Below are 57671 nucleotides of genomic sequence, written 5' to 3'. Positions count from 1 at the left end.
CGGACAAGACGAAGATGAAAAGATTTGGAATGCAGTGATACGTCAGGCCTTGATTGCCGGTTATCTGGAAAAAGACATCGAGAACTATGGCCTGCTCAAAATCACACCAAAAGGTAAAGAGTTCATGAAGAAGCCGGTTTCTTTCAAGATTACCGAGGATCATGAGTTTGAAGAAGAAGAGGAAGAAATCCCAGTACGCGGAGGAGCATCTTGTGCTGTCGATCCTGTTCTTTATTCAATGATGAAGGATTTGAGAAAGAAATTATCCAAGCGGTTGGAAGTACCTCCTTTTGTTATCTTCCAGGATCCATCCTTGGAAGCAATGGCTACTACCTATCCGATCACACTGGAAGAATTACAGAACATACCGGGTGTAGGAGCAGGTAAAGCAAAACGTTACGGAGCTGAATTCATTGCACTAATCAAACGTCATGTGGAAGAAAACGAGATTGAACGACCAGAAGATTTGCGTGTCAAAACCGTTGCCAACAAATCTAAACTGAAAGTTTCAATCGTACAGAGTATTGACCGCAAAGTAGCTCTTGATGACATAGCCGTATCAAAAGGACTTGAGTTTGGTGAACTGCTGGATGAAGTGGAAGCTATCGTTTATTCAGGTACACGTATCAACATCGATTACTTCTTGAATGACGTCATGGATGAAGATCATATTGAAGATATTTATGAATATTTCAAGGATTCAGAAACCGATGATCTGGAAGAAGCAATTGAAGAATTAGGTGGAGATTACACGGAAGAAGAAATCCGCCTGGTACGTATCAAGTTCCTTTCTGAAATGGCAAATTGATGCTTCATTTGATAAAAAACACTAATTTAACGGACTGAAATACTATTTTGGTTATCAGTCCGTTTAATTACTGTATTTTTGTACGAGTAAAATTGTAGCATCAAAAAGATTCATTAATGAAAAAGTTTTTTGTATCAGCGTTACTTTTTGCGGTAGCAGTATCTGCCTATGCCAACTCGGCAAGCGATTCTGTTGCAATGACTGTCGCAGGCAAAGCGATCAGTATAGATGAGTTTCTGTTTACAGCTAAAAAGAATGGAGAAACAGATCTATCCAATCAAAAGAGTCTGGAGTCGTTCGTTGAATTATTCAAAATCTATAAATTAAAAGTTGCCGACGCCGAAGCTGAAGGTTTAGACAAAACCGAATCATTCAAAGAAGAACTAGATAAGTATAAAGCACAACTAACATCCGACTATCTGTCGGATCGCCCCGCAGAAGAAAAAGTTCTTTCAGATGAATATACCCGTTTGAACGAAGTTCTTGATTTGACACATATTCTTTTCTTCTTACCCCAAGAAACTGTTTCCAAAGATACTGTCGCCGTTTATCAGCAAGCATTAACAGCTTACCAACGGATTCAGAAAGGAGAAGATATTATGGCAGTGGGCGCAGAATTAGCGAAAAAAGATTCGACCCACGTAGGTTACGAGCAGGTACGCAGTTTTTTTCCCATGCGTACGGTTAAAGCTTTCGAAGACTATGTTTACCAAATGCCGGAAGGAGCTGTATCTATGCCTATCCGTACCAAATTCGGATTTCATATTGTCAAATTAAATCGTAGAATACTCAATCCGGGCAGACGTCAGGTTTCACATATATTGATCCCTTTTGTTCAGGATTCCATTACCCGTACAGAAGAAGAGACCTATAAGCTAGCAGAAGAAGTTTATCAACTGGCTGTTTCCGGAAAAGACTTTGCCGAATTGGCGAAACAATATTCATCAGATAAAGGCTCTGCTCAAAAAGGAGGCAGATTGCCAGTCTTTGGATTGGGAGAAATGGTGGCAGAGTTTGAACAAGCAGCTTTTGCCATCAAAAATCCTGGAGATATTTCTAAACCGGTCAAAACTCGTTTCGGTTACCATATCATTAAACTGGAGAAGAATTTAGGAGTTCAACCGTTTGAGGAGATTAAAAAGTCTTGGTACCGACAAATGTCGCAGGGAGAATGGAACTTCGCTCTCCACAAAAGCTTTGACGACCGCATGAAAAAGGAATACAAATTCGTATTTCATCCAGAAGCTTATGCGGAATTACAGGCGATTTGTAATGACTATTTTCCGACAAATCCGAAATTCTTCGAACAAGCCAAAGATTTAAACAAAGAATTGATGCGCATTGATACCATCAGTTTCGCCCAAAATGAGTTTGCAGCTTATATACAACAATATCCTTTTTCGGTGAAAACTTATGCAGGTGACTTTATGCAAGAAGTTTTAGATTTATGTATCCATGATATCTTAACGAACATGGAACGTAAGAATCTGACAAACAAATATCCGGAATTCAAACTATTGTTGAATGAGTATCGAGATGGAACATTACTGTTTGCCATCAGTAATCAGAAGATTTGGAATAAGCCTGCCGAAGAACAAGCCAAATTGGAAGAAGACTGGATCAAAGAACTGAAAGAGAAATATCCAGTTGAAATCAATTGGAAAGCGTTGAAAAAGGCTGCTAAAAAATAAACGATCATGAGAACAGAATTTTACATACTCTGTGGACTAATCGGATTGAGTAGTTGTACAAAGAATGCAACGACCCAACAAAAAGGGACGTTGGTAAAAGTCAACGAACGTACCTTAACCAAAGAGGATGTTTTATCTGTTCTTCCTAAAAATATTTCTTCTGCAGACAGTCTGCTGTGGGCAGAAAGCTATATCAAACAATGGGTAAAAGACAACTTGGTCTATGATGTTGCATTACAGAATTTAGGAGATGAGAATCGGGCTGAAATTGACCGCCTGGTAGATTCGTACCGACGTTCATTAGTTCGATACCGATATCAGGAACAACTGGTACACGAACGGTTGTCTGCTAATATAACGGATGAAGAAAAGCGAAATTTCTATGACGAAAACCAAGATCAGTTTGAATTAGATCACAGTCTGATAAAAGGTCTTTTCTTGAAGATTCCGATTGATGCACCAAATCTGGACGAAGTTAAGAAATGGTATCGGTCAACGTCTGAAACATCCATCGAGAAAATAGAAAAATACAGTGTTCAAAATGCTGTAGTTTATGATTATTTCTATGACAAATGGGTTAGCTTTGATGAGGTTTTTGTAAACATTCCTATCCAAGTACCCAATGAAAACGAGTTCTTGCGGACCCATTCGTTTGTTGAGACAGCTGATAGCAGCTACTGTTATTTACTGAATATCGAAGAATACGTAGCCAAAGGGAAAATCGCTCCGTTTGAATATGCCAGCACGCAAATATCAGACATGCTTGTGAATCAGCGGAAGGTTCAATTCCTAAAAAATTTTGAAGAAGAATTATATAATGATGCAATTCGAGGCGGAAATGTGGTTTTTAGCGCAGAAATGCCTTAATTTGCAAAAAAATAAAGGATGCTATAATGAAAAAGGTTTTACTTGCAGTTTTTCTGGCGAGCTTTTCATGGTTGACAAAGGCGCAGGATAATGTGATTGATGAAATTGTGTGGGTAGTTGGTGATGATGCCATCTTACGTTCGGACATTGAGGCTCAGCGTTTGTATCTGCTGAACGCCGGAGAACGTCTGGAGGGTGATCCTTATTGCTTTATCCCAGAGCAAATGGCCATTCAGAAGCTTTATCTGAATCAAGCTAAAATTGATAGTGTGGAAGTTCCGGAAGCACAGGTGATCCAAAGTGTAGATCAATGGATCAATAGTGCAATCGGACAGATTGGTTCTAAAGAAAAGGTGGAAGAGTACTTTAACAAGAAAATTTCCCAAATCCGTGAGGAACGTATCGAGATGACACGTGAACAACAGATTGTACAGGAAATGCAGAAGAAGTTGGTTGGTGAAATCAAATTGACTCCGGCTGATGTTCGTAAGTATTACAATCAGTTACCACAAGATAGTCTTCCAAACATTCCGATGACGGTCGAAGTACAAATCATCACGATCGAGCCGAAAATTCCATTTGAAGAAACAGATGCGATCAAGGCTCGCTTACGTGAATTTACCGAACAAATCAATTCCGGGAAGTTTGAATTTTCTACATTAGCCCGTATGTATTCGGAAGATCCAGGATCGGCAGCACGTGGTGGTGAATTGGGTTTCATGAGTAAAACACAGTTATTACCGGAGTTTGCCAATGTAGCTTTCAACTTGAAGGACTCCAAACATATCTCACAGATTGTACAGACTGAATATGGCTTCCACATCATCCAATTGATCGAAAAGCGTGGTGACCGTATCAACTGCCGTCATATCTTGTTGAAACCGGAAGTTTCTGAGAAAGAACTGCTGGAAGCTACAACACGTATGGACTCTATCTATACAAATATTATGGATAAGAAATTCACTTTTGAGGAAGCTGCTACTTTCCTTTCTTACGACAAAGATACTCGTAATAACAAGGGATTGATGGTGAACTCGGACTATGAAAGTGCGAATATGGGCACACCTCGCTTCGAATTACACGAATTACCACAGGAAGTAGGTAAAGAGGTTTACAACATGAAAGTGGGTGATATCTCCAAGCCATTCCGCATGATTACCAAATCACAAAAGGAAGTGGTTGCCATTATTAAATTACGTGCCCGCACTGAAGCGCATAAAGCGAATTTGGCGGACGACTATCAGGCTTTGAAAGCCATTGTAGAAAACAAGAAAAGGGAAGAACTGCTGAACGACTGGATTCGTAAACAGCAAAAAACTACGTATGTACGCATCAGTGAAGGATGGCGTAACTGCGACTTCCGTTTTCCAGGTTGGGTAAAAGAATGAAACTGACAAACATATTCCTATATATATTTTTCTTATGTACTTGCTCTTGGACACTTATGGCCCAAGAGCAAGATTCTGTTTCTGTCAAGAAGACAAAAGTCTATCTGGAACATGCCAATACATTATCGTTCGATCAAGATATTAAACCGGATGCACAGATTCTGGTTGGTGACGTGTGTTTTCGGCATGACAGTTCGTACATGTATTGCGATAGTGCCTACTTTTACGAAGCTAGTAATTCGTTGGAGGCATTCAGCAACGTACGAATGGAACAAGGCGATACGCTGTTTGTCTATGGGCAATACTTGTATTATGACGGGAATACCCAGATCGCCCGGCTGCGAGACTTGGTCCGCATGGAAAACCGGCAAGTGACATTATTCACCGATAGCCTTAACTACGAACGAATACCCAATATCGGTTACTATTTTGAAGGTGGAATGATTGTCGATTCACTGAACCAGCTTTCTTCGTTTTACGGACAATACAGTCCGGCTACCAAACTGGCTATTTTCAACGACAGTGTCCGATTGGAGAATCCGAATTTTACCCTCTATTCCGATACCCTGCATTATAATACAGAATCCAAGATTTCCACGATATTAGGACCTTCGGTTATCGTCTCGGATAGTGGTACGATTCATTCATCCAAAGGCTGGTACGACACGGTGCATAATACGTCGATGTTACTCGACCGATCGGAGATAGTTTCGGGTAATCGTTTCCTGACGGGCGATTCGATCGCTTACGACCGGGAACAAGGTTTTGGCGAGGTATTTGGTAATATGTGTATCCGCGATACGCTGCAGAAGATTATGCTTTTGGGTGATTATGGCTACTACAACGAGAAGACTGGTTTTGCTTTTGCTACCGATAGTGCCCGCTGCCTAGAGTATTCGCAGGGTGATACTCTCTATTTACATGCAGATACTTTACAGATGGTAACAATTGATTCGACTTATCGCGAAGTGAAAGCCTACTATGGCGTGCGTTTCTACCGGACAGATATACAAGGCGTGTGCGATTCTATGCAGTTCAATTCGCGCGACTCCATCTTATATATGTATAACGACCCGATCCTGTGGAACGAGCAATACCAGCTCTATGGAGATACCATCCTGATTTATATGGCAGACAGTACAATTGATCATGCTCACGTGCAACAGTTTGCCTTTGCTATCCAACAAGTAGATACGGGTTATTACAATCAATTGAAAGGAAATGACCTGAAGGCTTATTTCAACGGGCAGGCAGTTCGGCAGATCGATGTGGCAGGAAATGCCGAATCCATCTTCTACCCCATCGAGAAAGACGGTAGTATGGTGGGACTGAATGCCACGAAGAGTGGTTACCTCACGATCTGGTTGAAAGATAACAAACTCGACAAGCTGAAGATCTGGCCGAATCCGCAAGGAACCATGACGCCGATACCCGACTTAAAACCCGACCAAAAAGAGCTGAAGGATTTCTTCTGGTATGATTATCTGCGCCCCACCAGCAAAGATGATATCTACGAAGTACGGAAGAAGAAGGTACAAGATGCGCCCAAACGTAGCAATAAGTTTGTACATGAGTAAAGAGGAGTCTGCCCAATGGCAACAGAGCTGATTACACAGTTACAAACGCAATACCGTAACCGAAGAGCCTTGTTGGAAGAGTTGTCGAAGGTATAAATCCCAAGGGTTTTTACATTATTTAGGAAAAAGCAAGCGTCCTTTGTCGTATCTTTGCGAGAGAAGAAGTTAAGAACAAATCCTAAAACAGAAAGATTATGGCATTATTCTCCTTTTATAATGTTCGTAAACCTCGGCAGTTTGAACATAAGCCGATTTATTGGGATCCGCATAAAGAGGAAATGGATGAACGTGTACGCCGGATCAAACGCGAAATAGGAATGGAAGAAGAATCATTAGAAGATTATAAGCCGCAGATAAAAGGTACTTTCATTGAAGGTACAACGCACTTGAAACGGAGCCGGAACAGAGGGGACAATTCGCGGAGTCGTGAATATAAGAATGTGAAACTGATTGTGGCATTGGCCATATTGGCTGCCATATTCTGGTATTTCTACCTGAGATGAGCGACATTATACATCTTCTGCCTGACAGTATCGCCAATCAGATTGCGGCTGGCGAAGTGATTCAAAGACCGGCTTCGGTTGTAAAGGAGCTGGTCGAGAATGCTATAGATGCCGGTGCCACACAAATCCAAATCCTAATCAAGGATGCCGGAAAAACATTGGTGCAGGTCATCGACAACGGGAAAGGAATGTCGGAAACCGATGCCCGTATGGCATTTGAGCGCCATGCCACTTCCAAAATATCCAAAGCAGATGATCTGTTTTCCCTTCATACCATGGGTTTCCGTGGAGAAGCATTAGCGTCAATCGCCGCTGTGGCTCAAGTAGAACTTCGTACCCGCCAAAAAGGGGCCGATTTAGGAACACGTCTGGAAATCTTCGGTTCACAGTTACAACACATCGAAGAAGATGCTTGTCCGGAAGGGAGTATCTTCTCGGTCAAGAATCTCTTCTATAATGTACCGGCACGACGTAAATTCCTGAAGACAAACGACACGGAATTTCGGAACATCATTACGGAATTCGAACGGATAGCCCTAGTAAATCCGTCGGTTTCCATGTCGCTGTATCATAATGATACGGAAATATTGAACCTGCCGGAATCAGGTCTTCGACAACGGATCGTGAATGTCTATGGCAAGAATCTGAACCAGAAACTGCTTTCGGTAGAAGCCGAGAGCTCACTGGTTTCCATCAATGGTTTTGTTGGCAAACCAGAAACAGCCAAGAAGCGGGGGGCTTTGCAATATTTCTTTGTCAACGGGCGTTTTATGAAGCATCCGTATTTTCACAAAGCGGTCATGCAAGCCTACGACCAATTAATTCCAGCCGGTGAAATGCCCAGTTACTTCATCTACTTCAACTTGGATCCGGCAACCATCGATGTCAACATCCATCCGACCAAAACGGAAATCAAGTTTGAGAACGAACAACCTATTTGGCAAATCCTGCTGGCGGCTGTCCGGGAAACATTGGCGAAGTCGAGTGCAATTCCTACCATTGATTTTGATGTAGAAGGAGCGATTGACATTCCGGTTTATAACCCGGAAAAGAAAATCAGCGGGAATGAATCACCCAAAGTACAAATCCATTCGGAATACAATCCATTCAAGCGGGAAGCAACACCTTCAGATACACGTCCGTCATTCGATTGGACAGAACTGTACCAAAGCTTTGAAGCAGACCGCTCGGCCGTACTTCCGGATGAAGAAATCGTAGAGAAAAAAATAGGTAGTGCCATTCCTATCGAAAAAGAAATTATTGAAAAGCCGGTTCAACCTGCCGAAGAAAAGGTTCTGTTTACCAATACCTCGGTACAACCGGTTGCCAAACCTTGTTTCCAATACAAGAACCGGTATTTGGTAACAACCTTGAAGTCGGGCATGGCGATTATCGACCAACATCGGGCTCATCTGCAAATTCTGTTCGAACAATACCAGAAATCCATTCGCCAACAGAAAGCGGCTTCACAACAAATGTTATTTCCAGCGATTGTCGATTTCACACCTGCCGAAGAGACAATCTTGCCTCTCTTGTTGGAAGACCTCTCCTATTCAGGTTTTGATCTAAGTAATTTAGGAGGTGGAAGTTATTCTATTAACGGAATACCCGACGGCATGGAAGGCGTAGACTGTGTTACATTGCTAAAAGACATCGTAGCAAAGGCCATTGATACCGGTTGCAAAGGAAATGAAGAAATTGGTGATATGATTGCTTTTTCCATGGCTTCAGCCCAAGCTATTCCGGTAGGGAAAGTACTGTCTTCGGAAGAAATGGATCATCTGCTGGCCTCCCTCTTCCTCTGTTCTAACATGAATCTGACACCCGACGGAAAGACTATCCTTTCCATGCTTACAGACGACGAACTGGAAAATCGTTTCCACTAAATACCTTTTTCATACCTGATTATCTATTTGTCCCTATTGGAATCTGTGGAGAATCAGGTGTGAAAAAGTATTTCAATTTACTCTCTACGCCTCCTATTCTGTTAATAAATATCATTTCCCTATCATTTCCTGTACGAAATATTTGTTTCCATCTATCTATACTGTATGTTTGTACTATACAAATAGTACAATATAAAGATAATTCATTAAGGGTATGATTAAGTTTATAATTGATTATTCCGGAGGCGTACCTATCTATCGCCAGATTATAGACCAAATCAGATTTGGAATTGCTTCCGGACAGTTAAAGTTAGGCGAGCAATTACCTACCGTTCGAGCGTTAGCGGTAGAATTGAAAGTGAATTTGAATACGGTTTCCAAAGCATACAAAGAATTGGAAATCCGAAAGATCTTGGAGACACAACAAGGTACTGGCACATTTATCAATCAAACCGAACAAGTCATTTCGGAAGAAGAAAAGAGCAACAAACTGAAAGATATCTGCCAGCAAGCCTCTATGGTGGCTCTACAATATGGCTTCACCATTGAAGACATGATACAGGAATTAAAACGAATAGAAATAACCAATAAATAATAAGCTATATGGAAACAACTAATTTAATGAACAAAGGATGGATCAATCCTATTTCAACCACCGTCTTTTTGATATTGCTGGTAATATCAATCGCTTTATACAGTTTGAATATCTTCGGCGGACTCATCTTGTTCTTATGTATTTTAGCATCTGCTTTACTCGCATCGTCTATTCATATCGCAGACCAATGGGATCGGGCAGTTGTTCTTCGCATGGGTAAATATCAAGGATTAAAAGGTCCTGGCCCTTTTATGATTATTCCGATTATCGATTCCGTATCGACTTATATTGACCAACGCGTCCGGGTAAGTGCTTTCAAAGCCGAACAGACATTGACGAAAGATACCGTTCCGGTCAATGTGGATGCCGTTGTGTACTGGACTGTATGGGATGTAGAAAAGGCTGCTTTGGAAGTTCAACAGTATCAAACTGCTATCGAACACATTGCCCAAACCGGACTGAGAGACACAATCGGCAAACATGAATTGTCGGAACTGCTACAGGAACGTGATAAAATTGCAGAAGACTTGCAACAGGTATTAGACCGGAATACCAATCCTTGGGGGATTACTTGTCAGACCGTCGGAATCAAAGACATTGCTATTCCGAAAGATTTGGCTGAGGCCATGAGTAAAGAAGCACAGGCCGAACGAGAACGCAGAGCCCGTGTCATCTTAGGAACTGCCGAGACTGAGATTGCCGAGAAGTTTGCACAAGCCAGCCGGAAATATACCGACAATCCGGTTGCACTTCACCTAAGAGGTATGAATATGTTGTTTGAAGGACTCAAAGAAAAAGGTTCAATGGTGATTGTTCCAAGCTCTGCCCTTGATACCATGAATCTAGGAGCCATGGGTGGTTTAGTTTCACTCGCTAAAAATAATGAAACACCACAAAAACCAGTTGCTGCTACAGTTCCACAGGTATAAAACAAGAGCTCCATTAGCAGCGTTAAATATGCGCAAATTGAATTCCGACAACGGGTTAAATAATCTAAGACATGAAGAAGCATATGCTTTGTTACATCCTGACTATAGGCTGTGGGATGTTGTTGAGTTGTAACTCACCTTCAGCAAAGATAGAAAGTTTGGAAACTATTTCTGTCGGGAAGGCCTATGCAAATTTGACTAAGCTAAAGGTATCTGATTATTTTCAGACAGTCCGATATGTTCCTTTGGAAACAAACGACAGTGTACTAGTGGGAGATAATCCTAAATTGTGTGTTTATAAAGATCTCCTGATCGTTTCTTCACCACAAGAACAGTGTTATGCTTTCAGCAAAGGAGATGGGTGGTTTCTTCATTTGATTGGACACATCGGTAACGATCCGGAGGGTTGTTCTGATTTGGTCGGCTGGCTTAATGCCGCAAGCGGGTATCTTTATTTCAACCGAGGGAATAAGGATTTTAGTATTTACCATGTAAATGGTCAATTTGTGGGAACAACCCAAGATATTGAAACAAATCGGGGCTTGTTTGGTATAGAATCGATGGATTATCTGGATGCACAAATGTTGGTGAAACATCTGCCGGCGACGAACGAAAAACCGGATCGCATCATTCTTTTCCAGGATACAACGCGGATCGCTACTTTTCCGACAAACAATGAGAAAGTTAGTGGTCATAATGGGGATTTCTCGAATAGCGTGGGGTACGATTTTATAGTAGATGTCTTAGGCGGTCGGCAGATGTTGAATATAGAGTTCGACAAAGAGAAGCATCTGGCGGTTATTGTTGGCGAACATTCCTTTTGGCATGTTGGAGAGAAGTTATATTTCCGCGAACACTTTAATGATACCATTTATCAGGTGACGAAAGAAGGGTTATTACCTGAACGGCGATTTGATTTCGGAGATATGACGTGGAAGCGGGAAGATCGATATGATATACAGAAAGATCATGCTATTTATCCGGTGGAAGTTCAGGAGAACGATCGTATCCTTTGGTTACGATTCCTTGTCGATTTATTTGATAATGACAAACGAAAAGCCTACAATGCGCTTTATCTGAAGGAAACCGGAGAAGTAAAGGTGGCTGCTTATGAAGAAGGACTAGAAAATGACCTAAACGGATTCTTGCCCTTACAACCTACTTTTGTGACAGCCGACGGAGAATTTGCCCAGATAATTCCGGCCGAAACAATAGCTGAATGGTTTGAAGAACATCCGGATGTTGCAGAACTTCCGGAAGAAGTAAAAGCCTTGAAAGGAATCACGACAGAAGATAATCCGGTAGTTGTCTTGATGAAGTAAATAAACCCGTTGGCGGAATTACGATGACAGACGTAAAATCACTTTCTTCATTCATCATTGACCCGCAATACACAGGCCCATATATACATTTATATGCCGAGCATCTGAAAAATCCCTGTCGCCCCAAATAGGCAACAGGGATTCATCTATTCTACTTATTTGCACTTTATAGATTCTTGATTTCTTCTTCGGTCATGCCTATACATTGTTTAATGAATTCAACGGAAGCTCCGTTCTGCTTCATCAAGCGGGCGGTTTTAAGTACGCCTCTCTCTTCACCAATTGCTATTCCTTCTTCTTTCCCTTCTCTCCTTGCCGTCGTAACAACATTCTCATTATCCCGGTATATTTTCAGGGCAGCCTCGTATTCTGCCCGTTCCTTCTTGTTCATATTGGCGATACGAGCCAACTCTTCCAAGCGGTTAAACAAGGCTTTCTGACCTTTGAATGATAAATGTTCCAACTGTTCCATATGTTTCAAATTATATAACCAGTAATCCAAGGGCGTCTCGCATTCGGCCTCTGTCTTGTTGAATAAGGGAAATTCGATAAAGATTTCCCGGAAATTCCGGCTCTTTTGTTCGCCGGTTTCACGATCGGCTATCACCAAATCTGTTCGGACTTTATCCGTTTTGCTTGACCGGAAATTCAGCAGGAAGATTCCATAAACCGGTACGAGTTCAAATTCCCAAGATTCCCCTTTCTTACCTTGTGAGGCGATCATACGACAAAGATAATACAATGCCCGTTCATAAAAATAAGTTTGCCGGGCATTTTGCAGCTCTACAATGAAAGTTGTCCCGTCCTGATCCTTACAAAGTAAATCAAAGATAACACCCCGACCGTCGGTTGTCTCACTCGGATCTTCCTTATCCATATAAGAAAGGTCTTCTACATGGTGCTCGCCTTCCAATAAATCATTGATTAACTCGATTAATAACTCCTTACTTGATTCCTGTCCGAACAGAATCTTGAAACCACGATCCACAAACGGATTGATAAATACGCTTTTTCTCATAGAAAAGGTTCTTAAAATGTTTTGTCCCAATAGCGGGATGCACAAAGATAAGGTTTTTCATCCAAAAAACAAGATAGCATTCGAACTTTGCCTTGATACAAAAATAAAAGATCAAATGATTGTCCGTTCTTTCGCCCTTGAATCACCAAAACCAACAGAGATACAAATAGATAGTAAAATAATGAAAGATTGTTTTTCGAATTTATCAGTAGATGAAATAAGGACTTCTTAAAAACGAAAACGAAACTAACGGGAATCGAAAATGATTCTCGTTAGTTTCGCTTTTAATTCCTACTAGGAATGATTCAAAACACGCCGGCTTTTGATGAATTCCCGGCGTGTTTTGATCAAAAGCCGGCGTATTTTGGGAAGCTTCTATAATTCAAACGGATCATACGGAAAAAGTACCACTTCACCGGCTTGCAAAGAAGCTTGCACATCGATCAGACGTTGGTTGGAACTTCCCCGGAATAACAAATCCTCATCTTTCTGGGATTCGATAAACGGACCGTCCACCAACACGTCAATCTGCTCGAGTAGAGCTTTCTGATCCGGCATTTTCACAAGGTTTTCAAACAGATAACCGGTATAACACCAGATATTCTTATTACTCTTCGCCTTGATGGCTTGAGCCAGTTCGGTAAAACCTTTTGCCTGATACATCGGATCTCCGCCACTGAAAGTAACATTGGCGAACTCATCAGCCAGCACGCGTTCCAGGATTTCTTCGGTTTCCATGGCTTGTCCGTTCCCTTGATTCCAGGATTCCGGATTATGACAACCCGGACAACGGTTCGGACAACCGGCACAATAAATAGTGGTCCGGAAACCCGGACCATCTACTGTCGTATCTTCCAAAATATCTAATACCGAGATCATCTTATTCTCCTTTGTCTGTATGCGTGACACGATCTTTCAATTCAGCCAGTTTGGCTTTGTTCCAACGGTCTGTTGTTCCAACCAGATAACCTGTAATACGCTGCAACTTATCCAAGTGCTTGCTGCCACACTTCGGACAGACTTCCAACTCGGCAGCCGAGTTTTCATAGCCGCAATCCAGACAACGGTTCCGGTTATGGTTTACGGAGCCGTAACCGATATTATACTTATCCATCATATCCACCACCTGCATAATCACTTCCGGATTATGGGTTGCGTCTCCATCCATTTCTACATAGAAAATATGTCCACCGCGAGTCAGATCATGATACGGAGCTTCTATTTCCGCCTTATGACGGGCACTACATTTATAATATACAGGGACATGGTTGGAGTTGGTATAATAATCGCGATCGGTAATTCCCGGCAACACACCAAACTGCTTTCGGTCTTTTGCCGTAAACTTACCGGAAAGTCCTTCCGCCGGAGTAGCCAATACACTGTAATTATGCTGATACTGTTCGGAATACTGATTAGCGCGATCACGAATGTAAGTAACAATCTTCAAGCCCAATTCTTGCGCAAAAGCATCTTCGCCATGATGTTTACCGGTCAATGCTACCAGACATTCTGCCAAACCAATGAATCCAATGCCTAATGTTCCTTGGTTGATCACAGAAGCGATCGTATCATTCGGTTTTAATTTCTCGCACCCCAGCCAAAGAGAAGACATCAGCAACGGGAATTGCTTGGCAAAAGCCGTCTTCTGGAATTCCATCCGCTCATGCAACTGTCGGGCTGTTACGTCCAGCATATAGTCCAGTTTGGAGAAGAACATAGCAATACGTTCGTCCTGATTTGCTATAGACATACATTCGATCGCCAGACGAACAATATTAATGGTCGAGAACGACAGATTTCCACGTCCGATAGATGTTTTCGGCCCAAAGCGATTTTCGAACACACGAGTACGGCAACCCATCGTCGCAACCTCATGCAAATAACGCTTCGGATCGTCGGCTTTCCACTCATCACTCTGATTAAACGTAGCATCCAGATTCAGGAAATTCGGAAAGAAGCGACGGGCTGTCACTTTACAAGCCAACTTATATAAATCGTAATTCCGGTCATCCGGTAAATAACTGACACCACGTTTCTTCTTCCAGATCTGGATCGGGAAAATGGCCGTTTCCCCGTTTCCTACACCTCGATAAGTACTTTTCAGTAACTCCCGAATGATACAACGACCTTCGGCCGATGTATCCGTTCCGTAATTGATAGAGCTGAACACCACCTGATTACCACCTCTCGAATGAATGGTATTCATATTATGGATAAAGGCTTCCATGGATTGGTGTACGCGGCTGACCGTACGGTTCACAGCATGCTGCAAGATGCGTTCATCACCAGTCAAACCTTCCAAAGGCTTATCCAGATAATCATCCAGCGGAGCCTGATACAAATGTGAATAATCATTCCCCGTCAATTGTTCCAATACCTTGATTTCTTCAATCAAACTATAACGGACATACGGAGCGAGGTAAAAGTCGAACGCCGGAATAGCCTGTCCGCCGTGCATTTCATTCTGAGCCGTCTCCAACGAAATACAACCTAAAATACTAGCTGTCTCAATACGTTTCGCCGGACGAGACTCACCATGTCCTGCCGAAAAACCATCTCTCAGAATCCGATCCAACGGATGTTGTACACACGTCAGGCTCTTTGTCGGATAATAATCCTTATCGTGAATATGCAGATAATTATTCTCAACGGCCGTTCTCACTTCTTCGCTCAGCAGATAATCATCCACAAACGGCTTAGTCGTTTCGCTGGCGAACTTCATCATCATACCGGCCGGCGTATCCGCATTCATATTAGCATTCTCGCGGGTAACATCGTTCGACTTGATATTGATAATCTCCAGAAACATATCCCGTGTCTTTGCTTTCCGGGCAATGCTTCGCTGATTCCGATAAGCAATATATTTCTGAGCTACATCCTTGCGGCTACTGTTCATAAGTTCCATTTCTACAGCATCCTGTATATCTTCCACCGTCATTTGAGGCGCACCTTTAAAAGAAATGCGGTCCGTTATCTGGCGGATCAGTTGCATATCTTCTCCCATCTGGGTATGCAACATAGCTTTTCGAATAGCCGTAGCTATCTTTTCCTCGTTGAAACCAACGATACGTCCGTCTCGTTTGACTACAGTCTGAATCATGTCTTACTCGATTAAAAAATCTATTGAAATAAACTTCGACAAAGATAGTTTCATTCTCCATAGATTTTCATTTCGGAAAACTTTTAGATGGTTAAATTTTGTCAATCTCCTAATATTCAGAATAAAATAAAACCTTTTGGGAAAACTTTATTTTAACAATGAAAATTTTGTTTTCCCAAAAGGTTTTATATAGGATTTATCTTTTTACTATTTTCTTCCATTAAATTCCTTGACGGCATCAAACATCGCCAAGATATTTTGAGGAGGAACATCCGGTAAAATATTATGAACGGTATTAAATACAAAACCACCGCCGGCCGACATAATTTCCAAACGTTCCAATACTTGTTCGCGCACTTGTTCGGGTGTTCCGTTATTCAACGTGCCGACAGTTTCTACACCACCGCCCCAGAACGTACAGTCTTGTCCGAATTCTTTCTTCAGAAATTCCGGTTCCATTTGACGGGCATTTGTTTGTACCGGATTGAAGATTTCAATACCCGCCTCAATCAAATCAGGCATCAACGAAGAGATCGAACCACAAGAATGGATAAAGGTATGCATTTGGCTATGCGTCTTCACATAATCGCACAGCTGTTTGTGTCGAGGTTTAAACAACGAACGGTAAGTATCTACATCCATAAACGGACCGGAAGTCATACCCAGGTCGTCACCAAAGCGAATAATATCCACAATATCACCAACAGAGTCACAAACTTTAGCCAGCGTTGCCAAATGTCTTTCCAACAATTGATCCAGCATCCGGGCTACCTGATCCGGCTCACACAATAAATCCATCAGGAAATTATCCATCCGTCGCAAGAAAGTTCCCCACTCAAACAGGTTACAACCACAGACAATCATCAAAGCCTTGTCTGTTGATGCTCTCAGCTGAAGTGTTTTTTCTCGCAGGGTTTTCCAAAAATCCGGATCTTGAGTATGATCCCACGGACTATGTACGTAACGAGACCAGAGTACGCGTCCCATTTCTTCGTTCAACGTATCATAATTCTCTGGGAATCCATTGATATAAGGGAAGTAAGACTGATCAAAGAATGTCGCACCCTGAGGCATCAAGGCCAACAATCGTTTTCCATCCTCATCATAACAGTGATAAGAACCGTCGGCTTGTTTCACCGGGTCGAAATGAATCGGATAAAAGGCTTTATCTCCATTGGCCAGGATTGTTTCGTGCCAATCTTTCTCTTCCGTATTAAACGTACGTCCGATATCCAATACATCAACCCCAAAGCGATCGATGATCGACATATCCGGCTGTGCCAGTTGTTGTACAACATCATAGATCTGTACCGGAAGATCGGTTCTTCCGATAGCCTTTAACAAATTAGAATAAGCAATAGCCGATATACCAGAACTCGGTGTAGAACCCAAATCAACCGGTACCTGATCGGGCTGTTTATGTGCAATCGCAGCCAATACTCTTTCTCTTGAATTCATAACGAAAATGATTCTGCAAGCCAATAATTCTCCCATTTCCATTCTTTTGTCTTTTCAAAAGGCATGGAAAAACTCCCGGAAGTGAAAGCGCCGATGGCTATAATTCCAATTCCGGCCAACAAAGTCGTGTCCATTTATAAAATCTTAATCCAAGTGAAATACCTCTTCCATTTCAGCCCACCATTCTCCTTCTTTACGGGTAGCTACCGGATCCTGACAAGGATTACATAATTTCCACCATTCTTGTGTGGTGGGATCGGCAGCCATCTTCTTCATATCCGCTTCATAATCGTTGCCAACATACTCATAATAACTGTAAAGCATCCCATCTTTGTAGTAAATTGAATAGTTGCGGATGTTGCAAGCTTTGATCATTTCCAATACGCCCGGCCATACATTTGCATGAAGGCGTTTGTACTCTTCCAGTTTTTCAGGTCTTACCCCAATAATACTTCCTACTCTTTTCATGATAATTAAGTTTAAGTGATTCAGTTGCAAAGCTACAAAATAAATCGATGGATCCATAATTCAAAATACGAGTATATTTTGTCTTTTTCCGTTATTTATCCTGATTCTCACATCTTTCGAAAAAGACTTTCGCATTTGTTACTGTATGGGTTTATTGGTATCTTTGGCAACAAAAACATCAGAAACACATGAAAGCTTTATTTTCCACCCAACGAACAAGCAGACAGCTCTTCTTATTGGTTCTGCTGATTGCTATCGGCAGTCTGTTGTCTTCTTTATTCGGACTGGGTTTGTTCCAGCTTATCTGCGGAACTTCTACCGGAATGGAACAGCATCCGGATATGATGCGCCTATTTCAATTCATTACGGCTGTCGGAACCTTCCTGCTTCCTGCCTTGCTTACGGCCTGGCTATGCAGTGATCAGCCGAAAGCCTATTTAGGATTAAACGGAATACCCGACGGACGATTGGTGATCCTTGTCGTTGCCGGCATGATCCTTCTCAATCCGGTTATCAGCCTGACGTCGATGCTTAATGAAAGCATGCAACTACCGGCTTGGGCTGCTCCTCTTGAGAATTGGATGCGACAACAGGAAGATTTGGCCTTGCATTTCACCAACCTGCTAATCGAAGGCGAAGGCATTTCTCCCCTATTCACCAATCTGATTGTTATAGCCCTGACAGCAGCTGTCTGCGAAGAATTCCTCTTCCGTGGTACTTTACAGCAGATCATCGGACGCTGGACAACCAACCAACACGCCGTTGTCTGGATTTGCGCCATTCTTTTCAGTGCTTTCCACCTGCAGTTCTACGGATTCATTCCGCGTATGATCCTGGGAGCTTACTTCGGTTATCTGATTATCTGGACCCGGAATATATGGCTGCCGGTTCTGGCACATTTCTTCAATAATGCCGTCAGTGTTATCGCCATGTCGGACAGTGAATGGAAAGAGAGTGAATGGGTCAGCGGCAAGATTTCGGATGCTCACTTGTGGCCTTATATAGGTATGGCGATCTTAGCATTGATCGGCTTTGCCTTTATCATCCGATATATCCGGAAACTCAGTATTGATGCCTGAGAAATTATCAGCTCCTAAAAAGAATATAAAAGGCAGAATCGGTAAAAAGAAGACCGGTTCTGCCTGATTTTTTATCGTTCCACCCTTGTGGGACGACCGTTTCACCTAGGTGGAACGATCGTATCACAGCCGTGGAACGATCGTATCACCCGGGTGAAACGATAAAAAGCCAATATGATTTGATTATAAATCTTTCTTTCGAAGGACGAAATCCCTACCCAGATATTTTTCCCGAACAATCTCGTTTTCTGCCAATTGTTCTGCCGTTCCTTGGAACAGTACCTTTCCTTCAAACAACAGATAAGCACGATCGCAGATACTCAATGTTTCATATACATTATGATCGGTAATCAGAATACCGATATTCTTATGACGCAAACGCGCCACAATCGTTTGAATATCCTGTACTGCAATCGGATCGACACCGGCAAAAGGCTCATCCAGCATGATAAACTTCGGATTGATGGCCAGACAACGGGCTATCTCTGCACGACGACGCTCACCACCCGACAAACGGTCGCCTAGATTCTTCCGAACCTTCTGCAAACCAAATTCCGAAATCAAGCTCTCCAGTTTCTCCCGCTGATATTCTTTCGTTGTATTGGTCATCTCCAATACTGAACGGATATTATCTTCTACAGTCATTTTGCGGAAGATGGAAGCTTCCTGTGCCAAATACCCAATTCCGTTGCGCGCACGCATATATACCGGAAACTTGGTTATTTCCATATCGTTCAGAAAGATTTTACCTTCATTGGGCGTAACCAATCCTACTGTCATGTAGAAGGTTGTTGTTTTGCCGGCGCCATTCGGACCTAACAACCCGACAATCTCGCCTTGTTTGACATTGATCGATACATGATTCACGACCGTACGCGCCCGGTATTTCTTCACCAAGTCTTCCGTACGAAGTACCATTTGTTGATTTTCAGCCATCGTTCTCATTAGTTTTGTGCAAAGAAACAGAAATAAATCATGCCAAACAACACTTCCATACCGGATATTTCCCTAACTTTGCCCTCTGCAACAAAAGAAATTCGAGTAAAAATGATAAAAGCATTACATCAAGTAGGAGAATATGTCATGCTGATGCGGAAAAGCATCACCATTCCCGACCGCTGGAACATGTTCTTCAAGCAACTTATCAAAGAAATTTACAAACTAGGTGTTGATTCTCTTTGGATTGTGGTTATCATCTCTGTATTTATCGGAACGGTAATTGCCATTCAGATCTCATTAAACATCAGTTCACCGCTGATTCCGAAGTTTACCATCGGTTATACTACGCGTGAAATTATCTTGCTGGAGTTTTCCTCCTCCATCATGTGTCTGATTCTGGCAGGAAAGGTAGGAAGTAACATTGCTTCCGAAATCGGAACCATGCGTGTAACCGAACAAATTGATGCGATGGAAATCATGGGTGTCAACTCAGCCAACTTCCTGATTCTTCCTAAAATGGTTGGAATGATGGTATTTATTCCTGTACTGGTTATCTTCAGTATGTTTACCGGTATCTTAGGTGGTATTGCAGCCAGTTATTCTTCAGGAACGAACATGACTCCGGCTGCTTTCGAATATGGTTTGCAATTCTATTTCAACCAGTTCTATATCTGGTATTCTATTATCAAATCGGTGGTTTATGCCTTTATCATTTCTTCCATAGCCGCCTACTTTGGATATAATGTGAAAGGAGGAGCACTTGAAGTTGGTAAAGCCAGTACCAATGCCGTCGTGATGAGTAGCATCATGATTCTGCTGGCCGACGTAATATTAACGAACTTAATGTTGACTTGATCATGATTGAAGTAAAGAACATTACCAAATCATTTGAAGGCCGTCCGGTATTGAAAAATATCAGTACCGTATTTGAAGACGGGAAAACCAACCTGATCATCGGACGAAGCGGATCAGGAAAAACTGTAATGATCAAGAACATCATCGGATTGATGCGTCCGGACAGCGGACAAATCCTGTATGACGGTCGTGACCTTACGTTGATGAATAAAGAAGACCTGAAGATCCTCCGGAAAGAAATGGGAATGCTTTTCCAGGGCTCGGCGTTGTTTGACAGCATGACGGTGCTCGAAAACGTCATGTTCCCTTTGGATATGTTCTCGAAAGCCAGCACCAAAGAAAGACAAATGCGCGCTGAATTCTGTCTGGACCGTGTAAACCTGTCGGAAGCCGGCCACCTTTATCCATCGGAAATCAGTGGAGGTATGATGAAACGAGCCGCTATTGCCCGTGCCATCGCCTTAAACCCGAAGTATCTGTTCTGCGACGAACCCAATTCCGGACTCGACCCTAAAACATCTTTGGTGATCGACGATCTGATTCACGACATTACTATTGAGTTCAACATGACAACCGTTATCAATACACACGATATGAACTCCGTTATGAATATCGGAGATAATATCGTATTCATCAAAGAAGGTGTCAAAGAATGGCAGGGAACAAAAGAAGACATCATTACGTCAGACAATCAGGCATTAAATGACTTTATCTTCGCATCCGATCTTTTCCGCAAGGTAAAGAAAATGGAAGTAGAAGAGCTGAAAGAAGGACATAAACTCTGATACCGGGAAAAGTCTTTATTTTCCCCGGAAAAAAGTACTGGGAGAAACACCCGTCACTTGCTTAAACACCCGATTAAAGTGATTGGGTGTGCTGTATCCCACTTCATAAGCTACCTGTTGTAGCGTGCGGCCACCATCAGCAAAAAGCTCGATGGCCCGCATAATACGTTGGTGGTTTAAATAGTCACTGAAACGAATACCGGAAGCATGCAGCAAACGGCTTAAATTACGTACTGAAAAACCACAGTCTTTCGCCACCCGTTCAATCCGTAAATTCTCATGTAAATGTTCCATCATATAATCCAATACGGCATGAAGTCTGGAGTCATTAGGAATTAATAATGTCTTCAACAGAATACCGGAAGAAGGACTCATAGAAGGAAGTAAACGGAAAAAGCTTTGGGTAAAATCATACAGTGCCGGTGATTCCTCATAACGGATCTCAGGACCTTTAGAACCTATGTATTTCAAGTTTTCTGCAATCACAGCATTCATGGCATAAATAGAGAATACATTTCCGGCAGCATCCATATCCGGCAAGCCAATATAATAAACCACCAAAGAAACTTGCCGGTTCCGACTGCTTAGTTCATGCTCTACATAAGCCGGAATCCAAGCCACATGCTTCTCAGGAATAAAATAACTGGTCGATTCGATCTGTATATGTAATGTTCCTGATAAAGTGTAGATTATCTGATGTTGTGAATGAGAATGCCGATGTAAATTAATTTCTTTCCAGCCCGTTTTCTTGATTATAATCGCTTCCGGAGCAGACTTTTGGACCAGGGCTAGCTGATTATGCTGTTCATTATTCATCTCTTTCGTGTTGGCTTAAAATGATAAGGATATTGCAGAATATTCAAATATTGTACAAAAGTAAACATTTAATTTTGCGCCGTCAAATTAAGAACAGGCAGAATTTGATTGACAAATTTGCCAGTGGGCAAGTTTATTCCATATAAAAAGTTTGATTTTGAGATTGTGAGGTTATCTTATGGTAAGTTGTAGTACGTTTTTAATGACAAGAAGAATTGTATCATCTTCTTTATTTATCTTATTTTCCCTTTGTTCATCGGCACAGGAACGAGTGCTTACATTGAGCGAAATATTCAGGCTGGCAGACGAGAACAGCAAAAGCATCCGGCTGCATCAGTTGGCTATTGAAGAGGCTGAACAAGGGATTAAAGTAGCACGAAATGCATATCTGCCTTCTTTATCACTCAAAGCAGAAGCATCTTACATTGGTGATGGCTATATGACTGACCGGGATTTCTCGAATGGTATCCATGCAGAGATGCCCCATTTCGGAAATTCTTTTGTAGTCAAAGCCCAGCAAGTCATCTATGCCGGTGGTGGTATTAAAAGTAGCATCGAACAAAACAAACTACAGAAACAAATATCCGAGCAGACATACCTCGATAACCGCCAAAATCTGCGTTTCCTACTGGCAGGATATTATCTGGACTTGTTCCAATTACGCAACCAAGAGCTGGTCTATCAGAAGAACATTGAACAGACCCGACTGTTGGTAAAAGATATGCAGGCTGCCTATCGCCAAGGGACAGCATTGAAAAGCGATATCACCCGTTATGAACTGCAATTGCAGAATCTGGAACTGAAGCAAACTTCCACTATCAACAAGCTAAATGTATTGAATCATGAACTTGTAACAACATTAGGATTGGAAGAAGGAATACGTATTGTTCCTGATACGGCTTACCTGCAACATCAATTGATAGAGGAACGGGATGAAAAATCATGGAGTGAAGGTATTCAGGAAGCCCCGATCATGAAGCTGGCTGACATACAGATTGCGTTAGGTAAAAACCAGAAAAATCTGATTAAGGCTGAACGTCGTCCACATATTTCTTTCTCGATAACCAACGAACTATCCGGACCTATTCTGATAGAGGTACCGCCTTTAAATAATAACTTCACCTATTGGTTCATGGGTGTTGGCGTGTCATACAATATTGATGCGTTGTTTAAAGGAAAGCGTAAATTGAAACAAGCCGACATTACACTAATGAAGTTGCAGGAAAAGCGGAAACTGGCAGAAGAAGAACTCGAGAACAATGTACACGAAGCTTATGTCAATCTGCAGGAAGCTTATATCCGCTTACGCACCCAAAAGAAAAGTGTCCAGCTGGCACATGAGAACTTCAATATCGTCCGTCAACGGTATGTCAACGGATTGGCCTTAATTACAGACATGCTGGATGCCAGCAATACGCAGCTCGACATGGAGCTTCAACTTGCCAACTACCAGGTAGGCATTCTGTACCAGTATTTTCTATTGAAGAAAATTGTAGGCACATTATAACAGAACAAATATCACGATTCATTCATTACCAACGATTAAAATCCATACGTATATGATCAAGAATAAAAGAAGAGCTATCCCCAATTTCTTTATTGCCTTAGTTTTAGTTGCCGGTATCAGCTGGGTATGCGGCCGTTTTGTTTATCTGAATGATGTAGAATTTACCGATAACGCACAAATACAACAGCATCTGACGCCTGTCAGTACCCGTGTACAAGGATTTATCAAGAAAATCTGCTTCGAAGAATATCAGAATGTAAAGAAAGGTGATACATTAGTCATCATCGAAGATACCGAATACCGGTTGAAAGTGGCACAGGCTGAAGCCGATTATCAAAATGCTCTGGCTGGGAAAAGTGCCATGTTCACGACCATTAATACGACTCAAAACAACATCCTGGTGACTGATGCAGCCATAGAGGAACAACGTATTCGTTTACAAAATGCGGAAACTGACTATAAACGTTATCAGGAACTACTGAAAGGAGAAGCCGTTACTCCTCAACAGTTTGATCGGGTCAAGACTGATTTTGAGGCTACGAAAGCCCGATACGAGCAATTATTGCGACAAAAGCAATCCACTTCGCTCATCAAACAGGAACAGACGCAACGCCTGGAACAAAATGAATCGGCCATCAAACTGGCAGAAGCAGCCTTGAATCTGGCTAAACTAAATTTGTCGTATACTATTATTCTGGCAACAGCCGATGGCGTTACCGGACGGAAGAATATCCACGAAGGAGAATTGGTACAACAAGGACAGACATTGGTAACCCTGGTAGACGGTACCGAAAAATGGGTAATCGCGAATTATAAAGAAACCCAAACAACCTACATGAGACAAGGACAAACCGTCAAAGTAAAGGTAGATGCCATTCCGAATGTGGAATACGAAGGACGGATAGCTTCTATCTCGGATGCAACCGGTTCCTTTTATTCACTTATTCCCCAAGATAATTCGGCAGGAAACTTCGTCAAAGTAGAACAACGTATTCCGGTACGTATCGAATTCACGGAGAATAATTCGGCAGAGAACCTACAACGTCTGCGAGCTGGAATGAATGTTGAATGCTATGCACAATCAAAATAAAGGAGAGAAAGGATGGCTGAACAACGACCCAGAATCATGTATTTCAAGGAATACCTGCCAACTCCTGTCTGCGTGGCACTTTCCATGTTCTTCGCCTTGGTATTCCAGTTCAATGGAGGCGTGTTTCTTCCTACGGCCGTTCAGATGTCGAGTGCTCTGGGCTGCATTCAGGAAGACGTCATGATGGCGGGATATGCTTCTTTCATCGGGATGACGTTGATCTTCCCGATTTTGTTCCGGTTGAAATTCCGTTTTACTACCCGAAGAATCTTCCTCACGGTTTGTCCGGCACTGATCATCTGTAACCTCATCACACTCCATGTCAACAGTCTGCCGATATTCATTCTGGTTTGTCTGGTATCCGGTTTTTTCCGTATGTGGGGGACCTTTGAATGTTTCTCCAACATGCGCCTTAGCGTAACTCCATCCGGGAACTTTTCCGTTTTCTATCCAGTCATTTATATTATCGTTCTGGAAAGTATTCAATTATCAGGATTGGTAGCTACACATATCAGCGACTGGGCCAACTGGCGTTATATGCACTGGTTTGTGATCGGTATGTTATTAATAGTCTGGGCATGCGTTTGGATATTTACCCGTCCTTTCCGGGCAAGAAAGAAAATGCCTCTTTATGGTATCGATTGGATGGGTGGTCTGTTATGGGGTATTATCTTATTTGCAATTGTTTTCATCTGTATTTACGGAGAGTTTTACGACTGGACCGACAGTATGGAAATCCGGGCCAGTATCGTCATTGCCGTCGTAGCCCTATTAATCAACATAAACCGGATGCTGACACTCAAACGTCCGTACATCGAATTAGAGGTTTTTACTTACCGTAATTTTCCAGTAATCCTGTTCCTGTTTCTGATGCTTTGTTTCTTTCTGACAACCTCTTCTGTCCTACAGAATCAATTCATGACAGCTATTCTACATTACGATTCGCTCAACGCCATATCATTAAACTGGTGTGTATTCGTCGGTATCTTGGCAGGAGCAGCCGTTGTCTTTTATCGGCAGGTCATTTTACGGAAAGGTTTTAAGCTACTGATTTCGGTCGGATTCCTCTTCATTATGATTTATGAATACTATATGTATTTCCTGATCCACCCAAACCTAAACATCGAAAGTTTATATTTACCCAATTTCCTGAAAGGAATCGGACACGGTATTCTCTACATATCTCTAACCATTTATGTAGCTAAGAGTGTTCCCTTCAAGCATTTCTTTCAAGGATTATGTGTACTTAGTTTTATCCGAACCAGTATTGCCACTCCGTTAGGAACAGCTATTCTAAGCCGCTGGATGCGCCACTTGCAACAAGAAAACATCGGATTGCTCAGCCGACGTATTGACGGGATTCGAGACTGGATGCCACAAATCTCCATCAAGGATCTCTATATAACGGTTTCCCAACAAACCATGTTGACCAGTCTGAAAGAACTATTCGGCATCGTCTGTATTTTCGGAACTCTATTCCTGATCTGCATATTTACATATCATGTCTGGAGAAAACGTCTTCCCCTCAAATACCGACGGTGGATTTGATAGAACATATCCTATATCTATTCCCTATAGTAACAGCTATTAAAATAAACGAGAACCGCAGACAATCCTCGTTGGATTCATTCTCGGTTCTCGTTTATTTCATATTTACTTTTGACTTCTTCTACAAATCTGCTCTTATACTTTCACTCAGATTTAATACTATTTCCTTTTCTGCAAACGGAAAGAAATCCACCCCAAGTACAATAAACATAAGAGTAATAAAGACAAACCTGCCACTTGTCCCAAGGCATCCGACAATACGCCCATCAACGGAGTAATCAAGGCTCCTCCTGAAACGCCCATGATCATCAATGCCGAAATCTCATTGTCGCGTTCCGGCAGATGTTGCAAGGCATACGAAAAGATAATCGAGAATACATTGGAACAAGTTAATCCTACTACCACAACCAGGATGGAAATCCATAACAGGCTATCGACAACCAATAACAAGATGAACCCGACAATGGCGATTCCCATACTGTATTGCATAAAACGATCAGACGCAATCCTTGCCAATAAAAAGGCACCAACAAACGAGCCGATAGTTCGGGCCGAGAAATAAAGGCTACTACCCAAGCCGGCTTCGCTCACTGACATACCGGTTTTCTCCATCAGCAACTTGGGGATCGTCGTATTCAAGCCTACATCAATCCCGACAATAAAGAGAATACCCAAAAACAACATCACGATATATCGGTCCTTGAATAACGAGCAGACCGTAGCAAAGGTTGAAGCTTGTGCCGACTTCTTCTCTTCTTCATGGACACCAGCCAACAGCCAAGTAAGAGAAAGTAAGGTTGTCACGGCATAAACAGCAAAGATCCATTTCCAATCACCCCAGAAAGAAGCTGCCGCCCCTGCTATCAGCGGACCTAAAAAGGAAGAGACTGCTTTCAGAAACTGTCCCAACGTCAAGACACTGGTTACTTTTCCGGGAGAGACCACGCTGGCTACCATCGGATTCAAAGAGACTTGAAGGATCGTATTTCCAATTCCCAACAAAGCAAAGGCCAGCAATACACTGGCAAAATCATAAAGAAACAAAGGTAACAACATCGCTACAATAGTGATACCCAACGAAACCGCTACCGTATTTCGTCGACCAATCCGTCCCATCAACATACCGGTCGGAATAGAAAAGATAGCGAACCACAAGAACACCATCATCGGTATCAGATTGGCCAACGTGTCCGACAAACCGAAATCATGCTTGACATAATTCGTCGAAATACCGACAACATCCACAAATCCCATTACAAAGAAACCGAACAGGATCGGGAAAATAGTCCATTTGGAATTTGATTGATTCATAATATCTGATTTAACCGTTAATACAAATCTTTGGGTTGACTACCCATTTCCATCTCCAAAACGCCACCTTCCGCGAATGAAGCAAAAGGTAAATGAGGTTCATGCAACGGTTTCCCGTTCAACCGGTATTGCTGAACGTAACCATTCTCCGGCGTATTTCCTTTGACCTGAATAACAAATTCTTTTCCGGAATAATATTTCGGATTCAATTGAATCGTAATCTTATCAAATAAAGGAGCACCTAAACCGAATGAAGGCTGTGAATCCGTCAATCCCTTGACATCAAACAAGCCCATTGACGAGATAACATACCAGACACCTAATTGTCCCTGGTCTTCATCTTGTCCGTATCCATAACCATGAATACCGTCTGTTCCATAGAACTCATTCAAGATTGCCCGTACCCATTTCTGCGTAAGCGAAGGACGACCAGCTTCATTGAACAGCCATGAAATATGGAGACAAGGTTGATTTCCTTGGTTATATAATGTCTGCAGACCGGCAAAAGCCCCGACTTCTTTTCCCCCACTGAAAATCATCTTCTGGGAAACCGTAAAGATACTGTCAAGACGAGCATTGAAAACATCAGCCCCAACCTTACCGACCAGTCCTTGTACATCATGTGGAACATAGAACGTATATTGCCAAGCATTTCCCTCTTGGAAGCCACGCCAGACTTGCATCGGATTGAAATTATCGACAAACTGTCCGTCTTTCTTTTTCGGACGAATAAAGTTTACGGACGGATCATACAAGCGTTCCCAACCTTTGGACAAATACATCAACTGATTATAATGTGCCGTATCTCCTAATTGTTTAGCCCATTGTGCTACAGCCCAGGCACTATAAGAATACTCCAATGTATGAGACGCTGAGAACATGAAAGTCTCATGATATCCTTCTCCTTCATCTGCATGTGGCACATAACCATACTGAACAAACTCCTTTGTATTGACTTTCCCTGCACCAAAAGGACGATTCTCGCCATCCAGTTCATTCTTCAGACAAGCTTCATAAGCCAGCTTTGTGTCAAAGTCCCGAATACCACATTCATAAGCTCCAGCAATAATCGTAGGCAACAGGTTTGTTCCCACTCCAGAAACATAACGGTTATTCGCCAGACCATCAGCCAACCATCCGGCATCTTCATAGGCCTGTAAATGACTGCTGATGTAATCGGAAATATATTCCGGATAAGCCATGATCCACAATTGGGAAAGATTCCACTGAGCTCCCCAAGCGGCATCTGTATTATAGATGTTATGAACCGGCTTTCCATCCTTCATTTCCAATTGTCCTATCGAACCATCATTCTTCGGATAAGCACCATTAACATCGTTGGCCAATCCTCGTCCCAACAACGCATGATACAAACCTGTATAGAACTTCACCTTATCTTCTTGCTTAGAAGTCTCCACCCGGATACGTCCTAAGTATTCTTCCCAAGTCCGATGAGCCTGTTCTTTTGCCTCATCAAAGGAAAGATCTTTTGCTTCTGCCTCTAAATTCAAACGGGCATTCTCCACAGATGTATAAGACAAACCGATCTTAGCTGTTACAGATTCTGCCTCCGGAAAATCGTATGTCAAGTAAACACCGGCACCAACCCCTTTGAGTTCTCTTGCTCCCGGCTGTTGTTTCTCTCCCTGGAACGTACCAAACGATGATGGCTGTTTATCCAATACAGCCGAGAAATATAAAGGGACTTGCGCTCCCGGCTGGTACTTCTTGACATATTCCGGCAAGGTAATCACCCAACCTTCTACCCGTCCGTCTTCTGTATAAGAAACAAAAGCATCTGCTACAGCACCACTTTCTCCCTGACGGTTTCCAATATCAAACAAAAGGTGATTGTCTACTCCTTTCGGAAAATGAAAGCGCTGATAAGCCACACGCGGAGTAGCGGTCACTTCTGCCCGTATCTGATAATCATCCAACAATACAGAATAATAACCCGCGGTAGCTACTTCGTTCGCCCGATCAAAATGCGAACGATATCCGGTTTTAATACTATCGGTTGGCAAGCCAGGAATAGTTATCAGCTTTCCGGTAGTAGGCATCAAGACAATTCCCCCGACCTGAAACTCATGCAAACAAGGAAAACCCTCAATCGAATTTTCCCGATAATCATACCCCGTAGCTTCCCATCCTGAAGCATTACCCAAATGCCCGTTTGTTGAAGGTCCCGGTTTCGCCATTCCAAACGGCATAGCGCCCGGCGTAAAATGAAACCAACGGCAATGAGCGGTTCCGATACGCGGTTCAACATAGGAAGTCAAAGTTTCGGCAGTTTCGCCTTTCGTCGCGGTAGTTCCGCAAGCCTGCAAAACAGCCAAACACATTATACATATATAATAAATTGATTTCATACTGGATTCTTTGTATTTTCTAACTAAATCAAAATGGAGCAAAGCATCGGAAAGGCTCTGTTCCCGGGCTTTGCAAGTCGTGCAAAACGTCAGAAAGACCCTGTTCCCGGACTTTGCACGTCTGCAAGAAGCGATTTAGACCTCTTTCTTGCACTTTGCACGTCTGCGAGGAATAATTTAGACCTCTTTCTCGCACTTTGCACGTCTGCGAGGAACAATTTAGACCTCTTTCTCGCATTTTGCACGTCTGCAAGAAGCGATTTGGAGGTCTTTCTCGCATTTTGCACGTCGTGCAAGGTCCCAGAAAGACCTCTTTCCTACGGTTTACACGTGATTCCAATCCTTATTTTAATTTCGCCAAAGCATATTGATAAGCGCCTAAAGCAATGGAACGGCTCGCTCCCTGTTTAGAGATCGCAACCCCAATACGCTTATAAGGATCATAATCCACCCAGCGATTTGTTCCTGGTACTTGTACTTGTGTAACTTGCCCTTTCAGGAATTCCCGTAATTCATCCGGATTCTCCAGATTAAAAGGCTTCATCTGCAAACGGGCAAACCGATTACCGTTCATCATACCTGTTGTACCCGACAATTCCCGCATCAACGCCGGAAGAATATACTTCGAAGCACCAGACAAACCGCCTCCTATCACTACCAATCCGTCAATCAGTGTAACGGCAGAAGCAATGGCCTCGCCTGCCATTTCACCCAGTTCTTCAAAAGCTGCTATTGCAGCCTGCCGATTACCCGGACGACAACCTTCAGCGATATCGAATATATCTTTAGGAGTCAAATCGCTAGTATCACCCGAATGTTCCTGATATACCCGTTTAACCGCCCGGATACTCACACTTTCCTCAACAATATAATCCGGATATTTCTTGTTACGACAGCACCAGACATCACCACCAGTACCATTATCTCCAATCAACAATTCGCCATTGATCACCACACCGGCACCGAATCCGGTACCTAATGTAATTCCCAATAGGTTATGATACTGCTTACAACTGCCTGCTTCCTTCAACTGGCGGTTCACTTCCGGTAAAACACCGGTAAGCGCTTCTCCGTAAGCGAACAGGCTACCGTCATTGTTGATGAATACAGGAATTCCGAAATGCTCCTGCAAGAACGGACCTAAAGCTACCCCACCCCGAAAAGAAGGAAAATTGGGTAAATCTCCAATAATCCCTGCTTCATAATCGGCCGGTCCGGGAAAAGCAAAACTGATAGCCACAGGTTCTTCCGTCAATGCTTCTTTTACTTGACTAAATCCCTGCAACAAAACCCGTAAACAAGCATCCAAATCATTCACTTCCGAACGCAGATGTACGGGCGTTACTATCTCTTCATTGTTACGGATAGCGGAAAATACCAGATTGGTTCCTCCGGCATCCAGTGTCATCACGATACGATTTTCTGTATTCATGGCCTTTATTGTCTGAAACGTACATACGCTTTGATAGTTCCACATTCCTTTCCTTCCGAAGTTCCATACGGGCGGATGGTATATTCTCCTACCGATGCCGGAACGATAAAGGTTTCCGCATAATGAACAACAAACGGCTCAAAGGCATTCGTCGGACTCTCAACGATCAGTTCATCGCCTTCTATTACATTAAAGACATTCACACCATCATCGGTATGATGAGTAACCGGTTTGGTAAACCAATGACGACGGGTTTCGATGAATTCATTTTCGTGCAATCCGGTCCGTTCTTCCCGCCAGCCGTCTCCTGCAGCAATCGGTTTAACCTGGTTTACCAAATTGTCACGGGTAAATTCTGTCTGACGTTCCCACTGGATAACATGTGAGCCATGACCAATATTAATCGGACGAGGAAGACCATCCAGTCCGAGACGTCCCCAATCCCACAACTTGAAGGTAAATATACTTGGCGTAGCACTGATCTCCAAGACCATGGCTCCGGCTCCGGAACAATGGATCGTTCCATTCGGAATCAAGAAATGATCATGCTTCTTGGCCGGCCAGCGATTCACATACTTTTCTGCCTCAAAAGGTTTTCCGGTATTCTGCGATTCCTGTAGGGCTCCGATCATTTCCTCCGGATTTACACCAGTCTTTAATCCTAAGAATACCGTAGCTCCTTCTTCCGCATCCAACAGGTAGTAACTTTCATCCTGTGTATAATAAATACCGAATGTATCACGAATGTATTGTGTCGTAGGATGAACCTGCAAACTCAGGTTTCCTCCACCAATTGTATCCAGGAAGTCAAAACGGATTGGGAAATCCTGTCCGAAACGAGATTCTACCGGACCACCCAGCAACGCGCGGGTCTGATGGAAGACCACATTATTGGAAGGCATCTCAAACAATTCTCCTTCTACATTCAGATACAAACTGTTCTCTTCGGGTACGCAGTCGAAACACCAACCATAATTAGCCGGTTCCGGATCCAATCCACAAACCCGTTTCATCCATTGTCCGCCCCACGGAGCCGGGTCAAAGAACGGAACTACACGGAACGGCTGATGTGCAGTCTTAACCAAGCCCGCCAACATCGTTTCTCCTGTAATCATTTTAGGTTGTTCCGGCATGTGTGTATCCAACCAATAATCTACCTTCGGCAGTAATTGTTTCTTCAACGTATCACAAACAATCCAATCTACGAAATAACCTCTCTTATAATGATATGAAGCTCCTTCGGCCTTATTCTCTACGCCTAAACCATTGATTTCATGACGGCGGAAGCGAAGCTGTATTTCCCAACGGGCCATATCCACATATACCAGGATATCCGATTCGGGTGCTACAACGGCAGCTCCATGGCCATAAACCAAAACCAAACCTGTTGCCTGACTGATTTGCTGACGCGCATCCGCTACTCTAGAAGCATCCAGGAAATCAGTATAGGTAAAATGTGCCCGGTACCCGAACAAACGGTCGTCCGTTACATAAGGATACGTCATGGTTTCTATCTCCTTCACAGATTTGAATACAGACTGTGTATCCACCCATAAAGAAGGATTCAAGGCAGACAGTTCCCGTGTCAGTTCTTCATGATGAACACCCTGATAACATTCCACAACAACGACTACCGACTTCTTACCAACCAACGATGCACAGCGACGGTTTATTTCATCCCGTACGGCCTGCCATCCTTTCCATAACTGACCAGCTATTCGAGTAGCCGGCTGCTTGTCATAATTGCTCTTTCGCATGATTATATCTTTTTTATTTGTTATCTATTTTTTCTTCTGCCCAATCATTCATCATCTCAATCGCTTTAGCCAATACTCCGGCAGAGCCTTTGAAATGTCCTGAACCACTGGGGACGCCTCCCATACCATACCATTCAAAGAAACCCTGGTTCTTGATTACCCGGTCAATCATCGGACGGATTTCATCGTAGGCTTCTTCAACAAAACCATTCGCAACCAACTGCTGAATCATACGTCCTCCGAACCAGGTCCAGTCTCCACCGTTTTGGTAAACGTAGGGTTTAGCCATTCCTCCCCGGAAAAAGCCTTCCGGATAAGTCGGATAAAGAGTTAATCCGATACTTGGCATACCCGACAAACGGACGTTCTCGAGCATCTGGGCATTGACCAAGGCAATTTCTTCCTTCGATAACAAGCCGGCTTCAATGGCGACGGCAGTTCCTCCATGATAATGAATCTGATTCTCATCGAATCCGGCAGGAATCGGAGACGGATCTATATACAAATGAGGTATAAACTTCTTCAGTTCGGCATCCCACAAGTACTTCCGCACATTCTGAGCGATCTGTTCACGGATGCCTTTCCATTTCTTCAGCAACGAGGCATCGTCTGTCATTTCCTGCAAATAATCCAAAGCGATCAGGAACATGGCATTATCATACACATCAATGGCACGCGAAGAAAGCTCGTTCATGTCACAACCAAAATCATCATTCGGCTGTACATCTCCCCAATCGGCAGTCATGGCACCAAACAATAAACCATACTGCTCGCTATAACGTTCCCGCATCAGATAATCAACCATATCATCCATCCGCTCCAGTACAGTTCTTCCGGCTACATCTTCTCGTAAAATCGAAGTATCGCCTGTTTTACGGATATATTTACCTACAATCTGAATCAGGGAAGATTCCTGATCGGTCTCGACGGTATTCTTGAATCCCACATGATCAGGTGCTGCATCTGCATAATAAGGATGATTATCATACCAGGTAAAATCCGGTTTCAGCACATAGCCATCTATCATCTCATCATTCGGTTGCTGAAGAGCAAAGAACAACAGGATAGCATTCCGGATATCCGTCTGATTTGTTTCTTCACAGGCTACTTCAATGAATGTATTCATATCCCGGGCCCAAATCTGGGAATAACCGCTACCCGCATTGAATCCCTGACTAATTATCGAGCGGGCCATACTATCTACCTGATGCAAGGTTGTATCATTCAAAATTGTCTCTGCCAACTGTTGTTGTGGGTTTGTGGTGGTACAGGAGAGAAAAGCCACAGAACCCATCAACATTAAACCGAATTGTTTCTTCATTTTATCTTGATTTTTCTGCAAAAGTAACACCACGATACCAAAACAAACCTTACCTTTGTTTCGATTTACTTATACAATCTTACGATTTTCTGTTATGATCAAAATTAAAGAAGGTTTTAAGGGGGAACGGTTTGCTTCTCTACCCGATGACATTCTGCAAGAATATAGCCATAATCCGTTGATCCGCAATCTGTATATTCGGAAAATAGGATTCTTTCCACATGTAAAATATCATTACGTACAAAAAGAAAAAGGATGTGATTATGGCATGCTCATCTATTGTACCGGAGGAAAAGGCTGGTATAAAATAGAAGAAAAGACTTATGAGATCAAAGAAAATCAATATATCATCATTCCTCCAAATGTTCCTTATTCATTTGGTGCCGACGATTCCGATCCGTGGACAATCTACTGGATTCATTTCAAGGGAGCCTTGACCGAACAGTTCATTCCTAAAAGTCATGCGCCTAAAAACATCCTTCCCGGAGATTATTCCCGTTTACAGGACCGGCTGGATTTGTTCGAAGAGATTTATAACAGTTTCTCGATGGGTTATACACTGGAAAATATGATTTATTCGTCCATGTGTCTGTACCAGTTCCTGGCTTCGTTTTTATATCTCGACCAATACCGGTCGATCAATCTGCCTACTCATAAAGAATATTTGTTGTTGTCGGCCAGAGCGGTTCATTACATGCAGGAAAACATCCATCAGAACCTGTCGCTCGAACAGATAGCTAGCTATTTCAAATACTCTACCTCTCATTTCTGTACCCTATTCCAAAAGGAGACAGGCGTTTCACCCATCAATTATTTCATTCGCCTGAAGATGCAGAAAGCCTGTCAATATCTGGAAATGACCAATAGGAAGATTAACGAAGTTGCCGCCTTGCTGGGTTTCGAAGAACCGGCCTATTTTACCAAGATGTTCACCAAAATGATTGGTATCACACCTTCCCAATACAGGAAACGCGAATCAGCGGTCCATCAAGGCGAAATAAAATAAATCCGCAGCTGCCATTATGAAGCTGGTCATTAACTGCATTGTTAACCATCTCATTTTCAACCCATCAAAAAGGTAGGCAAGAATTCACAAAAACATAGGCATGAATTTGTGAAAACATAGGCATGAAATGACAAAGACATAGGCATCTTTTTAAACAGAATAAACGAGAATCGATTCCGATCCCAGTTAGATTCGATTTCGATTCCCGTTTATATTAAAGAGCATGGTTTCATACGCCTGCTCGGTTCTTCGTATATCATCTTTCTTATTTATTGGCCTGTTGAATCACTTCCTTGATATGATTCTCGTCGTTGAGCGGACAAATCATCAGCACATCTTCCGTATCGGCAATCATATAACCGGAAAGGCCGTCGATAATGACTTTCTTATTGGGATTGGTTTCCTTGATCAGATTCTGTCCGGCATGAGAGAACTGCGAATCGGCTCCGGAAACGGCATTGGCAGCAGCATCTTTTTCCAATAAGGAATACAACGCGCCCCATGAGCCCACATCACTCCAACCCAAATCAGCCACACAACGGACGTACACCTGAGCCGCTTTTTCCATGATTCCATAGTCGATGGAGATAGAAGGCGACAGATTGAAAGCCTGATTGACGGCTTCCTGTTCGTCACAAGTTCCATATTTCCTGTCAATGGAAGCAAAGAGAGAAGCGACTTCCGGCAAATACCGTTCAAAAGCTCCGATTATGGTTTGTGCCGACCAAATGAACATACCGGAATTCCAAAAATAGTCTCCTTCTGCCAGATACTGGGAGGCAGTTACCAAATCCGGCTTTTCCTTAAACCGCAATACTGGCGTAATAGCCGATTCCGAATCCTGTTTCGTCTGAATATATCCATAACCCGTAGCCGGGAAAGTCGGCGTAATCCCCACCGTCAGTAAAGCCGGATGAGAAGCTGCAAAAGCCAGTCCTTCCTGCATAACCACAGCAAAACGATCCGTATTCGATATATAATGATCAGATGGAGTAACGACGGCCACAGCCTCCGGATTTATCTGCCGTAATTTATACATCGCATAGGCAATGCAAGGAGCTGTATTCCGCCGGCAAGGCTCCGTCAGTATTTGTTGGGGCGACAATTGTGGCAGTTGTTCCAATACCCAATACTTATAAACCTCGCCCGTCAACACCAGAAAGTTCTCCGAAGGAATAAAGCCGGAAAATCGATCGTAGGTCAGTTGGATAAAAGTACGTCCGATACCTAAAGCATCCACAAACTGTTTCGGCTTTTCTTCCCGGCTCAATGGCCAGAATCGGGATCCAATACCTCCGGCCATAATAATACAATAACAATTATGTTTATCGAATGTCATGTTGTTTCCAGTTTTTCTGCAAAGTAAATAAAAATCAAACGTAGAACATCTCAAATACGAAAAAGATCGTGATAGGAAGTCTGATTTATACTTCTTTTCCAAAAGGAGTGCTGTCCGCACCCAGATTTGTACTCCTTTTCCAAAAGAAGTGCTGTCCGCGCCCAGATTTGTGCTCCTTTTCCAAAAGAAGTGCTGTCCACACCCAGATTTGTGCTCCTTTTCCAAAAGAAGTACTGTCCGCACCCAGATTTGTGTTCCTTTTCCAAAAGAAGTGCTGTCCGCACCTAGGTTTATAGAAAAAATGCCGGATCACCGTTTGTACAAAGACAAACCTCGTGATCCGGCATCACCTTTTTGGAGAAAGATGAAAATCTATCTTCTCTCTTTATTTCTTCACCTGATAAGTCTGATGGATAGCCTTATCAAATTCAATCCAATGTTCATCCGTCATATTACCCGGTACAAACAGACAAACGCCTGTTGCTCCAGCTTCCATAGATCCTCGTACAGCCTCAGCTATTTCAGAAGGAATCAAACCATGACCTTCCGGATCTTTGATGTTGGCCTTGTTCTTCCAGTCGTGGCAAATGAACAATCCGCTGTAAATCGGTTTCTCTCCATTCACAGAAGCTACTTCCTCAGCCGTTACCTTACCAACCCATGAAGCCGGTTCCAAATAGAAATCGTTGTAGTTCATAGGGAAGAAGGCATCGATATTCCATTTGTTCCATTCCTGACGTACCAATTTCTTTGCATACGAATCCGGACCCGGGAAAACAGCGGCACTCACCTTCTTTCCTTTCGCGTGAACTGCATCGGCAATCTTGCCTACCAGCTTCGTAACTACATCATAACGGAACTGTTTCCACTCTTCACACTTCGAAGGATCTTCCACTGCCTTAATATCGATACCCGTAGCTGCCTTGAAATCAGCCACACACTTATCGCAATAACAATAGTCGGCAGTCGGATATTCTTCATTCATGACCAAGCCGTACTTTTCCCACAAGCCACGTGCCAGAATCACATCCACATAACGGATATAATCCAAATGAACATAATCAACTTCAGGAATTTCTGCAATTTTCGAATATTCGGTTACCAAGTAGTTTGCCACATCATCATTGTTGGGACACATGCACTTGTAGTAAGGCACATAAGCCTGTACCTTATAAGCAGATTCACCCTTCCGGTTCACGGCATACCAGGTAGAATCGGCATCTCCTTTCAACATAGTAGGAATCCAGGCATGATATTCCAACCCATTGGCATGGGCGATCTTGGCTGCACGAGCGTGCTTCTCTACATTAAAGCCACCGGCATTGTAACACATACCATCCAGACCATGCGCTTTCCACTTACTGAAATCAGCCTGAATAGATGCTTCTGTGGCATCACCACCTTCTCCTTGCCAGCCATACACCGGAATCTTGGTTCCTGAACCACCCGAACATGCAGCCAAACCCACTACGGCTGCCATCATTACTAAAAATTGCTTTACCATAATATTATTACCTTTAGATTAAAATGCGTTTAATAGCCGAACAACGCTTCCTGAGTCAGTTTCTCTATCGGGCCATATTCAGACAATCCCTTCATGTTCAAATCCTTCTCATCACCCAAGACTACATACACGTATTTACGATCCTTTACCCATTTCTCCTGGAATGCCTTTACATCAGCCAAGCTCATTTGTTGAACTTGCTCAAACAAAGCCTTCCGGGTATCAACAGACAATCCTAAATCCTGAGCATACATATAAGCCCAAAGGACATCAGACTTCGTAATTCTATCGGTACGCAAACGGGTTATCAATGCGTCTTTTGCCAGATCAAATGCTTTTTCCGATTCAGGCATCTGGTTGATAATCTCATCAAAGGCCTTCATGGCATCCAGCATCTTGTCGTTCTGCGTGGCGATAAAGGTACGATAAATATATGGATACTGCAACTTTGACGGAGTAATTAAATAAGCTCCAGCCGAATAAGCCAAACCTCTGGCTTCACGCATTTCCTGGAAAACAATCGAATTCATGTTTCCACTGAAATATTCATTATACAAATTCAATACCGGATCGATCGTTGCATCATACTTTTCTCCCCGATTGGAAATAGCAGAGAAGTAAATCTGCTTGGCATCATACTGGGCAAACAAGACTTTATTATCTGTTGTCTCCTGCATCTTGAAGTCTGCTGAAGCCGGAACCGGATTCAGTTTCTCTGGAACCTTATGCTGTTCGTTGATAATTGCTATCACTCTTTCAGCTGTTTCCGGACCATAATACAAGATCTTATGCTCATACGTATTGATCTGGCGAATACGATCTACCAGTTCCTGCGGATTCATCTGTTGCAATTCAGCCGTAGTCAACACATTTGTAGTCGGAGATTTAGGTCCCCAAATAGCATATTGAATCAAGCGGTTGAAATTCTGTCCTTGATTTAACTTAGCATCTACCCGTTTCTTCAGCATATCCGAAGCCAGATTCTCGTATGCTTCCTTGTTGACCTGTACATCAGCCAGTAATTCTTCAAACAGAGCCATCGCCTTCGGCATATTTTCTGCCAAACCATCCAATGTCACATACATACGGTCTGAACCCGGATGAACGCCGAACGAACAAGCCAACTGATAGAATTCCATATTGATTTCCTGCAATGACTTCTTCGATGTTCCCAGATATTTCAGGTATTCGAAAGCAGTACCCATGGCTTTATCATTGTTATTACCCATATCGAATACATACAACAGCGAGAACAGATCGTTCGAAGTATTCTGCTTGTACAATACCGGAATACCAGACTTAGCCGTCAACTTACTCAAATCTTTCTCAAAGTCCAGGAATACAGGTTCGATCGGAGCGACCTGCGAAGCCTGAATCTCTTTCAAGAAGGCACTTGAACTATCACGGTTCATCACAATCGGTGTGATCTGAGGTTTCTCAATCTTCTTTTCATTCGGATCTTTTCCCTGACGTTTATATACCAAGGCATAATTATCCCCAAAATACTGATTAGCGAAATCAACCACCTGCTGTTTGGTTACCTTACTCATACGAGTCAGCTGTTCCACTTCATCCTTCCATTCCGACTTACTGATAAACGCATTCACGAACATATCAGCACGTCCGCTGTTCGAATCCAATTGATACATCTGCATCAATTTGAAGTTGTTGATGGCAGCTTCCAACAGACTTTCGTCGAATTCACCCTTCTTCAGTTTTTCTACTTCAGCCAAGAACAAATCCTTTACTTCATCCAACGTCTGTCCCTGCTTCGGTGTTCCTGCGATAATGAAAGCATCATAATCTGCTAAACCGTATGTTCCGGCATAGCAGTTCAACACCTTCTGCTGCTGAATCAAATCCACATCAAGCAAACCGGCCTTGTCGTTGTTCATAATCAACGATACCAGATTCAATAAATCTTCCTGATTCACAGAAGAAGATCCAGGGAAACGCCAGCCCAGCATAACATTCTCGGCTTCCAAGCCCAACACTTCCTTTACAACCGGAGCCTTAATCGGAGATTCGTGTGTAACCGGTAAAGCCGGCAGGTTTGGATTAGGTTTCAGATGACCGAAATATTTCTGAATAGTAGCAATCGTCTGTTCCGGATCCAGATCACCCGACATACAGATAGCCATATTATTCGGTACATACCAGGTCTTATGATAATTCTTGATATTTGTAATCGACGGATTCTTCAGGTTTTCCTGTGTTCCCAACACCGTCTGCGTTCCATACGGATGATCAGGGAACAAAGCCGATAAGATCGCTTCAAATACTTTGCGGTTATCGCTAGTCAGCGACATATTCTTCTCTTCATACACTGTTTCCAATTCGGTATGGAAGCCACGGATCACATTGTTCTCAAAGCGATCAGCCTGTATTTTCGCCCAATTCTCTATTTGGTTGGACGGAATATCCTCTACATAAACTGTCTGGTCAAAACCAGTATAGGCATTCGTTCCTGTTGCTCCGATAGCAGCCATCAGTTTATCATATTCATTCGGGATAGCCAACTTAGACGCTTCGTATGATACACTGTCGATCTGATGATAGATGGCTTCCCGTTCTGCTTCGTCGGTAGTCTGACGATAGACTTCAAACAGACGTTCGATCTCATCCAACATCGGTTTTTCCTTTTCATAATCCTGCGTTCCGAAATGAGTCGTTCCCTTGAACATCAGATGCTCAAAGTAATGCGCCAATCCCGTTGTTTCTGCCGGATCATTCTTTCCCCCCACTCTTACCGCGATATAAGTCTGAATTCGCGGAGTTTCTTTGTTTACGGTCAAATACACTTTCAGCCCGTTATCCAAGGTATAAATACGGGCTTTCATCGGATCATTGGGAACCGATTCGTAAGGAACAGAAGTACTCTTCGTACATGCCGACAGCACACATAAAGAGATAGCTATTCCTAACCAATAACTAATTTTATACATACCCATTATGTTTTTATAATACAATTGCAAATATCTACAAAAAACACCACAAAAACACGGACTTATCCAGAAAAAATCTCACGAACGTCATTTCCATAAATCTTTACTGACGAAAAGATACTTCCGACAGAAAATAAAAGGAACGTTTCCGGACATTGGATATCCGAAAACGTTCCCTCGTAAGAAATATAAAGTTGTACTTACTTCAATCCAAAGGCTTCTTTTACCTTATCTACATAATCCAGTTTTTCCCAGGTAAACAATTCCACTTCGCAGACAACTGGTTCCGGAATATATCTGGAATTAAATACCTTCTTCACTACCTGCGGTGTACGACCCATGTGACCATAAGAAGCCGTCTCGAAATAAATCGGATTCCGCAACTTCAAGCGCTCTTCGATTGCTTTCGGACGCATATCAAAGATTTCCCATACTTTGGCAGCGATTTCTCCGTCTGTCATATTCACATGCGAACGACCGTATGTGTTTATGAAGATATTCATCGGCTTAGCAACGCCAATAGCATACGATACCTGTACCAGAACCTCATCTGCAACACCGGCAGCAACCAGGTTCTTGGCTATATGACGTGCGGCATAAGCTGCCGAACGGTCCACTTTCGACGGATCTTTTCCAGAGAAAGCACCACCACCGTGTGCACCTTTTCCACCGTATGTATCTACAATAATCTTTCGACCGGTCAGTCCGGTATCACCATGAGGACCACCTATAACAAATTTACCTGTCGGATTGACATGATAAGTGATCTGATCATCAAACAAAGCCTGTACATGTGGAGGATATTGTGCCTTCACACGAGGAACCAATATATTCTTAACATCGGCCTTGATCTTATCCTGCATGGCTTTGTCGGCCTCTTCCTGAGAAATACCCTTAGGACCGATGAATTCGTCGTGTTGTGTAGAAACAACAATCGTATCAATTCGTAACGGACGGCCGTTATCATCGTATTCGATCGTTACCTGGCTCTTCGCATCTGGACGTAAATACGGCATCAGGCGAGATTCCTGTTTACGAATCTTAGCTAATTCCAACAGCAAACTATGTGCCAGATCCAAAGCAAGAGGCATATAATTGGCTGTTTCATTGGTAGCATATCCGAACATCATACCTTGATCACCAGCACCCTGATCATATGGATTCTCACGTTCCACGCCACGGTTGATATCACCGCTCTGTTCATGGATAGAAGAGAAAACGCCACAAGATTTCGCTTCAAACTGGTATTCACTCTTGGTATAGCCGATCTTCTCGATTACATTACGGGCTACTTCCTGTACATCTACATACGCATTTGATTTAACTTCTCCAGCCAAGACAACCTGTCCGGTTGTAACAAGGGTTTCGCAAGCTACTTTCGAGTTCTTGTCATAAGCCAAAAACTCATCCAGCAAAGCATCCGATATCTGATCGGCTACTTTATCGGGGTGTCCTTCTGACACCGATTCGGAGGTAAATAAATAACTCATTACTCAGATAATTAATGTAAAATAAATTCGTAATGAATTGATTGGGGAAAGAAACTGTTTGCCAAACGGCACAAAAAGAAAGATTGTTTTTAGCATTTTTTCCTGTGGTTGCAAGCGCACAAATCTATCCACGTCAATTCAGGGTGCAAAGATAGTGATTTCTATGGAATAAGCTCACACCATCTAACGTTAATTTTCCCTTTATTTCTTCTTCTGTGTATTACGCAAAGCTTTTTTCAACTTAAAGCCGGCTCTCATTTTGGCAGCTCCCGATCCGTGTGTTCCGCGCAGGAAGTCGGACATCTTCGGTTTTCGCTCTCCTTTCGGTTCCGAAGCTTTCTTCTTGAACACCATGCCGCCACCTGTTATGATTCGTTCTATATCGTTCATATATATTGAATTTGTAAGTTCTTTATCCATCAAAACTGATCAACCTGTCCATTTGTTCACAAGTCAACCGTTTACTTCATTACTTTACTTCTGAATCTTCTCCGTCCAATAAATCCATATATAGATCATACATACTCTTCTGCAAAACTGGATGAACCAACGAAGGAGCAATCTCTGCCAATGGCTGCATGACAAACAAACGTTGCTGCATCAGTGGATGCGGTACGACTAAATCCTCATGATGTACAACCTCATTACCATACAACAAGATATCAATGTCGATAATCCGGTCATGATACGAACCATCACTTTTCTGCGTCCGTCCCATTTCCCGTTCTATCTGTTGAGTCAGACGAAGCAATTCCATCGGAGAACAGTCGGTTTCCAATTCCAACGCAGCATTCAGGAATGTATTCTCTGAAGCAAATCCCCACGGCTCAGTCTCATAAAAAGAAGAAAGGGACAGGACATCTCCTGCCCTTTCTGCCAACAGCGCAGCGGCTGTTACCATATTTTTCCGCTTGTTACCGATGTTTGTACCCAGTCCCAAGTAAACTAATGCCATACGTTCTTACAGGATTAACATGGCGTCACCATAAGCACCAAACTTATAGCCTTCTTTCAAAGCCACATCGTATGCATCCATAATCAACTCATAACCACCAAACGAAGCCGTCATCATCAGCAAAGTAGATAATGGCATGTGGAAGTTAGTCACCATACTGGTTGCCACACTAAAATCATACGGCGGGAAGATAAACTTATTAGTCCATCCTTCAAACTCTTTCAGATGACCATCCGTACTTACAGCTGTTTCGATCGCACGCATAACCGAAGTACCAACCGCACAAATCTGATTGTTTGAATCTTTGGCAGCATTGACAGTAGATACGACATCCGCATTGACAAACATCTGTTCTGAATCCATCTTGTGTTTTGTCAGATCTTCCACGTCTATTTCGCGGAAATTACCCAAACCGCTGTGTAATGTCAAGAAGGCAAAACGACAATCCTTAATTTCCAGACGTTTCATCAGTTCACGGCTGAAGTGCATACCAGCAGCAGGAGCAACAACGGCACCTTCTTCCGTAGCAAAAATATTCTGATACCGTTCTTCATCATCTGGTTCTACCGGACGATCGATGTATTTGGGCAGTGGAGTTTCACCCAAACTATACAATACTTTCTTGAAATCGTCGTGGTTTCCATCATACAAGAAACGCAGGGTACGGCCACGCGATGTGGTATTATCAATCACTTCAGCCACCATCGAGTCGTCTTCACCGAAATAAAGTTTGTTCCCAATACGAATCTTCCGGGCCGGATCAACCAGCACATCCCACAAACGCAACTCTTCATTCAATTCACGAAGCAAGAATACTTCAATACGAGCCCCTGTTTTTTCTTTGTTACCATACAGACGAGCTGGGAACACACGAGTATTGTTGAAGATAAACACATCTTTCGGTCCAAAATAATCCAATATCTCCTTAAAGATCCGATGTTCAATCTTTCCTGTCTTCCGGTTAACAACCATCAATCGAGACTCATCTCTGTTCTTCGACGGGTATAAAGCGATTTGTTCCGTCGGCAAATTAAATTTGAATTTAGAGAGCTTCATACTTTATTTATCAATTTATCTAGTTTTATTTTTTACTTTGTTTCCTCTGCCGGAATCTCACGATCCAAAAAGGCATCTATATCTTCCGGATTCATGCATTGATCCAGCGTGACGTCGCCAACACGGGTTCTTTCCAAAGCGATCAGGTGTGCTCCCGAGTGCAAAGCCACACCAATATCACGAGCCAAGGCACGAATATAAGTTCCTTTACTGCAAACTACCCTGATTTTAACGACCGGCAGTTCGCATGCCAACAATTCAATCTCATCAATCACCAATGTTTTGGCTTTCAAAGGTACTTCTTCACCATTACGAGCCAACTCATACGCTCTTTTCCCTTCTATCTTGCAAGCCGAAAACACCGGAGGAACCTGTTCGATCGTTCCAATGAACTGTTTCAAAACCCCTTCCACCAATTCCCGGGTTATATGTTCGGTTGGATAAACGGCATCCACTTCTTTTTCCAGATCAAACGAAGGCGTTGTTTCACCCAATTTCAGCGTTGCCACGTATTCTTTCGTCTGAAACTGAAATTCATCAATCCGCTTGGTGGCTTTTCCTGTACACACTATCATTACACCCGTTGCCAAAGGGTCTAATGTTCCGGCATGACCTACTTTTATTTTCTTTACCTTCAACTTCCTCGACAACTTATACCGAAACTTGTTCACCAAATCGAACGACGTCCAGGTCAGCGGTTTGTTGAAGAATAAAACTTCTCCAGCAATAAAATCCATCTATTATCCTTTATTCTCCAGAACAGAACAGGTCCGTCACGTACCTCTGCTGTCTGTCAAAACTTATAAACTTAAAAACTCAAGAACTTACAAACTTAAAAAGATCGTTACCGCACCGGCGATGGCACAATAAATGGCAAAATAGATCAACTTCCCTTTCTTGACTATATTAATCATCCATTTACAAGCCAGACAACCGGAAACGAAGGCTGCCAAAAAGCCGATTAACAGAGAACTGGCAGGAATATCTCCACCCAGACTTTCTCCCTGCATCATCTTCAAAGCATCCAACAAGGCTTCACCTAAAATAGGAGGAATCACCATCAGGAATGAGAACTGAGCCAAATGTTCTTTCTTGTTTCCTAACAACAAACCTGTGGCAATTGTACTACCCGAACGAGAAAGTCCCGGCATCACCGCACAAGCCTGAGCCAAACCGATGATAAAAGCATCCCGCAAAGAAATCTTTTCCTTCTGACGAGGCTTGGCATAATAGGAAAAAGCCAACAACAAAGCTGTCAGTAACAACATACAGCCTACGACCAACAGTCCCGAACCAAAGATAGCTTCGACCGTATCTTTAAAGAAAACACCGACAATACCCACCGGAATCATAGAAACCACGATATTCAACACATAACGTGTTTCATCGTTCATTTCAAAACGGAACAAACCTTTGAAGATCCAAGCTATTTCTTTCCATAAGATAACCAAGGTACTCAACACTGTCGCTATGTGTACCAAGATAGTAAACGAAAGGCTTTCCTCTCCTTCTATACCAAACAAGGCAGAACCAATAGCCAAATGACCACTACTACTTACCGGCAAATACTCTGTCAGACCCTGCAACAATCCCAGGATCAAGGCTTCCAATCCATTCATTCTTCTGACGTTGTCTTATCGTTACTCTTCTTCAGGATACCATATACTACGGCTATAAAGCCAATCACCGTCACAATAGGAGCTATCACAATCCGACGGGTATCAAATATAGCCGGATTAAATGTATTATCGCCCGAACCTCCTCCACTCATCAGGATGAAACCAATGATAATCAGCACAACGGCTCCGGCTATCAGGATAAAATTCTCTTTTCCAAAAGCAAAATCTTTCTTCGCCATAGTTTCTTTACTCTTAAATATAATATAATTTGTCAAAACTCATTCGCAGATATTTGTTGACCGATACGATCGTTGCCAAAACCGATAAAAAAATACCCAGCAACAAAACGGCTACATACACTATTAATAACGTAGGAATATCCAATATTTGTATAAAGCCCGTCAATTCTGCCTGCAAATAATATAAAGAAGCCGTCAGCATGCAAATAGCCAGTATGGCTGCAATAATTCCGCTAACCACATTATACCAGATAAAAGGCCTTCGGATAAAACCGGCCGTTGCTCCTACCAGACGCATCGTATGTATCAGGAAACGCTTGGAATAAATCAGCAAACGGATGGTATTACTGATCAGGACAAACGAAATAATCATCAGCATAGCCGCCAGTCCCAGCAGCACCAGTCCGACACGTTTCATATTATGCTGTACCAGCTCCATCATATCCTTCCGATACAGCAGCTCTGACACCGAAGTATAGTTTTTAATCTTGTTCTCAATCAACTTCAGACTGTCCGGATTGGCATATTCCGAATGCAATTTCACTTCAATAGACGCCTGCAACGGATTAAACCCTAAGAAATTCTCCGGATTTTCGCCCAATTCATCTTCCAGTTCCCGGGCAGCTTGTTCTTTAGAAATGTATTCAGTGGATTTAATATAAGGAAGGGACTCCAGATTCTTCTGCATCCGCTTTACATCCAAATCGCCAACATTATCCTTCAGGACAACCGAAAACGACATATTCTCTTTCACATATACCGATAGTTTGTTTCCCAGCAATCCCATCAGGATAATCAAACCCATCAGGAAAAGAACCAGCGCGATACTTATTATCGAAGTAAAGCGGGAATGAAAGAAAGAAACAGAACTAACTTTTTTATTATCAGCCATTCGTAGCAATATTATTCACATTCTTCGTATCAGGAAGAAACATACAGGCACTTTCTTCCCAAATTTTCTGCAAAAGAACGAATATTTTGCGAGATAGCGACCTATTTTGTGTTATTTAACGATTTAAGAACAAGCTATAAATCTCTATCCATTATTTATATGTGGACAACATCTTATCAATAACTACTTTTACCTCAGGAAGATTATTTTTAATAACATCAAATACGATAGAAGCATCTATATCGAAATAATGATGGGCAATAATATCACGCATTCCCATTACTCCTTTCCAATCTATTTCAGGATAAAAGGATAACAATTCTTTATTTGTAACTTTATCTATTCGCTTTACGCTTTCCCCTATCACAATCAACAGCATACAAATACTTTCCATTCTCTCAATCCCACTTGGAGTTATTAAAAAATCATCTGGAGAAAGAATGGTTTCAGACCGTTGTAATATTCTATCTAAAGCAGTCTGTATTTTTATTAAAGAAGAACGAACTAACTCGCTATCATACATAAATGCCCTCCTTTTCTATCCTGCTCCTTAAAAAAGAATCCATATGTTCACGTAAACGGACAAGATCCACGCGACAGCCAAATAAATCTTGTAAATCTTCTTTTATATGTACCATGGCAAACATACTTGGCTTTGAAGTTTCCAAGTAAACATCTATATCACTATCTTCCGTTTGTTCCCCTCTTGCTACAGAACCAAATATTCCCATACGAATAATACTATATTTAGCAGCATTCTTCGTTACATAATCTCGTAAAAGATTTATACACTCAACTGTTGATTTCATAGCCCTTATTCTTTTCCTACAAAGATAGAAAACATCTCAAGAATCCCAATAACACGCTGCATTTTATATGTATATCAAAGAGAAAAAAGGAAACTACTCTTCAATCCATCTGATAATACCCAAAAACAAAACCCAAGCAGAGAAAAGTCAAAAGTAGGTGAACCAAACATGTTGTTCCTGCATCCAATTCTTTAGTTCACGGTGTAAACTAAGTAATCCACGGCGTGAACTACTTAATCCACGACGTGAACTACTTAATCCACGACGTGAACTAAGTAAACCGCGCCGTGAACTAAAGAATTTATTGGAGGCTTCATATTTTTGGATAGTGGATATGGAATCTTTGATTTGCCCGGTAGAAAAATTATTTCCGTGAATGCAGTATTTTATGGGAAAAGACATTTAGGAGATAAAAAACCTCTTAAATTTGTTATACGATGAAACAATGGAAACGAAAACTTTGGAAAACCTGTAATGGCGTCTTAGCCACGCTCCTTGCCTGGCTGGGCTTTTCCTGCCTGGATGAAAACGGAAATGAACCGATTGTCTGTGAATATGGTGTACCGACCGCAGCTTATTCGCTGAAAGGCCATGTTGTCGATTCGCAAGGGAATGCAGTAGCGGATATGCCGGTTGTTATCAGCGACGGGACTTTCCCGTACAATTATCTGATTGGCGACACGGTGAAAACGGATGCCAACGGAGAATTTATCTGGGAAAACAAGCGTGTCGAACCCAGGGATTTCCAGACTATCCAATGGAAAATTGTAGATACTTGCCGGATCTATCAGGATACGACGGGTATTACCGTGTTTGATCCGGAGAGTGCCGTAGGAGCCGACGGATGGTTTATGGGAAGACTGTCCGCTGAAGAGACGATTCGTCTGCGCGATTATCAGGAGTCGTACAGCGAGCCGTACCTGCAATACCGAATTTACGGACGAATCACCAACTCCATCAACCGGGGTATGCCATTGGTTTTCCTGTCGGCCCGGAAAGCGAATGGACAGGAACCAAAGGAATTCTTCGACATCTCCAACTGGAACGGCGAGTATTCGTTTACCTATGAAAAAGCACCGGGCGAAGGCGATTCGCTTGTCGTTTATACCTCTCCGGTGACTTCGGCTGAAACGGGCTGGAGCCAAGATATTCCGGAAGACTCGGTTGTGATCCGTTTCGACGGCGTGCCTTTAACCGAGGGTTCGGGTCTATTGAAAGGAAAAGGAAGTATAGAGCAAAATATATCGTACAGTTATGAAGCGTATCCTTACTAAACGACTCCGTTTTCTCAACGGAATAGGAAGTTTTCTTCTGATGTTACTCGGCTTCGGTTGCTCAGCAGGAGTTGAAGAATATGGCACACCGTATGCGACTTTCCAAATCAAAGGCCGCGTGGAAACAAGCAATCAGGAAGGCATTCCGAATATTCAGCTGGCAAGTATCTTCGGAGAGAATGACACCTGCGCTATAACCAAGACAGAAACGGATGGTTCTTTCGAGATGAACTTCAGTTATGTTCCACTTACTGATCTGAAAATTGCCGCAGAAGATGTGGATAGCGATAAAAACGGAAGCTATTTACCCACTGTTCAGGAAATTCATCTCACGGAAAAAGATTTTCGAGGTGGAGATGACAATTGGTATGCAGGTGAAGTAGAGAAAGAAATTACAATCAGCCTGAAAGAAAAGGAGAAACATGAAACAGCAGATTGACTTACGCAAACGACTTGGCCTGGAAATCTTCCGGAAGATACATCAGAACCGAATCAAGCTGCATGAGCTGAAGACGCTTTTCTGGGAATGCACGCTGCGCTGTAATGTGGCTTGCCGACACTGTGGAAGCGATTGTCGCGTTTCTTCGGCTTTTCCAGACATGCCGGTTGCTGATTTTCTGCGCGTCGTTGATGAAATCACTCCGCATGTGAATCCACATGAAGTATTAGTCATCTTCACCGGTGGAGAAGCCTTGGTGAGAAAAGACATCGAAAGTTGTGGAATCGAACTGTATCGTCGGGGCTTTCCCTGGGGAATCGTTTCCAACGGGCTTTATCTGGACCGGAAACGGCTGGACAGCCTGCTGGCTTCCGGTCTGCATGCCGCGACAATCAGTCTGGATGGATTCGAGAAAGAGCACAACTGGCTGCGTCGTCATCCACATAGTTTTGAGAAAGCGGTACAAGCCATCCGAATGCTGGCAGAAGAGCAAGAAATCATCTGGGATGTTGTCACGTGCGTGAACCGACAGAATATTTCATACCTGCCGCAGTTTAAAGACTTCCTGGTCAGTATCGGCGTGAAACGCTGGCGGATATTCACCATCTTTCCAGTCGGACGGGCCGCCACGATGCCGGAACTACAGCTAGACAACCGGCAGTTTGTCTCCGTACTCGACTTCATCCGTCAGTGTCGCCAGGAAGGTGTGATACGAGCCAGTTACGGCTGTGAAGGTTTCTTGGGGAATTATGAAGGCGAGGTACGCGATGGATTCTATGAATGTCACGCCGGCATCAGTGTAGCTTCGGTGTTGATAGATGGTTCCATTTCCGGTTGTCCCAGTATCCGCTCGAATTTCCATCAAGGAAACATTTACCAAGATCACTTCATGGACGTCTGGAACAATCGCTTCGAAGCCTATCGCGACCGCAGTTGGGCCAAACAAGGAATATGCGCAGACTGCAAGATGTTCCGCTACTGCGAAGGCAATGGCATGCATCTACATGATGAAGAAAAGAAATTACTGGTCTGTCATTATCACCGGATTCAAGGACAGACGGAAGATTAACTAAAAAGGCTGTCGCTTCCGGAAATGGAAACAACAGCCTTTTTAGTTAATGAATTTATTTCTCACGAATAAAGATATTGATCGGAGTTCCGGTGAAATCCCAGTTATCACGGATCTTGTTTTCCAGGAACCGCTTATACGGATCTTTCACCCATTGTGGCAAATTGCAGAAGAAAACAAACGAAGGAATGCTTCCTGCCGGCAATTGTGTCACATATTTAATCTTAATATACTTGCCTTTCCAGGCTGGTGGCGGATAATTCTCGATAATCGGCAGCATGGTTTCGTTCAACTTCGCTGTTGAAACACGACGCTGGCGATTCTCATAGACTTGCTTTGCCGTTTCCAGCACCTTAAAGATACGCTGCTTCGTCATCGCCGAGATAAAGATAATCGGGAAATCTGTAAACGGAGCCAGACGTTCGCGAATCGCAGTAGTGTAAGAGTTGATGACTTTCTGACTTTTATCCTCAATCAAATCCCACTTGTTCACACAAACCACCAGACCTTTCTTATTCTTCTGTATCAACGAGAAGATATTCAGGTCCTGACTCTCGATACCTCGGGTTGCGTCCAACATCAAGACACAGACATCCGCATTCTCTATCGCCCGGATCGAGCGGATCACAGAATAATATTCCAAGTCTTCAGTTACCTTTCCCTTCTTACGGATACCGGCCGTATCCACCAGATAGAAGTTCAAACCGAACTTGTTGTATTTCGTATAGATCGAATCGCGCGTTGTTCCGGCAATATCCGTTACGATATTCCGCTCTTCACCAATAAAGGCATTTACCAATGACGACTTTCCGGCATTCGGACGACCTACAACGGCAATACGCGGCAGCTCTTCCTCCAGAGCCATCGGTTTATCGTCGGGCATCACTTCCAGAATCTTATCCAGCAAATCGCCGGTACAAGAACCATTGATCGCCGAAATACAAACCGGATCACCCAAACCTAACGCATAAAACTCGGCCGAACCGATATGAGCCTCGAAGTTATCTGCTTTGTTGGCCACCACCAGAACCGGTTTACGGCAACGACGCAAGATATTCGCCACTTCCTGATCCAAATCCGTCAGACCGTTTATCACATCGACAACAAACAGGATGACATCCGCTTCTTCGATAGCGATTTTCACCTGCTTATTGATTTCTTCCTCAAAAACATCCTCCGAGTTGACAACCCATCCACCGGTATCCACCAGCGAAAACTCTTTTGTCAACCATTCGACCTTGCCATACTGGCGGTCGCGTGTTGTCCCGGCCTGTTCATTTACGATAGCCTGCCGCGTCTGCGTCAGACGATTGAACAAGGTGGACTTTCCTACGTTGGGCCTACCAACAATTGCTACAAGATTTCCCATATACTTAGTTTATTGAGTTTTTAGTTTATGAGTCCTTCCGTTTATCCAAGTGTGTGGCTCATAGATCCTCACCCACTTATAAACCTTATTCCAGGCGATACCCGAAAGCACGAAGCATATTGTCGCGGTTTCGCCAGTCTTTTTCTACTTTGACAAACATCTCCAGAAAGACTTTCTTCTCAAAGAAGCGTTCGATGTCTTTGCGTGCCATCGCACCTACTTTCTTCAGTGCCTGTCCTCTATGCCCGATGATAATACCTTTCTGCGAATCCCGTTCACAAATGATCAAGGCTTTGATATGGATCATTTCATCATCCTCCTTGAACAATTCCACCACTACTTCCACAGCATACGGGATTTCTTTCTGATAATACAAGAGAATCTTCTCGCGGATGATCTCTGTCACAAAGAAGCGGGCCGGCTTGTCGGTCAGCGCATCTTTCTCAAAATAAGGTGGTGATTCGGGCATCAGCTCTTCCACCCGTTGTTTGACATAATCAACATTGAAGTTCGACAAGGCCGAGATCGGAATAATTTCCGCTTGCGGAAGAATGGTTTTCCACTCCTGCACCAAGGCTTCCAGCTTTGGCTGGTCGGTCATATCGATCTTATTGATCAGCAGCAGGATCGGACATTTTTCCTTTTGCACCTGCTGCAAGAACTCTTCGTTCTTATCGATGGTCTCAATCACGTCTGTCACATACAACAACACATCTGCATCATCGAGGGCAGACTCTGAGAAGTTAAGCATAGACTCCTGCAGCTTATAGTTGGGCCGCAAGACGCCGGGCGTGTCTGAATAGACAATCTGCATATCTTCGGTATTCACAATACCCATGATGCGGTGACGGGTTGTCTGCGCCTTCGAGGTGATAATCGAAATACGCTCACCGACCAACCTGTTCATCAAGGTTGATTTTCCGACATTCGGATTACCGACGATGTTGACAAATCCCGATTTATGCTTTTTTTCCATCATATCCCCATTTCAGGTAAATTGATCCCCAAGTAAATCCTGCTCCGAAAGCAGCCAGAATCAGGTTATCACCTTTCTTCAACTGGTCTTCCCATTCCCACAGACACAAAGGAATTGTGCCGGCACTGGTATTTCCATATTTCTGAATATTGATCATAACCTTTTCTTTCGGTACACCCAATCGCTTGGCTGTCGCATCAATGATACGCAAATTAGCCTGATGCGGTACGATCCACGCGATATCGTCTTGCGTCAGATGATTGCGCTCAGCAATTTCAGCTGCCACATCAGCCATGGATGTCACCGCATATTTGAATACGGTTTTTCCATCCTGATAAACAAAATGTTCTCTTCTATCAACAGTCTCATGAGTAGAAGGATAAGCCGAACCGCCAGCCTTCATAATCAGATGAGAAAATCCGATACCGTCTGTACGAAGGATCACATCCATCACACCGATTTCTTCCGTAGTCGGTTCCAGCAAGACAGCTCCGCAGCCGTCTCCAAACAGCGGACATGTCGTACGATCTTCATAATTGGTAATAGATGTCATCTTGTCGCCAGCTACAACCAATACTTTATGATAACGTCCGGTACGAATGTAGTTCGAACCTGTTTCCAATGCATACAAGAAACCTGCACAAGCTCCCTGCATATCAAAAGTCATGGCGTTCTTACAGCCTGTCTGATAGGCAATGATAGAAGCAGTCATCGGGAAATGATAGTCAGGTGTTGTGGAAGCAAACAAGACTACTTCAATGTCTTCCGGATTGACTTGTGTCTTTTCAAATAATTGCTTTACGGCTCTGATTGCCATATAAGAAGTGCCAAGACCTTCGCCTCTCAAGATTCTACGTTCCTTGATACCCACACGTGTCATGATCCACTCATCTGTGGTATCTACCATCTTACATAGATCCTCGTTCGTCAGAACATCTTCGGGAACATAGCCTCCGATTCCCGTGATTACTGCATTAATTTTTTCCATTACATCAAGAACTGATAAATGATTGATAAATTAAAATAGCCCTAAAAATTTGATTTTTTAGGGCTATTTCTTCCACTTAGTCAAATTAATCTTCTGAATAATTAAACTGCAGCTTCTTTAACGATTGCTAACTTACCTCTGTAATAGCCGCATTCGCCACATACAGTGTGATAAATGTGCCAAGCTCCACAGTTCGGGCAGATAGCCATTGTCGGAGCAACAGCCTTGTCATGAGTTCTTCTCTTGGCTGTTCTTGTCTTACCTTGTCTTCTTTTAGGATGTGCCATTTTATTATTAATTTTAATTGTTATTATTCTCTATCAAATCCTTCAGAGCATCCCAACGCGGATCAGTAGGCTGATCAACGTCCGAATCGTCTTCATAGAAACCATCGTCCGAAAAGTCATCTTCTTCGTCTGAGCGGACTGCCCGATGTTTCCTCAATTTCGAAGACATCTCCTTATTACATTTTCCCGGTGCATGCACATGCTTCATCGGGACGGCCAAAGCAACGAATTCATATAAGAACCAAGCCAGGTTGATCGTTCCATCATCTTCGGGGATGATCAACACCTCGTCGCTTTCTTCCGCATATTCTTTGCCGAACTTCACTATCAGACGGGCATCCGTATTGATAGGCTGTTCCATATCGTCCAGACAACGATCGCATGGCACAATGGCTGTTCCTTCCAGATGGAAGCTTAGTTCAAACATCACAGCCGACTTGCGAAGAGTCAGATGTACCTGAACCTTACCCTTTTGCACCAAATCTCCTTCGATGTCCGCAAAGAACTTGTTCTCCAATAAGTAGTCATATTCATGTACTCCTGGAGTGAGATTTTTCAAATCAATATGATATAATCCAAATTTTCCCAAAGCCTACTTATGTAAAAACCTTGCAAAGGTACGAAAAATATTAACAGAAAAGCAATAGGTATGTAGATATTTTTTCCTATAATGCATTTTTGACACCATATTCACGGATTTTAACGTGTCAGACGGCGTAATTCGATACGAAATGTCGTCCCTTTGCCGATTTCCGAGCTTTTTACATAGATTTTTCCGCCATGATATGACTCAATAATCCGCTTTACCAACGACAGGCCTAAGCCCCAGCCGCGCTTCTTCGTTGTGTAACCCGGATTGAATACAGTCTTGAACTTCGACTTCAGGATGCCTTTGCCGGTATCCGTCACGTCGATACGCACCTTCTTGCCTTTTTCTTCGATATGGAAGGTGATATTTCCCTGTCCTTCCATCGCATCCACGGCGTTTTTACACAGATTCTCGACCACCCAGGCAAACAATGCCTGATTCATCAGTACCATCACCGGTTCTTCGGGCGCTTCGACTGTTATTTTCACCTTCGACGAAATGCGGGTTTCCATATAATCAAGGGCCGAACGGACCGATTCACAGATATTCACCGGAACCGGCTCGGGTGTGGAACCGATCTTCGAAAATCGTTCGGCGATCATTTCCAGCCGTTTGACATCTTTCTCCATCTCAGCCAGCAGTGTCGGATCGACTTCTTTCAGCTTCAGATACTCAAGCCACGCGATGAGTGAGGAAATAGGTGTTCCCAACTGATGAGCCGTCTCTTTCGACAAGCCGACCCAGACTTTGTTCTGCTCGGCCTTCTTGGTACTTGCCAAGGCCAGGAAAGCAGTCAGGATGAAAACAGCCATCACCGTCAGCTGCGCATACGGATAGACCAACAGCCGTTTCAGGATGAGTGAATCATCATAATATAGGTATTGGTAGGTGCCGTCTTCCATATCAATCACGATCGGATCTTTCTTTTTCTTCAACTCCTGTACTTTCTGCTGCAGGAACTCATCCACATTCTTTTCGGGCAGCTCCAGATTCTTGTAGTTCATCACACTGTCCCGGTCATTGCACAGCATCACCGGAATGGCGGTGTTGCCCTGGATGATCTGTAGAATAAGGTTCATGTTCAGACTCGGATCTTCGCTGGTGAGCACACGCGTGGCTTCGGCCCAGACTTCAATCTTCTGGCGTTCCTCGCGTGCCAAATCCTTGATCAGCAAATCAGATACAAAAACGGAAGCAATGGCTATCACCACAGCTGCCACGATAAACAGATATTTCAGCAATTGCCGGGAATCGTATAGGCTATTCATTCTTCATTATCTTTTTTCTGTCGACAAAGAGACAAGGCAACTCGTCAACAAAGCGATGTCAACAAATCTATTTTACTCTCCGTCACTGTAAATTTAACGGCGAAAAGATTGTTTTAGTGTATCCTATTTCTTATTTTTGGAAAGTATGTCGATATCTTAATTTCCAAAGAAAGAGAGTTATGAAAACAGTCCGATTAATTACTTGCGAAAATGATGCACAGGCACATATTCTGCAAGGTGCACTCGAGAATGAAGGCATTCCTGCCATCCTGCATAATGAGATTACAGCCCGCGTTCTTAACGGATACATCGGTCATCTGGGAATTGACATTCTGGTTCAGGAAACCGATTACGACCGGGCACTTTCCTTATTGGAAGAGAATCGAATGATTCCCGAACAACTTCGCTATTGTCCTTGTTGCCATTCCGACCAAATCCGACTGACTTATAAGAGAAAATACCGTTTCCAGGCTTTCTTCAATATGCTGTCGGGACTCATCACCGGGAAAGCAGTCAATCCGTTATATTGGGAATATCATTGCCAGATGTGCCAGAAGAATTTCCCCAAACCGGTAAGCAAGAGTGCAAGTCGGCAAGGAGTATGAACACCCTGCCCTAAGGCCCGAAAATTCATGCCTATGAATGCGCTAAAAGACGCCGGCTTTTCATCAAAAGACGCCGGGAATTGATGAAAAGCCGGCGTCTTTTTCAAGATATACTTAGTCTTTTTGACTATGCCTAAATTTACTTTACACTTTTTTGATACGTTACTAAAAAACTCTACAGATAAAATAAGTCTTACTAAAAGGCTTTACATATTACCTTTGCAAAGATAAAAAATACAATAAGGTACAAATCTTCTGATGGTGACAGATCATTTATTAATTATGAAAAAACCACCGCAGGTTTGCCTTTAGCGGCTGGAGGCGCGCAGCCTCCAAAGAGCGTCAAGTCTCAGAGAGACTTCTTATTTGCACAGGAGTCTTCATCTGGTTGCTTCTATGCGGACGTTTTTCATTATAGAAATAGACAATCCTGTCAAGCAATTCCTTTGCTTCAACAAAGTTGTTTGGCCGCTTCATCCTGTAAAGCCATTCCTGTTTGATAATGCCGTTCACTCGTTCAGCCACAGCATTGTC

53 protein-coding genes (1 of these 53 running past the window's edge) are annotated in these 57671 nt (G+C 43.0%); 21 read left to right on the top strand and 32 right to left on the bottom strand.

The genetic code is table 11. The features are described from left to right. From recQ to MUN53_RS10395, 10 genes are all read left to right on the top strand, one after another. Positions 1-808, top strand: partial view of a DNA helicase RecQ gene (recQ, locus tag MUN53_RS10440; RefSeq protein ID WP_022455757.1) — the 3' end only. 1373 nt of this gene lie to the left of the window's left edge; the window shows 808 of its 2181 coding nt (coding positions 1374-2181); its start codon lies beyond the left edge, outside the window; its stop codon occupies positions 806-808. Between the two features lie 116 nt (positions 809-924). Further along, a complete protein-coding gene (locus MUN53_RS10435; RefSeq protein ID WP_243325368.1) occupies positions 925-2499 on the top strand; it encodes a peptidylprolyl isomerase in 1575 nt (524 codons plus the stop codon). A gap of 6 nt (positions 2500-2505) precedes the next feature. Beyond that, a complete protein-coding gene (locus MUN53_RS10430) occupies positions 2506-3366 on the top strand; it encodes a peptidylprolyl isomerase (RefSeq protein ID WP_243325367.1) in 861 nt (286 codons plus the stop codon). Positions 3367-3392: 26 nt separating this feature from the next. Further along, entirely contained in the window at positions 3393-4754 is a 1362-nt protein-coding gene (locus tag MUN53_RS10425; RefSeq protein ID WP_243325366.1) for a peptidylprolyl isomerase, read from the top strand. A 56-nt stretch (positions 4755-4810) separates the two neighbouring features. Further along, entirely contained in the window at positions 4811-6331 is a 1521-nt protein-coding gene (locus MUN53_RS10420; protein WP_243325365.1) for an OstA-like protein, read from the top strand. 194 nt (positions 6332-6525) lie between these two features. Beyond that, positions 6526-6834 carry a hypothetical protein gene (locus MUN53_RS10415; RefSeq protein WP_243325364.1) on the top strand — a complete coding sequence of 103 codons (309 nt, stop codon included), beginning with the start codon at positions 6526-6528 and terminating at the stop codon, positions 6832-6834. Then, complete coding sequence (gene mutL / locus MUN53_RS10410) at positions 6831-8720, top strand: DNA mismatch repair endonuclease MutL (protein ID WP_243325363.1); 1890 nt, start codon at positions 6831-6833, stop codon at positions 8718-8720. Before MUN53_RS10415 ends, mutL begins: the two co-directional genes overlap by 4 nt. Positions 8721-8934: 214 nt before the next feature. After that, the gene (locus tag MUN53_RS10405; protein ID WP_022455766.1) at positions 8935-9315 is read left to right on the top strand and encodes a GntR family transcriptional regulator; all 381 of its coding nucleotides are present in this window, start codon (positions 8935-8937) and stop codon (positions 9313-9315) included. Between the two features lie 8 nt (positions 9316-9323). Further along, positions 9324-10244, top strand: coding sequence for a slipin family protein (locus MUN53_RS10400; protein ID WP_243325362.1), 921 nt, complete (start codon positions 9324-9326; stop codon positions 10242-10244). A 71-nt stretch (positions 10245-10315) separates the two neighbouring features. Beyond that, positions 10316-11566, top strand: a complete 1251-nt coding sequence (locus MUN53_RS10395; RefSeq protein WP_243325361.1) for a DUF4934 domain-containing protein — start codon at positions 10316-10318, stop codon at positions 11564-11566. Between the two features lie 166 nt (positions 11567-11732). On the opposite strand, the gene MUN53_RS10390 is transcribed toward MUN53_RS10395, so the two are convergent. The 5 genes from MUN53_RS10390 to MUN53_RS10370 form a co-directional block, all read right to left on the bottom strand. Continuing rightward, positions 11733-12584 (bottom strand): Rpn family recombination-promoting nuclease/putative transposase, encoded by an 852-nt coding sequence (locus tag MUN53_RS10390; RefSeq protein ID WP_243325360.1) that lies wholly within the window; start codon positions 12582-12584, stop codon positions 11733-11735. Positions 12585-12959: 375 nt separating this feature from the next. Further along, positions 12960-13463: an anaerobic ribonucleoside-triphosphate reductase activating protein gene (nrdG, locus tag MUN53_RS10385; RefSeq protein ID WP_243325359.1), complete on the bottom strand. Its 504-nt coding sequence runs from the start codon at positions 13461-13463 to the stop codon at positions 12960-12962. 1 nt (position 13464) lies between these two features. Next, positions 13465-15684 (bottom strand): anaerobic ribonucleoside triphosphate reductase, encoded by a 2220-nt coding sequence (locus MUN53_RS10380; RefSeq protein WP_243325358.1) that lies wholly within the window; start codon positions 15682-15684, stop codon positions 13465-13467. A 207-nt stretch (positions 15685-15891) separates the two neighbouring features. After that, positions 15892-17142: a uroporphyrinogen decarboxylase family protein gene (locus MUN53_RS10375; protein WP_243325357.1), complete on the bottom strand. Its 1251-nt coding sequence runs from the start codon at positions 17140-17142 to the stop codon at positions 15892-15894. 144 nt (positions 17143-17286) lie between these two features. After that, positions 17287-17610, bottom strand: coding sequence for an L-rhamnose mutarotase (locus MUN53_RS10370; RefSeq protein WP_243325356.1), 324 nt, complete (start codon positions 17608-17610; stop codon positions 17287-17289). Between the two features lie 188 nt (positions 17611-17798). Here MUN53_RS10370 and MUN53_RS10365 point away from each other — a divergent pair, with 188 nt between their 5' ends. After that, the gene (locus MUN53_RS10365; RefSeq protein WP_243325355.1) at positions 17799-18689 is read left to right on the top strand and encodes a CPBP family intramembrane glutamic endopeptidase; all 891 of its coding nucleotides are present in this window, start codon (positions 17799-17801) and stop codon (positions 18687-18689) included. Between the two features lie 183 nt (positions 18690-18872). On the opposite strand, the gene lptB is transcribed toward MUN53_RS10365, so the two are convergent. Further along, a complete protein-coding gene (lptB, locus tag MUN53_RS10360; protein ID WP_022454522.1) occupies positions 18873-19625 on the bottom strand; it encodes an LPS export ABC transporter ATP-binding protein in 753 nt (250 codons plus the stop codon). 111 nt (positions 19626-19736) lie between these two features. Here lptB and MUN53_RS10355 point away from each other — a divergent pair, with 111 nt between their 5' ends. Further along, entirely contained in the window at positions 19737-20483 is a 747-nt protein-coding gene (locus MUN53_RS10355) for an MlaE family ABC transporter permease (RefSeq protein ID WP_243325354.1), read from the top strand. 2 nt (positions 20484-20485) lie between these two features. Next, on the top strand, positions 20486-21268 hold the full coding sequence (locus MUN53_RS10350) for an ABC transporter ATP-binding protein (RefSeq protein ID WP_022454520.1): 783 nt from the start codon (positions 20486-20488) through the stop codon (positions 21266-21268). A 15-nt stretch (positions 21269-21283) separates the two neighbouring features. On the opposite strand, the gene MUN53_RS10345 is transcribed toward MUN53_RS10350, so the two are convergent. After that, complete coding sequence (locus MUN53_RS10345) at positions 21284-22084, bottom strand: AraC family transcriptional regulator (RefSeq protein ID WP_243325353.1); 801 nt, start codon at positions 22082-22084, stop codon at positions 21284-21286. 202 nt (positions 22085-22286) lie between these two features. On the opposite strand from MUN53_RS10345, the gene MUN53_RS10340 reads away from it, so the two are divergent. The 3 genes from MUN53_RS10340 to MUN53_RS10330 are packed head-to-tail and all read left to right on the top strand — an operon-like array spanning position 22287 to position 26229. Further along, positions 22287-23591, top strand: a complete 1305-nt coding sequence (locus tag MUN53_RS10340) for a TolC family protein (RefSeq protein ID WP_243325352.1) — start codon at positions 22287-22289, stop codon at positions 23589-23591. A 52-nt stretch (positions 23592-23643) separates the two neighbouring features. Next, positions 23644-24681, top strand: a complete 1038-nt coding sequence (locus tag MUN53_RS10335) for an HlyD family secretion protein (RefSeq protein ID WP_243325351.1) — start codon at positions 23644-23646, stop codon at positions 24679-24681. Between the two features lie 12 nt (positions 24682-24693). Next, positions 24694-26229 carry an efflux MFS transporter permease gene (locus tag MUN53_RS10330; RefSeq protein WP_243325350.1) on the top strand — a complete coding sequence of 512 codons (1536 nt, stop codon included), beginning with the start codon at positions 24694-24696 and terminating at the stop codon, positions 26227-26229. Positions 26230-26388: 159 nt separating this feature from the next. On the opposite strand, the gene MUN53_RS10325 is transcribed toward MUN53_RS10330, so the two are convergent. The 5 genes from MUN53_RS10325 to MUN53_RS10305 all read right to left on the bottom strand — a co-directional run bounded on the left by MUN53_RS10325 (position 26389) and on the right by MUN53_RS10305 (position 34419). Beyond that, the gene (locus tag MUN53_RS10325) at positions 26389-27540 is read right to left on the bottom strand and encodes an MFS transporter (protein WP_243325349.1); all 1152 of its coding nucleotides are present in this window, start codon (positions 27538-27540) and stop codon (positions 26389-26391) included. A gap of 17 nt (positions 27541-27557) precedes the next feature. Then, on the bottom strand, positions 27558-29909 hold the full coding sequence (locus MUN53_RS10320; RefSeq protein ID WP_243325348.1) for a GH92 family glycosyl hydrolase: 2352 nt from the start codon (positions 29907-29909) through the stop codon (positions 27558-27560). Positions 29910-30252: 343 nt separating this feature from the next. Continuing rightward, a complete protein-coding gene (locus tag MUN53_RS10315) occupies positions 30253-31341 on the bottom strand; it encodes an ROK family protein (RefSeq protein WP_243325347.1) in 1089 nt (362 codons plus the stop codon). A 5-nt stretch (positions 31342-31346) separates the two neighbouring features. Beyond that, the gene (locus MUN53_RS10310) at positions 31347-33098 is read right to left on the bottom strand and encodes a class I mannose-6-phosphate isomerase (RefSeq protein ID WP_243325346.1); all 1752 of its coding nucleotides are present in this window, start codon (positions 33096-33098) and stop codon (positions 31347-31349) included. A gap of 13 nt (positions 33099-33111) precedes the next feature. Further along, positions 33112-34419, bottom strand: coding sequence for a glucosidase family protein (locus MUN53_RS10305; protein WP_243325345.1), 1308 nt, complete (start codon positions 34417-34419; stop codon positions 33112-33114). Positions 34420-34513: 94 nt separating this feature from the next. On the opposite strand from MUN53_RS10305, the gene MUN53_RS10300 reads away from it, so the two are divergent. Further along, positions 34514-35425, top strand: coding sequence for an AraC family transcriptional regulator (locus tag MUN53_RS10300; RefSeq protein ID WP_243325344.1), 912 nt, complete (start codon positions 34514-34516; stop codon positions 35423-35425). Between the two features lie 265 nt (positions 35426-35690). Here MUN53_RS10300 and MUN53_RS10295 read toward each other — a convergent pair whose 3' ends face one another. The 13 genes from MUN53_RS10295 to MUN53_RS10235 form a co-directional block, all read right to left on the bottom strand. After that, positions 35691-36764, bottom strand: a complete 1074-nt coding sequence (locus MUN53_RS10295; protein ID WP_243325343.1) for a mannose-1-phosphate guanylyltransferase — start codon at positions 36762-36764, stop codon at positions 35691-35693. 385 nt (positions 36765-37149) lie between these two features. Then, entirely contained in the window at positions 37150-38268 is a 1119-nt protein-coding gene (locus MUN53_RS10290) for a glycoside hydrolase family 10 protein (protein WP_394803070.1), read from the bottom strand. Between the two features lie 29 nt (positions 38269-38297). Continuing rightward, complete coding sequence (locus MUN53_RS10285) at positions 38298-41213, bottom strand: M16 family metallopeptidase (RefSeq protein ID WP_243325342.1); 2916 nt, start codon at positions 41211-41213, stop codon at positions 38298-38300. 200 nt (positions 41214-41413) lie between these two features. Then, on the bottom strand, positions 41414-42703 hold the full coding sequence (gene metK, locus MUN53_RS10280; protein WP_022455393.1) for a methionine adenosyltransferase: 1290 nt from the start codon (positions 42701-42703) through the stop codon (positions 41414-41416). Positions 42704-42904: 201 nt separating this feature from the next. Then, positions 42905-43093: a hypothetical protein gene (locus MUN53_RS10275; protein WP_243325341.1), complete on the bottom strand. Its 189-nt coding sequence runs from the start codon at positions 43091-43093 to the stop codon at positions 42905-42907. Between the two features lie 79 nt (positions 43094-43172). Further along, the gene (gene folK / locus MUN53_RS10270; RefSeq protein ID WP_243325340.1) at positions 43173-43658 is read right to left on the bottom strand and encodes a 2-amino-4-hydroxy-6-hydroxymethyldihydropteridine diphosphokinase; all 486 of its coding nucleotides are present in this window, start codon (positions 43656-43658) and stop codon (positions 43173-43175) included. Between the two features lie 6 nt (positions 43659-43664). After that, on the bottom strand, positions 43665-44714 hold the full coding sequence (gene queA / locus MUN53_RS10265) for a tRNA preQ1(34) S-adenosylmethionine ribosyltransferase-isomerase QueA (RefSeq protein WP_243325339.1): 1050 nt from the start codon (positions 44712-44714) through the stop codon (positions 43665-43667). A gap of 32 nt (positions 44715-44746) precedes the next feature. After that, positions 44747-45451, bottom strand: a complete 705-nt coding sequence (gene truB, locus MUN53_RS10260) for a tRNA pseudouridine(55) synthase TruB (RefSeq protein ID WP_243325338.1) — start codon at positions 45449-45451, stop codon at positions 44747-44749. An 87-nt stretch (positions 45452-45538) separates the two neighbouring features. Further along, entirely contained in the window at positions 45539-46333 is a 795-nt protein-coding gene (locus MUN53_RS10255; RefSeq protein ID WP_243325337.1) for an undecaprenyl-diphosphate phosphatase, read from the bottom strand. Beyond that, positions 46330-46572, bottom strand: a complete 243-nt coding sequence (locus tag MUN53_RS10250) for a DUF3098 domain-containing protein (RefSeq protein ID WP_243325336.1) — start codon at positions 46570-46572, stop codon at positions 46330-46332. Before MUN53_RS10250 ends, MUN53_RS10255 begins: the two co-directional genes overlap by 4 nt. Before the next feature lie 13 nt (positions 46573-46585). Then, positions 46586-47464, bottom strand: a complete 879-nt coding sequence (locus tag MUN53_RS10245; RefSeq protein WP_243325335.1) for a cell division protein FtsX — start codon at positions 47462-47464, stop codon at positions 46586-46588. A 151-nt stretch (positions 47465-47615) separates the two neighbouring features. Further along, complete coding sequence (locus MUN53_RS10240) at positions 47616-47987, bottom strand: HepT-like ribonuclease domain-containing protein (protein ID WP_243325334.1); 372 nt, start codon at positions 47985-47987, stop codon at positions 47616-47618. Then, positions 47980-48273, bottom strand: coding sequence for a nucleotidyltransferase family protein (locus MUN53_RS10235; RefSeq protein WP_243325333.1), 294 nt, complete (start codon positions 48271-48273; stop codon positions 47980-47982). Before MUN53_RS10235 ends, MUN53_RS10240 begins: the two co-directional genes overlap by 8 nt. A 437-nt stretch (positions 48274-48710) precedes the next feature. Between MUN53_RS10235 and MUN53_RS10230 the strand changes: the two genes are divergently transcribed. From MUN53_RS10230 to MUN53_RS10220, 3 genes are read left to right on the top strand one after another with little or no spacing between them, the layout of a single operon-like run. Further along, on the top strand, positions 48711-49547 hold the full coding sequence (locus MUN53_RS10230; RefSeq protein WP_243325332.1) for a radical SAM-associated putative lipoprotein: 837 nt from the start codon (positions 48711-48713) through the stop codon (positions 49545-49547). After that, positions 49528-49986 (top strand): radical SAM-associated putative lipoprotein, encoded by a 459-nt coding sequence (locus tag MUN53_RS10225; RefSeq protein WP_243325331.1) that lies wholly within the window; start codon positions 49528-49530, stop codon positions 49984-49986. The genes MUN53_RS10230 and MUN53_RS10225 overlap by 20 nt, the downstream gene beginning before the upstream one ends. Continuing rightward, a complete protein-coding gene (locus tag MUN53_RS10220) occupies positions 49970-51055 on the top strand; it encodes a TIGR04133 family radical SAM/SPASM protein (RefSeq protein WP_243325330.1) in 1086 nt (361 codons plus the stop codon). The genes MUN53_RS10225 and MUN53_RS10220 overlap by 17 nt, the downstream gene beginning before the upstream one ends. Before the next feature lie 55 nt (positions 51056-51110). Here MUN53_RS10220 and der read toward each other — a convergent pair whose 3' ends face one another. From der to MUN53_RS10190, 6 genes are all read right to left on the bottom strand, one after another. Next, complete coding sequence (der, locus tag MUN53_RS10215) at positions 51111-52424, bottom strand: ribosome biogenesis GTPase Der (protein ID WP_243325329.1); 1314 nt, start codon at positions 52422-52424, stop codon at positions 51111-51113. Between the two features lie 85 nt (positions 52425-52509). Continuing rightward, on the bottom strand, positions 52510-53400 hold the full coding sequence (gene era / locus MUN53_RS10210) for a GTPase Era (RefSeq protein WP_243325373.1): 891 nt from the start codon (positions 53398-53400) through the stop codon (positions 52510-52512). Next, a complete protein-coding gene (locus MUN53_RS10205) occupies positions 53384-54388 on the bottom strand; it encodes a beta-ketoacyl-ACP synthase III (RefSeq protein ID WP_022456529.1) in 1005 nt (334 codons plus the stop codon). The genes era and MUN53_RS10205 overlap by 17 nt, the downstream gene beginning before the upstream one ends. Before the next feature lie 101 nt (positions 54389-54489). After that, positions 54490-54675: a 50S ribosomal protein L32 gene (gene rpmF / locus MUN53_RS10200; protein ID WP_009859681.1), complete on the bottom strand. Its 186-nt coding sequence runs from the start codon at positions 54673-54675 to the stop codon at positions 54490-54492. A 13-nt stretch (positions 54676-54688) separates the two neighbouring features. After that, positions 54689-55264, bottom strand: a complete 576-nt coding sequence (locus tag MUN53_RS10195) for a YceD family protein (protein WP_243325328.1) — start codon at positions 55262-55264, stop codon at positions 54689-54691. Positions 55265-55374: 110 nt separating this feature from the next. Next, the gene (locus MUN53_RS10190; RefSeq protein WP_022456531.1) at positions 55375-56532 is read right to left on the bottom strand and encodes a sensor histidine kinase; all 1158 of its coding nucleotides are present in this window, start codon (positions 56530-56532) and stop codon (positions 55375-55377) included. A gap of 179 nt (positions 56533-56711) precedes the next feature. Here MUN53_RS10190 and MUN53_RS10185 point away from each other — a divergent pair, with 179 nt between their 5' ends. Then, positions 56712-57137, top strand: a complete 426-nt coding sequence (locus MUN53_RS10185; RefSeq protein ID WP_243325327.1) for a putative signal transducing protein — start codon at positions 56712-56714, stop codon at positions 57135-57137. A 342-nt stretch (positions 57138-57479) separates the two neighbouring features. Here the strand turns inward: MUN53_RS10185 and MUN53_RS10180 are convergent. Next, positions 57480-57671: integrase core domain-containing protein (locus tag MUN53_RS10180; RefSeq protein WP_243325326.1), on the bottom strand; the 192-nt coding region annotated here is incomplete at its 5' end.

This window comes from Parabacteroides faecalis (assembly GCF_022809355.1).
GTDB classification, from domain to species: Bacteria; Bacteroidota; Bacteroidia; order Bacteroidales; family Tannerellaceae; genus Parabacteroides; species Parabacteroides faecalis.
The sequence above is the reverse complement of the archived record's forward strand: the minus strand, read 5'-3'. Positions and strand labels throughout refer to the sequence as shown.

Excerpts from the sequence above, each read along its gene's own strand:
- mutL (WP_243325363.1), top strand. The coding sequence starts at position 6,831 with ATGAGCGACATTATACATCTTCTGCCTGACAGTATCGCCAATCAGATT.
- MUN53_RS10380 (WP_243325358.1), bottom strand. The coding sequence starts at position 15,684 with ATGATTCAGACTGTAGTCAAACGAGACGGACGTATCGTTGGTTTCAAC.
- MUN53_RS10295 (WP_243325343.1), bottom strand. The coding sequence starts at position 36,764 with ATGACATTCGATAAACATAATTGTTATTGTATTATTATGGCCGGAGGT.
- MUN53_RS10190 (WP_022456531.1), bottom strand. The coding sequence starts at position 56,532 with ATGAATAGCCTATACGATTCCCGGCAATTGCTGAAATATCTGTTTATC.
- MUN53_RS10250 (WP_243325336.1), bottom strand. The coding sequence starts at position 46,572 with ATGGCGAAGAAAGATTTTGCTTTTGGAAAAGAGAATTTTATCCTGATA.
- MUN53_RS10300 (WP_243325344.1), top strand. The coding sequence starts at position 34,514 with ATGATCAAAATTAAAGAAGGTTTTAAGGGGGAACGGTTTGCTTCTCTA.
- MUN53_RS10345 (WP_243325353.1), bottom strand. The coding sequence starts at position 22,084 with ATGAATAATGAACAGCATAATCAGCTAGCCCTGGTCCAAAAGTCTGCT.
- MUN53_RS10240 (WP_243325334.1), bottom strand. The coding sequence starts at position 47,987 with ATGTATGATAGCGAGTTAGTTCGTTCTTCTTTAATAAAAATACAGACT.
- rpmF (WP_009859681.1), bottom strand. The coding sequence starts at position 54,675 with ATGGCACATCCTAAAAGAAGACAAGGTAAGACAAGAACAGCCAAGAGA.
- MUN53_RS10395 (WP_243325361.1), top strand. The coding sequence starts at position 10,316 with ATGAAGAAGCATATGCTTTGTTACATCCTGACTATAGGCTGTGGGATG.
- MUN53_RS10355 (WP_243325354.1), top strand. The coding sequence starts at position 19,737 with ATGATAAAAGCATTACATCAAGTAGGAGAATATGTCATGCTGATGCGG.
- MUN53_RS10205 (WP_022456529.1), bottom strand. The coding sequence starts at position 54,388 with ATGGAAAAAATTAATGCAGTAATCACGGGAATCGGAGGCTATGTTCCC.
- MUN53_RS10375 (WP_243325357.1), bottom strand. The coding sequence starts at position 17,142 with ATGAATTCAAGAGAAAGAGTATTGGCTGCGATTGCACATAAACAGCCC.
- der (WP_243325329.1), bottom strand. The coding sequence starts at position 52,424 with ATGGGAAATCTTGTAGCAATTGTTGGTAGGCCCAACGTAGGAAAGTCC.
- MUN53_RS10430 (WP_243325367.1), top strand. The coding sequence starts at position 2,506 with ATGAGAACAGAATTTTACATACTCTGTGGACTAATCGGATTGAGTAGT.
- metK (WP_022455393.1), bottom strand. The coding sequence starts at position 42,703 with ATGAGTTATTTATTTACCTCCGAATCGGTGTCAGAAGGACACCCCGAT.
- MUN53_RS10235 (WP_243325333.1), bottom strand. The coding sequence starts at position 48,273 with ATGAAATCAACAGTTGAGTGTATAAATCTTTTACGAGATTATGTAACG.
- MUN53_RS10320 (WP_243325348.1), bottom strand. The coding sequence starts at position 29,909 with ATGAAATCAATTTATTATATATGTATAATGTGTTTGGCTGTTTTGCAG.
- MUN53_RS10255 (WP_243325337.1), bottom strand. The coding sequence starts at position 46,333 with ATGAATGGATTGGAAGCCTTGATCCTGGGATTGTTGCAGGGTCTGACA.
- MUN53_RS10400 (WP_243325362.1), top strand. The coding sequence starts at position 9,324 with ATGGAAACAACTAATTTAATGAACAAAGGATGGATCAATCCTATTTCA.
- truB (WP_243325338.1), bottom strand. The coding sequence starts at position 45,451 with ATGGATTTTATTGCTGGAGAAGTTTTATTCTTCAACAAACCGCTGACC.
- MUN53_RS10290 (WP_394803070.1), bottom strand. The coding sequence starts at position 38,268 with ATGGTAAAGCAATTTTTAGTAATGATGGCAGCCGTAGTGGGTTTGGCT.
- MUN53_RS10415 (WP_243325364.1), top strand. The coding sequence starts at position 6,526 with ATGGCATTATTCTCCTTTTATAATGTTCGTAAACCTCGGCAGTTTGAA.
- MUN53_RS10390 (WP_243325360.1), bottom strand. The coding sequence starts at position 12,584 with ATGAGAAAAAGCGTATTTATCAATCCGTTTGTGGATCGTGGTTTCAAG.
- MUN53_RS10245 (WP_243325335.1), bottom strand. The coding sequence starts at position 47,464 with ATGGCTGATAATAAAAAAGTTAGTTCTGTTTCTTTCTTTCATTCCCGC.
- queA (WP_243325339.1), bottom strand. The coding sequence starts at position 44,714 with ATGAAGCTCTCTAAATTCAAATTTAATTTGCCGACGGAACAAATCGCT.
- MUN53_RS10350 (WP_022454520.1), top strand. The coding sequence starts at position 20,486 with ATGATTGAAGTAAAGAACATTACCAAATCATTTGAAGGCCGTCCGGTA.
- MUN53_RS10310 (WP_243325346.1), bottom strand. The coding sequence starts at position 33,098 with ATGCGAAAGAGCAATTATGACAAGCAGCCGGCTACTCGAATAGCTGGT.
- folK (WP_243325340.1), bottom strand. The coding sequence starts at position 43,658 with ATGGCATTAGTTTACTTGGGACTGGGTACAAACATCGGTAACAAGCGG.
- MUN53_RS10335 (WP_243325351.1), top strand. The coding sequence starts at position 23,644 with ATGATCAAGAATAAAAGAAGAGCTATCCCCAATTTCTTTATTGCCTTA.
- MUN53_RS10230 (WP_243325332.1), top strand. The coding sequence starts at position 48,711 with ATGAAACAATGGAAACGAAAACTTTGGAAAACCTGTAATGGCGTCTTA.
- MUN53_RS10285 (WP_243325342.1), bottom strand. The coding sequence starts at position 41,213 with ATGTATAAAATTAGTTATTGGTTAGGAATAGCTATCTCTTTATGTGTG.
- MUN53_RS10305 (WP_243325345.1), bottom strand. The coding sequence starts at position 34,419 with ATGAAGAAACAATTCGGTTTAATGTTGATGGGTTCTGTGGCTTTTCTC.
- MUN53_RS10225 (WP_243325331.1), top strand. The coding sequence starts at position 49,528 with ATGAAGCGTATCCTTACTAAACGACTCCGTTTTCTCAACGGAATAGGA.
- MUN53_RS10435 (WP_243325368.1), top strand. The coding sequence starts at position 925 with ATGAAAAAGTTTTTTGTATCAGCGTTACTTTTTGCGGTAGCAGTATCT.
- lptB (WP_022454522.1), bottom strand. The coding sequence starts at position 19,625 with ATGGCTGAAAATCAACAAATGGTACTTCGTACGGAAGACTTGGTGAAG.
- MUN53_RS10315 (WP_243325347.1), bottom strand. The coding sequence starts at position 31,341 with ATGAATACAGAAAATCGTATCGTGATGACACTGGATGCCGGAGGAACC.
- MUN53_RS10420 (WP_243325365.1), top strand. The coding sequence starts at position 4,811 with ATGGCCCAAGAGCAAGATTCTGTTTCTGTCAAGAAGACAAAAGTCTAT.
- MUN53_RS10405 (WP_022455766.1), top strand. The coding sequence starts at position 8,935 with ATGATTAAGTTTATAATTGATTATTCCGGAGGCGTACCTATCTATCGC.
- MUN53_RS10340 (WP_243325352.1), top strand. The coding sequence starts at position 22,287 with ATGACAAGAAGAATTGTATCATCTTCTTTATTTATCTTATTTTCCCTT.
- MUN53_RS10365 (WP_243325355.1), top strand. The coding sequence starts at position 17,799 with ATGAAAGCTTTATTTTCCACCCAACGAACAAGCAGACAGCTCTTCTTA.
- MUN53_RS10425 (WP_243325366.1), top strand. The coding sequence starts at position 3,393 with ATGAAAAAGGTTTTACTTGCAGTTTTTCTGGCGAGCTTTTCATGGTTG.
- MUN53_RS10330 (WP_243325350.1), top strand. The coding sequence starts at position 24,694 with ATGGCTGAACAACGACCCAGAATCATGTATTTCAAGGAATACCTGCCA.
- MUN53_RS10275 (WP_243325341.1), bottom strand. The coding sequence starts at position 43,093 with ATGAACGATATAGAACGAATCATAACAGGTGGCGGCATGGTGTTCAAG.
- MUN53_RS10370 (WP_243325356.1), bottom strand. The coding sequence starts at position 17,610 with ATGAAAAGAGTAGGAAGTATTATTGGGGTAAGACCTGAAAAACTGGAA.
- MUN53_RS10325 (WP_243325349.1), bottom strand. The coding sequence starts at position 27,540 with ATGAATCAATCAAATTCCAAATGGACTATTTTCCCGATCCTGTTCGGT.
- nrdG (WP_243325359.1), bottom strand. The coding sequence starts at position 13,463 with ATGATCTCGGTATTAGATATTTTGGAAGATACGACAGTAGATGGTCCG.
- era (WP_243325373.1), bottom strand. The coding sequence starts at position 53,400 with ATGGAAAAAAAGCATAAATCGGGATTTGTCAACATCGTCGGTAATCCG.
- MUN53_RS10185 (WP_243325327.1), top strand. The coding sequence starts at position 56,712 with ATGAAAACAGTCCGATTAATTACTTGCGAAAATGATGCACAGGCACAT.
- MUN53_RS10220 (WP_243325330.1), top strand. The coding sequence starts at position 49,970 with ATGAAACAGCAGATTGACTTACGCAAACGACTTGGCCTGGAAATCTTC.